General features: G+C 44.1%; 38 protein-coding genes and 1 pseudogene (1 of these 39 running past the window's edge). 24 read left to right on the top strand and 15 right to left on the bottom strand.

Annotated features, from left to right (window positions below; translation table 11 throughout):
- From AB2J24_RS16220 to lpdA, 5 genes are all read left to right on the top strand, one after another.
- Window positions 1–500, top strand: partial view of an enoyl-CoA hydratase/isomerase family protein gene (locus AB2J24_RS16220; RefSeq protein ID WP_367386230.1) — the 3' end only. It extends 577 nt beyond the left edge of the window; the window shows 500 of its 1,077 coding nt (coding positions 578–1,077); its start codon lies beyond the left edge, outside the window; its stop codon occupies window positions 498–500.
- A gap of 70 nt (window positions 501–570) precedes the next feature.
- Window positions 571–1,803, top strand: coding sequence for a 3-methyl-2-oxobutanoate dehydrogenase (2-methylpropanoyl-transferring) subunit alpha (locus tag AB2J24_RS16225; RefSeq protein WP_367386231.1), 1,233 nt, complete (start codon window positions 571–573; stop codon window positions 1,801–1,803).
- Window positions 1,804–1,805: 2 nt separating this feature from the next.
- A complete protein-coding gene (locus tag AB2J24_RS16230) occupies window positions 1,806–2,819 on the top strand; it encodes an alpha-ketoacid dehydrogenase subunit beta (protein WP_162653394.1) in 1,014 nt (337 codons plus the stop codon).
- Window positions 2,820–2,822: 3 nt separating this feature from the next.
- On the top strand, window positions 2,823–4,121 hold the full coding sequence (locus AB2J24_RS16235; RefSeq protein ID WP_367386232.1) for a dihydrolipoamide acetyltransferase family protein: 1,299 nt from the start codon (window positions 2,823–2,825) through the stop codon (window positions 4,119–4,121).
- A gap of 3 nt (window positions 4,122–4,124) precedes the next feature.
- Complete coding sequence (gene lpdA / locus AB2J24_RS16240; protein WP_367386233.1) at window positions 4,125–5,522, top strand: dihydrolipoyl dehydrogenase; 1,398 nt, start codon at window positions 4,125–4,127, stop codon at window positions 5,520–5,522.
- Window positions 5,523–5,576: 54 nt separating this feature from the next.
- Here the strand turns inward: lpdA and AB2J24_RS16245 are convergent, their stop codons facing one another.
- The 10 genes from AB2J24_RS16245 to AB2J24_RS16290 form a co-directional block, all read right to left on the bottom strand.
- Window positions 5,577–7,361, bottom strand: coding sequence for a dipeptide ABC transporter ATP-binding protein (locus tag AB2J24_RS16245; protein WP_367386234.1), 1,785 nt, complete (start codon window positions 7,359–7,361; stop codon window positions 5,577–5,579).
- Window positions 7,358–8,302 (bottom strand): acetamidase/formamidase family protein, encoded by a 945-nt coding sequence (locus tag AB2J24_RS16250; RefSeq protein ID WP_367386235.1) that lies wholly within the window; start codon window positions 8,300–8,302, stop codon window positions 7,358–7,360. Before AB2J24_RS16250 ends, AB2J24_RS16245 begins: the two co-directional genes overlap by 4 nt.
- Window positions 8,303–8,306: 4 nt before the next feature.
- Window positions 8,307–9,929, bottom strand: coding sequence for an ABC transporter substrate-binding protein (locus tag AB2J24_RS16255; protein WP_367386236.1), 1,623 nt, complete (start codon window positions 9,927–9,929; stop codon window positions 8,307–8,309).
- A 34-nt stretch (window positions 9,930–9,963) separates the two neighbouring features.
- Window positions 9,964–10,884, bottom strand: coding sequence for an ABC transporter permease (locus tag AB2J24_RS16260; protein WP_162653388.1), 921 nt, complete (start codon window positions 10,882–10,884; stop codon window positions 9,964–9,966).
- Entirely contained in the window at window positions 10,884–11,774 is an 891-nt protein-coding gene (locus AB2J24_RS16265; protein WP_162653387.1) for an ABC transporter permease, read from the bottom strand. Before AB2J24_RS16265 ends, AB2J24_RS16260 begins: the two co-directional genes overlap by 1 nt.
- A complete protein-coding gene (locus tag AB2J24_RS16270) occupies window positions 11,749–12,348 on the bottom strand; it encodes an ANTAR domain-containing response regulator (protein ID WP_367386237.1) in 600 nt (199 codons plus the stop codon). Before AB2J24_RS16270 ends, AB2J24_RS16265 begins: the two co-directional genes overlap by 26 nt.
- Window positions 12,345–13,445 (bottom strand): transporter substrate-binding protein, encoded by a 1,101-nt coding sequence (locus AB2J24_RS16275; protein WP_162653385.1) that lies wholly within the window; start codon window positions 13,443–13,445, stop codon window positions 12,345–12,347. The genes AB2J24_RS16270 and AB2J24_RS16275 overlap by 4 nt, the downstream gene beginning before the upstream one ends.
- A gap of 252 nt (window positions 13,446–13,697) precedes the next feature.
- Entirely contained in the window at window positions 13,698–14,261 is a 564-nt protein-coding gene (locus AB2J24_RS16280) for a helix-turn-helix domain-containing protein (protein WP_367386238.1), read from the bottom strand.
- A gap of 21 nt (window positions 14,262–14,282) precedes the next feature.
- Window positions 14,283–15,335 (bottom strand): L-threonine 3-dehydrogenase, encoded by a 1,053-nt coding sequence (tdh, locus tag AB2J24_RS16285; protein ID WP_367386239.1) that lies wholly within the window; start codon window positions 15,333–15,335, stop codon window positions 14,283–14,285.
- The gene (locus AB2J24_RS16290) at window positions 15,332–16,540 is read right to left on the bottom strand and encodes a glycine C-acetyltransferase (protein ID WP_367386240.1); all 1,209 of its coding nucleotides are present in this window, start codon (window positions 16,538–16,540) and stop codon (window positions 15,332–15,334) included. Before AB2J24_RS16290 ends, tdh begins: the two co-directional genes overlap by 4 nt.
- A 202-nt stretch (window positions 16,541–16,742) precedes the next feature.
- On the opposite strand from AB2J24_RS16290, the gene AB2J24_RS16295 reads away from it, so the two are divergent.
- The gene (locus tag AB2J24_RS16295; protein ID WP_367386241.1) at window positions 16,743–17,051 is read left to right on the top strand and encodes a hypothetical protein; all 309 of its coding nucleotides are present in this window, start codon (window positions 16,743–16,745) and stop codon (window positions 17,049–17,051) included.
- A gap of 4 nt (window positions 17,052–17,055) precedes the next feature.
- Here AB2J24_RS16295 and AB2J24_RS16300 read toward each other — a convergent pair whose 3' ends face one another.
- Window positions 17,056–17,289: a DUF4389 domain-containing protein gene (locus AB2J24_RS16300; protein ID WP_367386242.1), complete on the bottom strand. Its 234-nt coding sequence runs from the start codon at window positions 17,287–17,289 to the stop codon at window positions 17,056–17,058.
- A gap of 187 nt (window positions 17,290–17,476) precedes the next feature.
- Between AB2J24_RS16300 and AB2J24_RS16305 the strand changes: the two genes are divergently transcribed.
- From AB2J24_RS16305 to AB2J24_RS16325, 5 genes are all read left to right on the top strand, one after another.
- Entirely contained in the window at window positions 17,477–18,193 is a 717-nt protein-coding gene (locus AB2J24_RS16305; protein WP_367386243.1) for an ABC transporter ATP-binding protein, read from the top strand.
- Window positions 18,193–20,559, top strand: coding sequence for an ABC transporter permease (locus AB2J24_RS16310; protein ID WP_367386244.1), 2,367 nt, complete (start codon window positions 18,193–18,195; stop codon window positions 20,557–20,559). Before AB2J24_RS16305 ends, AB2J24_RS16310 begins: the two co-directional genes overlap by 1 nt.
- Before the next feature lie 4 nt (window positions 20,560–20,563).
- A complete protein-coding gene (locus AB2J24_RS16315) occupies window positions 20,564–21,760 on the top strand; it encodes an efflux RND transporter periplasmic adaptor subunit (RefSeq protein ID WP_367386245.1) in 1,197 nt (398 codons plus the stop codon).
- A gap of 97 nt (window positions 21,761–21,857) precedes the next feature.
- A complete protein-coding gene (locus tag AB2J24_RS16320) occupies window positions 21,858–23,006 on the top strand; it encodes a site-2 protease family protein (RefSeq protein WP_367386246.1) in 1,149 nt (382 codons plus the stop codon).
- 65 nt (window positions 23,007–23,071) lie between these two features.
- Window positions 23,072–24,595, top strand: a complete 1,524-nt coding sequence (locus AB2J24_RS16325) for a PAS domain S-box protein (protein WP_367386247.1) — start codon at window positions 23,072–23,074, stop codon at window positions 24,593–24,595.
- Here AB2J24_RS16325 and AB2J24_RS16330 read toward each other — a convergent pair.
- On the bottom strand, window positions 24,592–25,341 hold the full coding sequence (locus tag AB2J24_RS16330) for a response regulator (RefSeq protein WP_367386248.1): 750 nt from the start codon (window positions 25,339–25,341) through the stop codon (window positions 24,592–24,594). The genes AB2J24_RS16325 and AB2J24_RS16330 overlap by 4 nt on opposite strands.
- 135 nt (window positions 25,342–25,476) lie before the next feature.
- Here AB2J24_RS16330 and AB2J24_RS16335 point away from each other — a divergent pair, with 135 nt between their 5' ends.
- Complete coding sequence (locus AB2J24_RS16335; RefSeq protein ID WP_367386249.1) at window positions 25,477–26,160, top strand: helix-turn-helix domain-containing protein; 684 nt, start codon at window positions 25,477–25,479, stop codon at window positions 26,158–26,160.
- Window positions 26,161–26,240: 80 nt separating this feature from the next.
- Here the strand turns inward: AB2J24_RS16335 and AB2J24_RS16340 are convergent, their stop codons facing one another.
- The gene (locus AB2J24_RS16340) at window positions 26,241–26,591 is read right to left on the bottom strand and encodes a carboxymuconolactone decarboxylase family protein (protein WP_162653373.1); all 351 of its coding nucleotides are present in this window, start codon (window positions 26,589–26,591) and stop codon (window positions 26,241–26,243) included.
- A 194-nt stretch (window positions 26,592–26,785) separates the two neighbouring features.
- Here AB2J24_RS16340 and AB2J24_RS16345 point away from each other — a divergent pair, with 194 nt between their 5' ends.
- From AB2J24_RS16345 to AB2J24_RS16355, 3 genes are all read left to right on the top strand, one after another.
- Entirely contained in the window at window positions 26,786–28,900 is a 2,115-nt protein-coding gene (locus AB2J24_RS16345; protein ID WP_367386250.1) for an acetate--CoA ligase family protein, read from the top strand.
- A gap of 122 nt (window positions 28,901–29,022) precedes the next feature.
- Window positions 29,023–30,810, top strand: a complete 1,788-nt coding sequence (locus AB2J24_RS16350; protein ID WP_367386251.1) for a PHA/PHB synthase family protein — start codon at window positions 29,023–29,025, stop codon at window positions 30,808–30,810.
- Window positions 30,807–33,425: a cation-translocating P-type ATPase gene (locus AB2J24_RS16355; protein ID WP_367386252.1), complete on the top strand. Its 2,619-nt coding sequence runs from the start codon at window positions 30,807–30,809 to the stop codon at window positions 33,423–33,425. Before AB2J24_RS16350 ends, AB2J24_RS16355 begins: the two co-directional genes overlap by 4 nt.
- A gap of 66 nt (window positions 33,426–33,491) precedes the next feature.
- Here the strand turns inward: AB2J24_RS16355 and AB2J24_RS16360 are convergent, their stop codons facing one another.
- Window positions 33,492–33,905: a phasin family protein gene (locus AB2J24_RS16360; RefSeq protein ID WP_162653369.1), complete on the bottom strand. Its 414-nt coding sequence runs from the start codon at window positions 33,903–33,905 to the stop codon at window positions 33,492–33,494.
- Window positions 33,906–34,119: 214 nt separating this feature from the next.
- Here AB2J24_RS16360 and AB2J24_RS16365 point away from each other — a divergent pair, with 214 nt between their 5' ends.
- The 9 genes from AB2J24_RS16365 to AB2J24_RS16405 all read left to right on the top strand — a co-directional run bounded on the left by AB2J24_RS16365 (window position 34,120) and on the right by AB2J24_RS16405 (window position 45,096).
- Window positions 34,120–34,530 (top strand): universal stress protein, encoded by a 411-nt coding sequence (locus AB2J24_RS16365; protein ID WP_367386253.1) that lies wholly within the window; start codon window positions 34,120–34,122, stop codon window positions 34,528–34,530.
- Window positions 34,531–34,676: 146 nt separating this feature from the next.
- Window positions 34,677–35,105, top strand: coding sequence for a host attachment protein (locus AB2J24_RS16370; protein WP_162653367.1), 429 nt, complete (start codon window positions 34,677–34,679; stop codon window positions 35,103–35,105).
- 87 nt (window positions 35,106–35,192) lie between these two features.
- On the top strand, window positions 35,193–35,681 hold the full coding sequence (locus tag AB2J24_RS16375; protein WP_367386254.1) for an Hsp20/alpha crystallin family protein: 489 nt from the start codon (window positions 35,193–35,195) through the stop codon (window positions 35,679–35,681).
- A 166-nt stretch (window positions 35,682–35,847) separates the two neighbouring features.
- Window positions 35,848–36,897, top strand: coding sequence for a sodium:calcium antiporter (locus tag AB2J24_RS16380; RefSeq protein WP_367386255.1), 1,050 nt, complete (start codon window positions 35,848–35,850; stop codon window positions 36,895–36,897).
- Between the two features lie 238 nt (window positions 36,898–37,135).
- Window positions 37,136–39,331, top strand: a complete 2,196-nt coding sequence (locus tag AB2J24_RS16385; protein ID WP_367386256.1) for a glycoside hydrolase family 9 protein — start codon at window positions 37,136–37,138, stop codon at window positions 39,329–39,331.
- Window positions 39,332–39,771: 440 nt separating this feature from the next.
- Window positions 39,772–41,352, top strand: a complete 1,581-nt coding sequence (locus tag AB2J24_RS16390; protein WP_162653698.1) for a peptide ABC transporter substrate-binding protein — start codon at window positions 39,772–39,774, stop codon at window positions 41,350–41,352.
- Window positions 41,353–41,427: 75 nt separating this feature from the next.
- Complete coding sequence (locus AB2J24_RS16395) at window positions 41,428–42,351, top strand: ABC transporter permease subunit (RefSeq protein ID WP_162653363.1); 924 nt, start codon at window positions 41,428–41,430, stop codon at window positions 42,349–42,351.
- The gene (locus AB2J24_RS16400; protein WP_162653362.1) at window positions 42,348–43,253 is read left to right on the top strand and encodes an ABC transporter permease; all 906 of its coding nucleotides are present in this window, start codon (window positions 42,348–42,350) and stop codon (window positions 43,251–43,253) included. The genes AB2J24_RS16395 and AB2J24_RS16400 overlap by 4 nt, the downstream gene beginning before the upstream one ends.
- 22 nt (window positions 43,254–43,275) lie before the next feature.
- Window positions 43,276–45,096 carry a dipeptide ABC transporter ATP-binding protein gene (locus AB2J24_RS16405; RefSeq protein WP_367386257.1) on the top strand — a complete coding sequence of 607 codons (1,821 nt, stop codon included), beginning with the start codon at window positions 43,276–43,278 and terminating at the stop codon, window positions 45,094–45,096.
- Between the two features lie 150 nt (window positions 45,097–45,246).
- Here AB2J24_RS16405 and AB2J24_RS16410 read toward each other — a convergent pair.
- Window positions 45,247–45,361: pseudogene (locus AB2J24_RS16410) on the bottom strand (IS5/IS1182 family transposase); the annotation flags it as partial.

Consider the following 45,361-nt stretch of genomic DNA (forward strand, 5'->3'; position numbering starts at 1 on the left):
AAGATCTAAAAAAAGCACTTGTTAGAACCGGAGACCCAGACATTGTTTTTGATTTTGTATCCGATGCAGGTGAATCCATTTTATCAGAGCTTCAGAAGGATGTAGATGAGCATTTTTGCCTAGATTCCGTAGATGAGATTTGTGCATCGATGCTCAACATAGAAAATGAATCTTGGTCAGTAAAATCTGCGAGCCAGATTCAAAGAAATTCCGTTTTATCAGCAATTATTGCTCTCAATCTCATTCGAAAAGCGCGCAAACACCATAACTTGTATCAAGCATTAGCGGATGAATATCGCTTTGTTTCTCGCGCATTGGAACATGGCGAATTTCTGGAGGGCGTTCGGGCAGCTGTAATCGATAAAGATAGAAAGCCGCAGTGGAAGTATAAAACGATTTCAGACGTTCCTGCCAATTTGGTTAGCCTTATGTTGAGTGAACCCGATGACGGTGACATCGACAAATTAAATTTAGAGACGATATTGCGCACTGCTCTGTAAAACACGCGATGATTAGAGTGGGCGCACATTCGTAATGTGCATCTATTCATGAAAGGACGGTAGTAATTCAATGACCAAGTTCGAACCATTACAATTACATGTTCCAGAACCTGAATGTAGGCCTGGTGATACGCCTGATTTTTCTGGTGTCGAAATCCCACCCGCGGGTAGTGTGAGACGTCCTGAGGTTGATGAAGATCCTGAAAATATGCGTGATCTCGCATATTCGATCGTTCGTGTGCTTAACAGAGATGGCGAAGCCGTCGGACCATGGGCGGGAACATTAAGCGACGATCAATTGCGTGACGGGCTGCGTCATATGATGACCTTACGCATATTTGACCATCGCATGATGATGGCGCAGCGGCAGGGCAAGACCTCATTTTATATGCAGCATTTGGGAGAAGAGGCTGTGAGTTGCGCATTTCGTCTTGCGCTTAACAAAGGTGATATGAATTTTCCGACCTATCGGCAGGCGGGTTTATTGATTGCGAAAGAGTTTTCGCTCAAGAAAATGATGTGCCAGATTTATTCCAATGAGGAAGACACGATGCGCGGGCGTCAATTACCTGTTCTCTATTCTTTCAAGGATGAGGGCTTTTTTTCCGTCTCGGGAAATCTCGCGACCCAATATATCCAAGCCGTTGGTTGGGCCATGGCATCGGCCATTAGCAATGATACAAAAATTGCGGCTGGCTGGGTTGGGGATGGCTCAACTGCCGAGGGAGATTTCCACGCAGCTCTGGTATATGCTTCAACTTATAAGGCACCTGTCGTCCTGAATATTGTCAATAACCAATGGGCAATCTCAACGTTCCAAGGTATTGCCCGAGGTGGTTCAGGGACGTTTGCAGCCAGAGGACATGGATTTGGTATTCCTGCCTTGCGGGTTGATGGAAATGATTATTTAGCTGTTCATGCGGCAGCAAAATGGGCAACTGAACGAGCAAGACGTAATCTAGGTCCAACTGTTATCGAGCATGTCACTTATCGTGTTGGAGGGCATTCGACATCTGACGATCCTTCGGCATACCGCCCAAAACAAGAAAGCGATGCATGGCCTTTGGGTGATCCTATTTTGCGATTAAAAACGCATTTGATCGCACGAGGTCTCTGGACCGAGGAACGCCATGTCCAAGCTGAAGCTGAAATCACAGATCTTGTGGTGACAGCACAAAAAGAAGCTGAGGCAATTGGTACATTACTAACCGGTAGTCGTCCGTCCGTGAGTGATATGTTTAGAGACGTTTATGAAGAGATGCCTTCCCACCTCATAGAACAGCGTCAACAGGCGGGGATATAATCATGGCCAAGATGACGATGATTGAAGCGATTCAAAATGCGCATGATGTCATGATGGAGCGTGATGAACGAATTATCGTGTTTGGTGAAGATGTCGGTTTTTTCGGAGGCGTTTTTCGCTGCACTGCTGGTTTGCAGGAAAAATATGGACCAACGCGTTGTTTTGATGCACCGATTAATGAGCTTGGTATCGTTGGCGCAGCGATTGGGATGGCGACTTATGGTTTGCGCCCATGTGTGGAAATTCAATTCGCTGACTATATGTATCCCGCCTACGATCAGATTGTGTCGGAAGCTGCGCGAATGCGGTATCGATCGGCAGGAGAATTTACCTGCCCGATGGTAATCCGGATGCCTGCCGGCGGCGGTATTTATGGTGGTCAAACGCATAGCCAAAGCCCAGAAGCATTATTTACCCATGTCGCGGGTCTTAAAACCGTGATGCCATCTAACCCTCAAGATGCGAAAGGGTTACTCATTGCGGCGATGGAAGACCCTGATCCCGTCATCTTCCTGGAACCAAAACGACTTTATAATGGGCCGTTTGATGGGCATCATGACAAAGCTATTGTGCCATGGAAGAACCATGTGCTTGGCGAAGTTGACGAAGGTTACTTTAAAACAGATTTAGGGAAGGCAGTTGTGCGCCGTGAGGGTAATGATCTGACGATCCTGACATATGGTACAATGGTTCATGTGGCATCAGCGGCTGTTGAACAGAGCGGGTTGGATGCAGAGGTCATTGACCTGAGATCCTTACTTCCGCTGGATAAGGAAACTATTGTCAAATCTGTTCAAAAAACCGGTCGTTGTGCCGTTGTTCATGAGGCGACATTAACGTCCGGATTTGGTGCTGAACTTGCAGCAATTATCCAAAAAGAATGTTTCTACAATCTGGAAGCGCCTATTACGCGTGTTGCCGGTTGGGATACACCTTATCCTCATGTTTTTGAGTGGGATTATTTCCCCGGACCTGACCGCGTTGCGACGGCTATCAAAGAAATGATGGAGGCATAAGAGATGGGTATCTACACAATAAAAATGCCTGACGTCGGCGAGGGGGTAGCCGAGGCCGAAATCGTTGAGCTTTGTGTTCCGGTTGGTGACGTTGTTAGAGAAGATGAGGTCTTTGCTGCTGTGATGACAGATAAAGCGACGATTGAGATTCCATCTTCAGTATCAGGGACCATTATTGAATATGCAGGTGAAGTGGGAGACACTGTTCCTGTCGGTTCGCCTCTTGTTCGTATTGAAGTGCAGGGAGAAGGGAATGATAACTCATCCCAAACTACCGACGGTGAGCGTATTGATATTGCTCCGGCACCAGAACCTGAAGTTATAACCGATGTTCAGACAGAAGAAGAGGTAAAGCCATCTACTTTGGAGAACTTGGAAACTGGAAAAAAATCAGAGGCGCAATCAGTTGGAACATTGCGTGCAGAAGGTGAAAAGTTTCTCACATCGCCAGCGGTGCGCAAGCGCGCAAAAGATGCTGGTATTGATCTGCGTTTAGTACCGGGGAGTGGCCCTGCGGGTCGGATCACTCATGATGATTTGGATATGTATTTTGCTAATGATCGCAAAACGATATCAGAACCACATGGACGAATGAAAAATCATGATGTGAGTGAAGTTAAAGTTATCGGGATGCGTCGGAAAATTGCAGAGCGCATGTCTGAGGCAAATACGCATATTCCGCACATTACGATTGTGGAAGAAATTGATGTGACGTCTCTAGAAGAGTTGCGCCAGAAGTTAAATACTGAGCATGGAGAAGATAAACCGCGACTTACAATATTGCCGTTTCTAATGGGCGCGATGGTGTCTGCTATTAAGGAACAGCCAGATATGAATGCCCATTATGATGATGAGGCAAACCTTATTCGCCAGTTTGGAGCTACTCATATTGGTATCGCTACACAGACCCCAAAGGGGTTGATGGTTCCAGTTGTTCACCACTGTGAGGCTATGAATATTTGGCAAATGGCTGCTGAGTTGACGCGAGTTGCAGAAGCTGCGCGAAATGGAAGTGCTTCACGTGAGGAGCTTTCTGGATCGACAATATCAATAACATCGCTCGGTAAATTGGGCGCTATTGCAACAACACCAATCATAAACCGCCCTGAACTCGCAATCATTGGTGTCAACCGAATAGCTGTTCGCCCTGCGTGGAATGGAAGTGAATTCTTGCCACGACAAATGATGAACCTGTCATGTAGTTTTGATCATCGAATTATTGACGGATGGGATGCAGCCGTTTTTGTGCAGCGATTGAAATCATTACTGGAAACACCAGCAATGATTTTTGTGGAAGGGTAGTAGATGGCTGATCTTACTTGTAAGTTATTGATCATTGGTGCGGGGCCGGGTGGTTATGTTTGTGCAATTCGCGCAGGCCAACTGGGTATTGACACAATCGTCGTTGAAAAAGAAAAAGCTGGCGGAACATGTTTAAATGTTGGCTGCATTCCATCAAAAGCTATCATTCATGCTGCTGATGAATTTTTCAAGATGAAAGAAGCTGCGCAGAATGTGACCCCAATTGGATTGACCAACAGCAATCCACAAATTGATTTTGCTAAAACACTCGAATGGAAAGACGGTATCGTTACTCGTTTAAACTCGGGCGTTTCGACACTTATGAAAAAAGCCAATACCCGTTTTGTGAATGGGCACGTGCGGTTTGTCGATGGCAAAAAAGTTGAAGTCAAAACCGCTGATGGAACGCAAGCGATTGAAGCCGAAAAAATTGTTATCGCAACTGGCTCAAGGCCGATCGAATTGCCGTTTTTGCCGTTTAGTGAAACTGTTTGTTCGTCAACTGACCTGTTGTCAGTCAATAAAATACCTGAAAGGCTTGTTGTTGTGGGCGGCGGCTACATCGGTTTAGAACTTGGGTCTGCATTTGCCAAGCTTGGTTCAAAAGTGACGATAGTGGAAGCTGCGGACAGAATATTACCGCAATATGATGCGGCATTAACAAAGCCCGTTGTAGCGAGATTGAGTGCTTTAGGTGTCAGCATACTTACCAAAACCCGCGCCAAGGAACAAAGTCGTGATGCCAAATCATTGCATGTTGAGGATGAGAACGGTGATATCCACGAAATCGGAGCCGATAAGCTACTTGTGACAGTTGGACGTCAACCGGTAACTGATGGAATTGGATTAAACCGCCTTGCTGTTGATATGGATGGGGAATTCATCAAAGTTGACGATAGATGTCAAACCTCTATGCGCGGGATATATGCAATAGGTGATGTAACAGGTGAACCAATGTTGGCGCATCGGGCTATGGCTCAGGGAGAGATGGTTGCAGAGATTGTTGCTGGTGAAAATCGAGACTGGGATAAACAGTGCATTCCGGCAATCTGCTTTACTGACCCGGAAATTGTTTCCGTTGGGTTGACACCAGATGAAGTCAAACAAGAAAAGATTGATGTAAAAACTGGACTATTTCCCTTTAGCGCAAGTGGTCGAGCGATGACAACGGAACGAGAAGATGGATTTGTAAGAGTGGTCGCTCGTGCTGACAATCATGTCGTACTCGGTATTCAAGCTGTTGGTGAAAATGTGTCTGAGTTGGCCGCTTCTTTTGCGCTTGCTATCGAGATGGCAGCGCGACTTGAAGATATTGCCGGCACCATACATGCACATCCCTCGCGAGGTGAAGCATTACAGGAAGCCTGCCTTAAAGCGCTTGGTCATGCGCTTCATATGTGAGATTAATTTATTGCCAAAAGGAGTGAGCACCGCTTGTAGTGCTCGTTTCTGATTTTAGAGAGCAACAAGATGACCGTCACCAATATCTGTTAGCACCAACTGTTCTGGGCTAGTCCCAATGGGGAATACAGGGCTTGGAATTTCACCAGTTAACCGAATGTTTTTAGCGCGTATATGTGTTGGGTCCGGTACAGGAACAGCCTCAATTAACCGATTGGTATATGGGTGTTGTGGATTGCTAAACACCTGTTCACTGGTTCCCATCTCAACGATCTGACCCAGATACATAACTGCCACACGGTCCGCAACGTTTTCAACCACTGCCATATCATGTGATATGAAAAGATAAGCTATGCCGAACTCCTCTTTCAATGCCTCCAACAACGCGAGAACACGCGCTTGAACGGAAACATCAAGAGCAGAAACAGACTCGTCAGCAATGATTAGTTCCGGTTGTAATGCCAATGCTCTGGCTATGCATATCCGTTGGCGTTGTCCGCCAGAAAATTCATGAGGATAACGCTCTGCGGCATCGGCGGGTAATCCAACCCGCTGCAATAGTTCAAGTGTCTGATTGCGCCTGTCTTCAACTGAGCCGATGTTATGAATGACCAGTGGCTCGGCGATCAAGTCCCCAATGCGCATCCTTGGATCGAGTGCGGCCATTGGATCTTGAAACACCATTTGAACGTTGCGACAACGAGATTTTTGGTGGGTTGCATCATGCAGTTGCGCCTGCTGTCCCATGATTTCAATTCCGCCACTATGATTCACCAAGCCAACAATAGCCTTGGCAACTGTTGACTTTCCGCAACCGCTTTCACCCACGAGTGCAAATGTTTCGGCCTTGGCGATATCAAAACTAACGTTGTTAACCGCGTGAACATGGTGTGTTACACGGCCTAAAAGACCACCGTGTATATCGAAGCGAACGGCTAGGTTATCGAGTTTGAGGACCGGTTCTCCAGTGATCTTTGATTGCTTGGCGGGTTTTGTTCCATCGCCCATTCGAGGCACTGATGCCAAAAGTTCCCGAGTATAAGGCCGCGATGGTGAAGAGAATAGAGCTTTGGTTTCATTCTGTTCTTCAATTTTTCCATCTTTCATCACAATTATCCGGTCGGCCATTTCGGCGACGACACCCATGTCATGAGTGATCAATAGGATTGCAGTACCATGCTCTGCCTGAAGGTCGCGCAAAAGGTCGAGGACCTCGCGTTGCACAGTGACATCCAGTGCGGTAGTTGGCTCATCGGCAATTAATACTTCAGGTTCAAGCGCAAGTGCCATAGCGATCATAACACGTTGTCGCATCCCCCCTGAAAGTTCATGAGGGTATTGGGATAGGCGTTGTTCTGGTTGATTAATTCGAACAGAACGTAAAGCTTCGAGCGCGCGGGCGTTAGCAACTGAGCGGCTGACAGGCTCATGGGCCCGGATTGCTTCAGAAATTTGAGTTCCGATGGTTAGAACCGGATTAAGCGAGGTCATTGGTTCTTGAAATATCATAGCAATACGATTGCCCCGCACATCGCGAAGTTCGGCCTCGCTACATTGTGTAAGCTCGGTTGACCCCAACCGAATTGCGCCATGTGTGACTTGCACGGCGGGCGGAGGCAGTAATCCCATAATTGCCAGTGAGGTGATTGATTTGCCGGAGCCACTTTCACCAGCAATTGCGAGTGTTTCTCCTTTTTTAAGTGAAAAACTTACATCTGAAATTAGCGGTTTAAATATACCTTGCTTTCGTACGGATACAGCAAGAGATTCAACTTCTAAAACAGGAATGTCCGAGGCAGAAATGGCTGCCTCGGAAAGATTTTTATCAACGACGGTCATTCGAAAACACACCGTGGAAAGTAGAAGCTGACGACCCAGTTTGGCATGTCGACAATTTCTGAAATACGGAGATCACCGCATGTGGAAACCAGCATATAAGCATCCACTGCGGCCATGCCGCGTTGCTTGCATAATAAATCTATCATGCCAGATACAGCATCGCGTGCTGCCTGCATCAGATCACTACCAATACCAGTTGTTACTTCATAGCCTTTCGCATCAAGATGGTTTGTAACAGGCCCGGGTGTTGTAAACCTCGGCATTTTGAGATTTTCACCCTTCACTAGGTCAAGCGTTAGAACAACATCCATCGGACTTTCAATGGCTGTTCCGCATACTTCACCATCGCCTTGAGCGGCATGGGTATCGCCCACACTGAAAAGAGCCCCGGCGACTTCAACCGGCAGATACAATGTTGTCCCTGCCGCAATGTCACGGATATCAAGGTTACCACCAACTCTTCGCGGTGGAACAATGGTGTGTAATCCACCTTCTGCCAAGGCATTCCCTATCGTGCCGCAAAATGGCTTAAGCGGCACCTTGCCCTCACTGCCCCAAAGTGAAGGGGCAAGTGTTTGTGGGTCATATTTCCACAATGTCAGGGCAGGGTCCGTAAATTGGTCCGCCAACAGACCAAATCCAGGAATATTTGCGGTCCATCCCCAGCCCGAAGGCGCAAAACTATCAATGGTGACTTTTACACTGTCACCAGGTTCTGCGCCTTCTATATAAATCGGGCCTGATACGGGATTGATTTTCCCAAAATCCAGATCAACGATATCCTGTACAGTAGACGACGAGCTTAATTGGCCCGCCGAACTATCGTGACAGTGAAACTTGATCGTTGACCCTGGCGTCACCCTTTGGACAGGTTCAATAGAATTGTCCCATCCAAAATGGTGCTGTGCGTGATGGATCGTATAATTACAAGCTTTGCACATGTGTTTACTCGGTCACATATACATAGTCGTAATTAACAGGAATGGAAACGGGATCTACATAAAGGGCATCTGCTCCACCCATACGAGGTGACTTCATTGTGTAGCGCTGCTCATTGAAAACCGGCACCCAAGGTGCATCTTCCATAACGCCCATATAAACATCGGACCACATTTTAAGACGCTCGTCAGCCATGCCCGGATCAGTTATGCTATCGGCTTTGGTTGCCATCGCATCCAATTCTTTGTTGCAATACCATGACCAGTTCCAGCCACCTTCAACTGCTCCCGAACATCCAAGGATAGGGCCATAAAAGTTAGAAGCATCGGGGAAATCGGCAATCCATGCCATGCCGCCGGACCAAATCATTGGTGCTGATCCATTGCCACCCGCTTCAATCACATTCGCTTGTGCGAGGGATTTGATGGCGACCGTCACGCTTATTGCCGCGAGATCATTTTGAATAGCCTGAGCGATCCTTGGGTTAGGATCGGTGTTCATGACATATAGTTCAGTTGAGAAGCCATCTGGCAAACCAGCTTCCGCTAACAGTGCTTTAGCACCATCAACATCAAAAGCATATCCGGCGTATCCATCTGTGTAACCAGGCATTGATGGTGGCAACGGCTGAGTAGCTGGAACAGCACGACCATTGATGATTTGTACGACGCGGGCTTTGTTAATTGCCATGTTGATCGCTTTGCGTACGCGTACATCGTCCATCGGCGGCGTGTTCACATTCAAGGTAATATAGCCAGTATGGAGTTGTCCGCCTTCTATCACCCGTTCTGCCTGAGCAGGATCAGACATAACCTCGCGGAACTTTGCTGGCGGAATACCATCACCTGGAACATCAACTTCACCATTTTGCAAACGTAACAATGCAACAACAGGTTCCTGACCGACTTCAAACGTGACTGTATCAAGATAAGGAATGCCATCACGCCAGTAATCAGCATTTTTCTCAAATACAAGTCGCTGCCCAAGGGTCCATTCACCCAGTTTAAATGCGCCTGTTCCAACAGGCTGCTTACCAAAATCATCGCCTGCAGCTTCGACAGCTTCTTTGGCAACAACGGATGCAAAGTTCAGCGCCATAACATGTAAGAAAGTTGCGTCTGGGCGCGAAAGCGTAATTTCTACAGTGCTATCATCGACAACTTTTACGCCTTCCAGTTCTGTAGCATCACCAGATGACATTGCGTCATAACCCGCGATCGAACCAAAAAAACCAGCGCCGGGTGATTGGGTAGTTGGATTTGTGACACGGTCCAATGAGTATTTTACATCTTGCGCATTCATCACGCGTCCGTTGTGAAATTTCACACCACTACGAAGTTTGAAAGTAAACACCATACCGTCATCTGATACTGTGTAGCTCTCAGCAAGACCTGTGCGCAGGTCTGTGGTGCCTGGGTCGTAGTCCATAAGGCCATCGAATATTGATTTGATCATTGACCAGTTTTGCCAATCATAACCAATAGCGGGGTCCAGTGTCGCTACATCATCTTTATAGGTGATAATGATGCCTCCGCCCGATTTTGCATTCGGGTCAGGCTTATAGCCATCTGCAAAAGCAGGAAATGCCAGACATAACGATAAGGCCGTCGTGCAAAGTAATTTTTTCATAATTATTCCTCCAGGTTGATTATAGTTTATGAATTCACCGCAATTTTATGCGGGGGTCGATGAGCGGTGCGATAACATCCGCAAGAAGATTTCCGATCACGATTGCGCAAGCCGTCACTAAGGTAACGCCCATTATTATGGGGATATCGACACGCTGAATAGCCTGCCATGCAAGCTGGCCAATACCGGGCCATCCAAAGACACTCTCGACAACAACAAGACCACCCATAAAAATACCAATATCAATGCCAATCATTGCGATGACCGGTAGAATTGCGTTGGGAAGCGCATGGCGTAAAATAACGCGTTGGCGGGTTAATCCTTTGGCTTTGGCAGTACGAATGAAGTCTTGCTGTAACACATCGATCATCGAAGATCGCATCATACGGCTGTACCAGCCCGATCCCATGATCCCGAGTGTAATTGCAGGTAAAACCAAATGTGCGGTAGTTCCATAACCGCCGATTGGGAACCAACCCAGTTGGACTGCAAAAACATATAGTAGCAGTAAAGATACGACGAATTGAGGGGCGGAAACTGCTATAAATGATGTCATCATCAATATCTGATCTGATAATCTTCCGCGAAAAAGAGCCGAAACAACACCCATGGTAAGTCCGATTATCAACTCGCAAAGGATTCCAGCGCCCATAAGGAGTAAGGTGGCTGGAAGTCGCGCTGCTATTAACTCGCTAACCTCGGTTTTTTGTAAATAGCTGCGCCCCATATCACCTTGCACAAGGCCTGTAAGATAACGCCAATATTGAACAATGAAGGGTTGGTCCAAACCGAGTTGCTCGCGGATATTCTGCACCGTTTGCGCGGTGGCGGAGCGACCTGCTATCTGGCGGACAGGATCGGCAGGCAATACATATAATAAGAAAAAAGTTATGAATGAGATGCCCAATAGGATCAAAACAGACTGGACAATGCGGCGCGTAAGATAAGCAGACATTAGCTACGTCCTCTCTGTGTCGGGTCTAGTTCATCCCGCAGAGCATCGCCCACAAGATTGAAAGACAAGGCAAGGATCAAGATTGCGGCACCGGGGAAGAACACGAGCCAAGGAGCTGCTTGAAAATAGGTCTGATTTTCAAAAATAATATTGCCCCATGATGGCGTTGGTGGCTGCACGCCCACACCGAGGAAACTGAGCGTTGCTTCTAAAAGAACCGTTGTGGAAATGCCCAATGTTCCCCAGACGATCAATGTTGGCACCAGATGTGGCAGGATGTGAGAAAATAGAATTCGCGCTGAACTCGCTCCAAGTGTTTTTTCAGCGGCAACAAAGTCTCGTTCCGCTAAAGACGTTGTTTCGGTATAGATCACCCGTGACGTCTGCACCCAATTAACCAGGGCTATAACCATGGCCACAATCCACAGGGAAGGTTGGAATATTGCAGCGAGGCAAATGGCTAGCAGTAGGGCAGGGAAGGCCATCATGAGATCAGTGAATCGCATTAACATCGTGCCAATCCATCCACGGTAATATCCGGCGGTCACACCGATGATCGTACCAATCAACAACGCTAAGCCATTGGCAACAATACCAATGATCAAGGACGTTCTGGCTCCGTGTAGTATGCGTGCTAAAAGATCGCGCCCCAATAGATCTGTGCCAAGCAAAAATTCAGAATTTGGACCAAGCGGTGCACCCTCGATAGTCAACCCATCAAAGTGTTGCTCGTTTGGCTCATGAGGTGATATCCACGGGGCAAACAGCGCCCCCAAAACCACTAAAACAATCAGTGAGAAACCAAAGACCGCCAATTTACGTTTAAAAAGACGGCGCCAAGGACCAAGTTCGGCAATTTCAACTTCAGGTACGGTGACCACGTTTACCATCTTGTCCTCCCTTTGCTATGACCCGTTGAGCAGCTTCCTCAAAACTGATCCGCCAATCCATTGCCATGCGGCGTAATCGATCATAAGCGGCGTCTTCATCTCCTTCTGTATTCATCAAGTAATTGACCGCTCGAACAACGGATTGCCGTTCATTTAGCCTCAATTTTAGGCTTTGCACTTCTGCAGCTGATGCCTTTGCCGCATTGTAAGTCGCTCGCGCGATTAAAAGTGCGCTATAGACACCATTATCGCCAATGGGTTTAAGCAATTGCGCATCGGCGCCTGCCGCAAGGGCCCATTCGACGCGCCCGGGTGCTTCACTGCCGATAAGCGCAATCAGCGGCATGGGGGATTTGCCAGTCTCCCATGGGAATTGCTCATCATGCCCCATATCTGCATCGAAAAAAACGAAATCTGCGCCTAGTGCACCTGCATCTAGCACAGGCCAATGTGTTGACACGGTTAGCCCGATTGCAATCAGCTGTCGTGACAGTGCTGAAACTGTTGGGTGATTGCGATGCAGGATAATGGCATGTGCGCCACCTAGTTCTCTTGCCGTTGGACGTCGTTTCATGAGACGATCCTCAAATCAGGCCCAACTATTTGTAGTTCTTTTCTGCCTCTTGAGAGATATGGATCACCCATAACGGGGGCAAACTGCCGCCTTGTTACAAATGTCCCATTTTCAACTTGAGCAATCAGGACAGGCAATTTTGTATGGTGTGTTTTTGGGTCAATAATTCCTTGATCTGCATCATCTTGAGCCAGTAATTTAGCTAAACTCATTTGATCGGCAGATTCATCGAGTGAAAGAAGTCGCGCGAGTTCCATGACGGCAGCAAAAGTACCTGCCTCATGTGAGGAACTAAATTCGTTGCCGTGCGGCCAATCACTTTGACCTTTGAAATAGGGGCCAGCTGAGATTAACCCCTCAGACGTGTCACCCAATGCTGGGAGCTCGCATTCTGTCAGGTTACAAGACATGATCGGACATGTATCAGGAAGAAAATGGGCGTCCTTCTTCCCAAGATCATAATAGGCAGAGATAAATTTATACTGAGATTCACCAATTAGTGAATTCATAATAAAACTTGGGCGTAACTTGATAATTTCATCCATCATGAGATCTACGTTTGGAGATCCTATTGGTAAATATCGTTCGCCTAGAACTTCGCCACCTGCTGCTTCTATTTCTTCTCGGGCTATACGGTTCATTTCCCAACCCCAGATATAATTTGAACCGGTTAAGTAGCCGCGTTTCCCATAGGTAGAAAATGCCCAGTCGAGGAGTGGCAGGAGATGTTGGTTAGGACAGGAATGTGTGTAAACAACATGATCAGATGCTTCGAACCCTTCGTAGGGGACTGTGTACCAGAGTGTGCCTCCGGAGCGCTCTAATGTTGGGATAACTTCTTTGCGGCTTGAAGATGTGACGCAGCCAATAATATGTCGTGCCGTGCTATCTTTAAGTATTTCAGCGCATAAAGGTTCGTATTTATCTATATCACTTTTTGGGTCGCGTTCGACAGCATGAAATTTGAAATCGAATGTTTGATCCTCGTTGACACGAGCAATTGCATTAAGCGCACCCGTGCGACAGGATTCCGATATCAGGCGGTAATCCCCTGATCGAGAAAATAGTAGGCCAATTTCAATAATTCTTTTTCCCACAGAACCCCCAAAAAACAAAAAGCCCCGCTGCCAACATACAAGAGTAGGTGGAATACGGGGCGCAAATGCCAGATTATTTTAAACCAATTTCGTAAAATAATGGCGGGGTTTTAATTTTCTGTCAAGGGTTTAGAATAAGTGGGTGCTTAATAGAACTGTCTATGGGCCTGTTTGATTACACTATTTGAGCGGATGGATTGAATACTGAATTCAATATAATTATTCAATAATAATAATATGTTAGCTTGAAATCTATGCGCCAACAACAATGAGTACAGCCCGGGAATTTTCTATTGCTCGAATAGAATGTGGCCTGTCAGCGACATAGCGAATAGTGTCTCCTGAGCCAACTGTTTCTGAGATTCCATCCGTCATGACAGTAAGCTCACCGTCAAATACAGTTAGATTTTCTACGCAACCAGAACGATGCGGCTCACTCTCCAATAAACCATTCTTGTCAAATTCCAAATCGTAGATTTCAGTTTCGCCAACGCTCTCAGGAGCGCTCAATATTCGTATCTTACATCCGGTGCCATGCGTATTGATAACTGGTTCCTGTCCTGCTCTAATAACCTCTTTTATTGGGCCTTGCTCTTTAGGGTCATCGTCGAGAAGTCCGGAAAAATCTGTGTTAAGGGCTTGGGTCAAGTTCCATAGAACGGCAACGGTTGGACTGCTTTCACTTCGTTCTATTTGTGAAAGCATGGACTTGGAGACATCTGAGAGTTTTGCAAGTGAATCCAGACTTAAACCTTGGGCTTTTCGAGCCTCTTTTAAGCGCTTCGCTAATCGTTCAGATATTTGTTGTCTGACCATATTCACATCATTTCAATAATATTAGCGTGTCCAATCGAGAACAACTTTTCCGCTCGATCCAGATAACATTGCCGCAAATCCTTGTTCAAACTGATCTGCCGGAAAACGATGTGTGATGATCTTAGAAATGTCGAGGCCATTTTGAAGCATTGCGATCATTTTGTACCATGTTTCGAATATTTCTCGTCCATAAACACCCTTAATTGTTATTGCTTTGAACACTATTTTGGACCAGTCAACAGGGCTTTTACCTGGCGGAATGCCGAGCATTGCGATCCGGCCACCCATGACGAGATTATCGACCATTTGATCCAGAGCTTGTTGATTGCCTGACATTTCAAGCCCGACGTCAAAACCTTGTTTTATGCCCAGTTCCGGGATGACGGATTTGAGATCTTGGGACGTGACATTGACTGGAATAACATCTGTGACGTGTGCAGCAAGGTCGAGCCGATCCTGGTTAATATCCGTAATAACCACATGGCGCGCACCAACATGTCTGGCTATTGCTGCTGCCATTATGCCAATGGGGCCAGCTCCTGTGATCAGTACATCCTCACCAACCAAATCAAAACTTAGTGCGGTATGTACAGCATTTCCTAAGGGATCAAGGATAGCTCCAATATCATCACTGATTTCGTCCGGAAGTGGCACCACATTGAAAGCTGGCAGGCGAAGATATTCGGCAAAGGCACCTTGTTCATTGACACCGATGCCTCTGGTTTCAGGATCCAGATGAAATTTCCCCGCTCGCGATTGACGCGATTTTTTGCCAACCAGATGGCCTTCTCCGCTGACCCGCTGTCCAATTGTCAGGTCTTCAACATTGCTTCCAAGTTCAACAATTTCGCCTGCAAATTCATGTCCTGTGATGAGAGGAACAGGTACGGTTTTCGAGGCCCATTCATCCCAATTCCATATGTGAATATCTGTGCCGCATATTCCTGTTTTATTGATTTTTATAAGTACATCATCAGCCCCAATATCCGGAACTTTCGAAAAATCCATCCAAAGGCCTTTTTCCGGTTTGGATTTGATGAGTGACTTCATTTGATCGTTGGAACCGGTTCTCATTTTAGAATACCCAATTCTATACCTGCTATCTTGAATGCATTTAATGCTTCATCGAGGTCTGTTTTAGATAAAGCCGCGCTCATTTGTGTTCGAATACGAGCGGTACCACGCGGCACGACAGGGAAGAAGAAACCGGAGACATAGACGCCCAGTTCATAAAGTCGTTGGGCCATGGCTTGTGCAACTTTGGCATCACCTAGCATTACCGGAATGATGGGATGTTCTCCCTCTTTTAATTCAAACCCAAGTTCGGTTAGCCCTGTGCGCCAATAGGTCGAGTTTTCGAATAAACGTTTTCGGAGGTCATGCCCGTCTTCGACAAGTTGGAGAGCTATCATAGACGCGGCGACAACGCTGGGAGGTAGCGCATTGGAAAATAGATAAGGCCGTGCCCTTTGTCTTAGAAGATCAATAACAGGTTGTGGTCCTGCAATATATCCACCAATAGCACCGCCAAGCGCTTTACCTAATGTACCGGTTAAGATATCGACTTTGTCATTGATACCAAAATGAGCGGCAGTTCCTTCTCCATTTGGACCCATGAAGCCTGTTGAATGGCAATCATCAACCATAACAAGGGCACCATACTGCTCAGCTAAAGTTGTTATCTGCGGAAGTTTTGCAAGGTACCCATCCATCGAAAAGACACCATCTGTAGCAATCATGATAAACCTTGCGCCGGTTTCCTTAGCTGTTTTTAATTGGAGCTCCAGGTCGTCCATGTCAGAGTTTTGATAGCGATAGCGCTTTGCTTTACATAATCGAATCCCATCAATGATCGACGCATGATTTAAACTGTCGGAAATGATGGCATCTTCTGGACCTAACAGTGGCTCGAATAAGCCGCCATTTGCGTCAAAACACGCCGCAAACAATATGCTGTCATCTTTGTCAAGAAATTGAGCCAAGCGTTGTTCAAGTTGTCTGTGAAGATCTTGTGTTCCGCAAATAAATCTAACACTGGCCATACCATAACCGTGTGTGGACATCGCGTTCTTTGCTGCTTCTACAAGCAATGGATGGTTTGCCAAGCCTAAATAGTTGTTCGCACAAAGGTTTATAACTTCTTTTTGTTGCCCTTCCTTTATAGTCACAAGAATTTTGCCTGATTGTGGTGAGGTGATTTCACGTTCAGTCTTGAAAAGACCTTCATCGCGAATATCTTTCAGCGTGTCAGAAACATGATTGAGAAACGAATTCGACATGATGTACTCCAGTTTCAAAATACAATATATTGGATTTAATCCGTTATCAAGGAATTTTCTTGACATGGATATTCAATTTTGATTAGGTTGCTTTCATAAATGGCGCCGATTTGATCGACAGATTGCGGGCGCTCAACAAATGCAGCTAAAGCGGATGAGCGTCCTTCGATCGTCCGGATATTTGGAATGGCAGGAGATCAGAATGCTCGCAAATGTAAATAGATATGAAGAACTTTCATCCGTGTTTTCCGATCATGTCCTGACGCTTGATGTAACTGTTCGGGCTGAAAATACATGGAATGAACTTGCTAAATGCATGCAGATTTTTGTCAGGCATGATGTCAGGTTACTTAAACTATCGTATGTTGCGCAAGGTAGTTTATCATTTCGCCTTGATTGTGGACATCATTCTGAAATCAGTTCATTGGAAGAAGAGTTTGATCTATCCGGATCACCCAAGAAGATAAGCTGGGTGGTCACAATTGGCCGTAGAAAATCGAATCTACACTAAAATATTAGTGTTGTTTCCATTTTTCCCATGGAAACGGCAGTTCTTCCGACGCACCTGATTGAAAACGGGCAACCGCAGCGAGCCAATTTCCTAAATCTGTACCAAACTCAGCAATATGTTCATTTCTTTTTCCTCTAATTAGCATCCAGATAAATTGGATGGCGGCGGAAAAGAATAGAATTGTTTCTGCAAATCCGAACAGTAATAAAAAACAATAACGAGTAATCCTCGAATCCATATTGTGCGCTTTATCAGGTGATTTTCATCATCAAGTGTTTGGTTTTCTTCCACCATAACAATCTCCAGTTCAAAAAATAATGGAGGAAGTTTACCATCCGGAAAGCGTCGTCTATTGATTTTGGTCAATTCTGACGGAATTGAGCTAGATCAACAATTTGCAGTTTGAGATGAGCTATTAGTGTTGAATGGATGACTCAAGAACGCAAATATTTACAACGCAAAACCTCACTAAAATATACGAAAGTGGTGAGGTGGAAGTGCGCGCTCTTGATGGTGTGGATATGACCCTTTATCGGGGGGAAATGTCGGTATTGCTTGGACCCTCTGGCAGTGGAAAATCGACGTTCTTGAATATTCTTGGTGGGTTAGATCAACCTAGTCTGGGTAGTGTCACATTTAAAGACCTTGATCTTGGTAAATGCAATGAGAGACAGTTAACGCGCTATCGGCGCGATCATGTTGGGTTTGTGTTCCAATTCTATAATCTGATCCCAAGTTTAAGTGCGTTGGAAAATGTCGCCTTGGTAACAGAAGTTTCCAAAAATCCGATGAGAGCAGAAGATGCATTGGCAATGGTTGATCTGACTGACCGAGCGAGCCATTTTCCGGCCCAGCTTTCTGGAGGAGAGCAACAAAGGGTTGCTATTGCTCGTGCGATTGCGAAAAGGCCAGAAGTATTACTATGCGATGAGCCAACGGGTGCGTTAGATTCAAAAACCGGGATTGTTGTGCTCAATGCGCTACAACGGGTAAATGAAGAATTGGGTACAACAACCGTCATTATCACCCATAATGCCGGTATCCAGAAAATTGCTCATCGTGTGCTGTTTTTTAAAGATGGCAAAATTGAACGTGAGGACGTTAACGAAAACCGGATAAGGCCAGAGGAAGTGATCTGGTAATGTTTTCGATATTAGATGTAAAACTCTTCAGAGACCTTCGAAAATTATGGGTTCAGGCCCTGGCAATTTCTCTTGTATTAGCGTGCGGCGTATCAACAATTATCATAGCGGTTGGCGCATATCGCTCACTGGCTGAAACGCAATCGGCATTTTATGAACGCTATCGATTTGGTTCAATATTTTCAACGGTAACGCGCGCGCCAAAACGTGTTGTCAGGCAGCTTTCTGAAATTTCTGGTGTTACCAATATTGAAACACGGATTGTTAAACCGGTTCAATTGCAGGTGATTGGCATGAAGGAACCAGCATCGGGGATAGTGGTTTCACTGCCCGATCACCGGCTTCCTCTGGTTAATCGATTGCATGTAAGAAACGGACGCTTGCCTGCGCCATCAGGTTCCAATGAAGTGGCTGTCGTTGAAACTTTTGCGCGTGCTCATGATTTTGTGATTGGTGACAAGTTGAACGTAGTTTTAAACGGGCACGCAAGGAACCTCAATATTGTTGGTATCGTTTTGTCACCGGAATATATCTACAATATTGGCCCTGGCGACATGGTGCCTGATGAGAGGCGATTTGGTGTGTTGTTTATGTCCGAAACTTTGTTATCTGGCATTTATGACATGGAAGGCGCGTTTAATGATGTTAGTTTTAAAACAACGCGCAATGCAGCACAAAAGAAAATAATTCAAGATATTAACGGCATACTCAAACCTTATGGTGGTGCTGCTGCCTATGGACGCAAGGACCAGATTTCGCATGCTTTTCTGGATGCCGAACTGGATCAGTTACAAGGAATGGCGCGGGTTATCCCACCGATCTTTTTGTTTGTGGCAGCATTCTTAGTCAATATGATCCTCAATCGATTACTTGCTTTGGAACGAGAGCAAATTGGCCTGCTAAAAGCACTCGGATATTCTAATTTTGCAATATCCTGGCATTATGCAAAACTGGTTATAGCTATTGCCTTGGTTGGTTTGATCATCGGGTCCGGTTTTGGTTGGTGGGCGGGGCGGGGTTTGACACGCCTTTATGCGAGTTTCTATTCGTTTCCATTTCTCATTTTTGAGGGAAGTATCGATCTTTATGTAATCGCGGGCGGCTTGTCGGTTGGGGCAGCCTTGCTGGGTGCATCAAGGGCGATTTATTCTGTTGTAAAACTTCCGCCTGCTGTTGCAATGCGTCCTCCGGCGCCAACAGCGTATCGCGCAATTGGTCTGAAGTGGTTACTGAGGTTTAAACTTCTAACTCGATTGAATGTTATGGCAGTAAGACACCTGTTGAGATGGCCGGTGCGATCGGGCTTGACTATACTTGGTGTATCTATGTCTGTTGCCCTGTTGATTACATCACTATTCTCATATGATTCAATCGACGAGATGATCGACATCATCTACTTTCAGACAGAAAGGCAAGACGCGACGATCACATTTAATCATGATCAACCGAAAAGTGCGATTTCACTTGTCAAAAAAATACCAGGTGTCATTGATGGCGAAGTATTTCGTTCAGAACCTGTAAAACTAAAAAATGGTTTGGTCGAACAACAACTGATTATTGTCGGTACGGTTGAAGGTGCAAACCTATCGCGGATCTTGGATCAAGAGCAGAAACCTCTTTCTCCATTGCAAAATGGTCTAATCTTATCAGAACGGGTTTTAGCAAAACTCAATCTTAAGGTTGGCGATTCTGTACAGGTCAATCTTACCAGGCGTGATAACCGTATTGTATCTATTCCAATTGTTGCGAAAGCGCAAAGCTATGTCGGCTTAACAGCCTACACACATATCAATACGCTTAATCGCATAATCCGTGATGGACAGAAAATTAGTGGGGTTCATGTTCAACTTGATAGTCATAAACTGGATGAGGTTTATCGTTTGATCAAGGCTACACCTGCAATTGCAGGCGTGGCTCTACAGGATATATCGCGACAAAAATTTCAGGATACAGTCGAGCAAAATATAACAACGATGACAGCGGTGTATGTTGGATTGGCTGTTATTATCACTTTTGGTGTTATTTATAACTCAGCTCGCATTCAACTTTCTGAGAGAGCTAGGGAGCTGGCAAGTCTTCGCGTTTTTGGTTTTACAAAAGGCGAAGTTTCTGGCGTGCTTTTGACCGAAATAGCGTTGATCGTGTTGCTTGCATTGCCGCTGGGGTGGTTTCTCGGATGGGGGTTTGCATGGTCGGTGGTTAAAGGATTTGAGACAGATCTATTTCGAATTCCGCTTGTAATAAAACCCGCAACATTTGCAAATGCAAGTTTAGTTGTTCTTCTCGCATCTGTATTTTCCACACTCATTGTTCGTCGACGTATCGATAATCTTGATCTCATACGAGTATTAAAAACAAGGGAGTAACCCAATGCGTAAGTTTATGAAATATTCATTGTTGATTATAATTGGGTCAACAATCCTGTTTGCCATATATGAATTATATCGAGAAAAACCTGTACTCGTCGATCTCGCATCTGTTGTTTCTGGGCCAATGCAAGTTGACCTATTGGAGGAAGGCCGCACAAGGGTTCGAAATATTTATACCGTTTCTGCACCGATTGCCGGGCATCTTAGTCGGGTCCAGCTAGATGAGGGGCAGTATGTAGAAAAGGATGATACGATAATAGCATCTATACATCCGCTGGATCCCCCGTTTCTTGATGACCGGACGATAAATGAAATCCAATCGAAAGCTGACGCATCGCGAGCGGCGGTTGTTTTGGCAAACGCGAATTTGCAACTTGCAAAAACGACGCTAAACCAAGCTCAATCTGATGCCACTCGAGCAGAGAGCCTTGCGAACAAAAATGTTTTGTCAATTAGCGAACTAGAACGAAAAGTGAATGCCCTGGAGTTGGCGAAGGCAGAAGTTATAAGTGCTGAAGCGGCGATCTCGATGCGAGAAGCTGAGCTGAAAAGTTTACTTGTTCGCCTTAAGCAACCAGAAGAAAATTTGTCTTCAGACGCAGATGAGCAATGTTGTATCAATGTGGTCGCTCCAGTAAGTGGTGTGGTGTTGAATGTTGCAAATCATAGCGAAAGAGTGATCAATGCTGGTGAAACGATTGCTGAAATTGGTGATCCTAAAAATCTTGAAGTTATCGTTGACCTACTATCAAGTGATGCGGCAAAAATTCATAAACTTACAGATGTTGTGATGACGGATTGGGGAGGAGATATCCCGCTCGCAGGACAAGTGAGGCGCATTGATCCTGCTGCTTTTACGAAAACATCATCGCTGGGTATTGAGGAGCAACGGGTGAATATTGTCATTGACCTGCATAATATTCCGGAAAACCTTGGTCATGGTTATCAGCTTTTAGTTAGCCTTAAGATTTGGCAAAAGGATGACGTAGTACAAGTACCTATTTCCTCGCTCTTTAGACAAGGTGGAACTTGGGTAGTGTTTGTTGATGACAGTGGAACTGTCAAATTACAGGTCGTTGAAATTGGTCATCTCAATCAGGAATTTGCTGAGGTGCTAACTGGACTTGCAGTGGGGGATAAAATTGTTCTTTTCCCCAGCGACAAGTTGGTTGAGGGTAGTCAAATTACAATGCGATAATTTTTCTGAGTGAATTGATTTGGAATTTGAGATAAATCAAATCCTATTTTTGTAAGGCATGATTACATATTTCTAGGCAAACTGAGAGGTTGTCAGAATGTTTAAAAATGCTTTCGAACTCATTGAAATTTCAGGTTTCAAAATTAGGCTTGATCCGAGTTGGCTTCTTATTGCCGCTCTTATTGTTTGGAGTTTAGCCGACAACTATTTTCCTGAAACTTTGCCGGGTTATACACGCTATGATTATCTTGCTCTAAGCGTAGTGTCGATGCTTGGTTTTTTCGCATCATTGGTTTTGCATGAACTATCGCATTCGATTGTAGCTCGTCGATATGGGCTAAAAATTGAGGGTATTACGCTTTTCATATTTGGAGGTGTTGCTCAACTTGATGAAGAGCCTCGTACACCTGTTTCGGAGTTCTGGATTGCTATAGCCGGACCGATCGCGAGTTTTGTTCTCGCAGGTGGGTTTTATGCTCTCGCGGGTGCGCTAACTGAGTTTGGAAGTTCTTTACCGCTTGTCGCTGCACTAAATTATCTGGCTTTGATAAATTTTGTTTTAGCGTGCTTTAACTTAGTGCCTGCCTTTCCACTCGACGGCGGACGAATTTTGCGCGCAATGCTTTGGTATTTTAAAAAAGATCTCCTTTGGGCTACATCTATCGCGAGTATGTTTGGAACTGGATTTGGATGGTTTCTTATCATTCTTGGCGTGTTGTCGCTGTTCTCGCAGAACACTATAGGCGGCTTTTGGCAAATATTGATTGGCTTCTTTGTCATAAATGCATCAAGGGGAAGTTATCAACAACTGGTTATTTCCAACACACTCAAGGGGCAGAATGTTAATTCGATTATGTCGCGCAAGGTCTATTCGGCGCAAATTGATCAATCCGTTCAATCGGTTATAGACAATATTATTATAGCTAAGAATGTTACGTTCGTGCCTGTTCTTGAGGGAAATCACCTCATGGGGTTTGTTTCTTTAGACATGCTACAATCGATCGATGAAGAGAACCGACAAATTACAAAGATTATGGATGTGTTTGAGAAAACCAGTTTGGAAAATACCATCACGCCCTTAGTGTCAATGGAGCAATTGTTTAAGAAAATGGTTGAGGGTGGGCGACGCAAAATGTTGGTTGAGGAAGATGGCAAGCTCTTAGGAGTTGTTTCGTTAGCGGACATGATGACATTTTTGGCAATTAGAAATGATCTGCATGCTGGTGTACTGACATCTAAAAGTTAAGTTTGGTTTTGACAATCGGGTATATCCCCACTTAAAGTGGGTAATCCCAGTCGAGATAAGTTTTCATGCCCGATAGAACCCATAAAGTCGCAAAACTCGATGTATTATTAGAGGCAGCGGTCGATGCCATTATTACTATTAATGCAGATGGGATCGTTCAATCTAACAATAAAGCGTCAAACAATCTTTTTGGGTACTCTGGTACGGAGCTGGTTGGCCAGAACATAAAGTGTCTCATGTCTGAACATTGGGCATCAGAGCATCAGGATTACATTGATGCTCATTTTCAGACAGGTGAAAATCGTATCATTGGGATAGGGCGAGACGTTCAGGGAAAGCGAAAAGATGGTTCGGTTTTTCCGATGCATCTATCGGTCAGCAAATATGAAGTCGATGGCGAAGTTTTTTTCACGGGAATTATTCACGATCTTACGCGTCGAAAACAGTCAGAAGAAGCGCTGGCGCGATCTCAAAAAATGGAAGCGATTGGCCAGTTAACTGGTGGTATTGCTCATGATTTCAATAATCTACTAACGGTGATTATTGGAAACTTGGAACTTGTCGAAATGCAAATGAAGGACAAGTCTCAACTTAAGCTAATAAATGAAGCGCAAGTTGCTGCTGAGTCCGGTGCTGACCTAATCATGCGATTACTGACATTTGCTCGAAAGAGCGTGTTGCAACCCCAGCAAACAGATTTAAATGGTCATATCACTTCTATGTTGAGTATCTTATCACGTACAATCGGAAGCGATTTGGAGCTCAAAACAAAATTGGCTGAAGATTTGTGGAGTGTTAAAGTTGATCCAGGACAGTTTGAAAGTGCTGTGATCAATTTGGCTGTTAATGCCCGAGATGCCATGAAGTCTAGTGGCGAATTATTTATCGAGACGTCAAACGCGATTATTGATGATAAGTATCTGGCCAAAGAAGCGGGTATTGCGGAGGGGCAATATGTACGTATTTCAGTATCAGATACTGGTGAGGGTATGGATGCCAAAACGATTGAACATGTGTTCGAGCCTTTTTTCACAACAAAGGTTCCAGGTAAAGGAACAGGGCTTGGTCTTTCGATGGTGCATGGTTTCGCTAAGCAATCTGGTGGTCATGTAACTGTTTATTCCGAACTTGGCTTAGGCAGTACGGTCAACATTTATCTTCCCAGAGGTGAGCAGGGCTACTTTAAAGAGACCGCTAAAAGGCAAGAGAAAATCCAACATGGTAATGGTCAACTGATACTTGTTGTCGAAGATGATTTGCGTGTGCAACGGTTGACAGTGGAGCGGCTAGAAGCGCTAAATTATCGAACAGTGACAGCTGATAATGGGAAACAAGCCATTGAATTGTTGGAACAACGAGGAGACATTAGGCTTGTATTTACCGACCTTGTGATGCCCGGCGGTGTGTCAGGCTATGAACTAGCTGGATATGTGGGGGAAAAATTTCCGGATTTAGCTATTTTGATGACTTCGGGCTATGCAGAAGACCTCGTACATGCCGACGAGTTAACTATCCGCTCTATCAACCTTTTACGGAAACCATATAAACTAAACGACCTGGCACATATGTTGCGTGAGTTATTAGTCTAGCGGGGGCTTTTTTCCACATCAGAGGTAAACATGTATCCAACACCTCTAACTGTTTTAATGATACTGGGCTTATTTGCATCAATCTCAATTTTCTTTCGAAGGCGCGCAACTTGATTGTCCACCGTTCTGTCGTAGGGTGTCCATTCATTGCCGTTAAGGCTGTCCATAATATGATCTCGAGACAAGATACGTTTTGGACTATCTAAAAATATCATAAGTAACTTGAAATCGGTCGTCGTTAAATCACATACATTTTTATTTGGTGTTAGAAGCTCCTGCCGTGCCGGATCTGCAACCCATCCGGAAAACATATATTTATGTTCTAAATCGCATTGAGTTCGTAAATCAGAGTGATTGTGATCAGCAGACTGTCGAAGTTCGCTTCGTCTTAGCACCGAGCGAATTCTCGCCTGTACTTCGCGTATATGAAATGGTTTTGCAATATAGTCATCTGCGCCAACTTCCAGCCCTACGACTTTATCTATCAAATCACCTTTCCCGGTTACCATGACAATTGGTACATCACTTTTGTCTCTGAGCGCGGAAGCAATGGTAAGGCCGTTGTCTTTGCCGAGTTGCAAATCCAGTGTAATCAGGTCTATGTTTTGCGCTGATATTTGGGCATCAACTTCTAACGCGTTAGACGCTTCGACCACGGTATGACCATCTGCCTCCAAGCATCGGCGGAGTAAGTTTCTGATTTTGCTATCATCATCGACAACTAGGATTATTTTGCCTTGGTCCATAGTGAAACTCTCTGTTGAATGCCTACATCGACCAATACTTATTGATACAATTTGATACAAACCAACCAAATTGTCGATACATTTATAATGTCATATATGATCATCAAATATGGCAACAAACCGATGGAGACAAAAATGTATGTGACTTCGCATGAATTTACCGCAGGTATTGAAGCTATTCAAGCAACAACGTTGCTTTGCAATGAGGGTCTTGGTCTCACGATTAAAAGCATTCCGGCTGGTTCGATTTTATTTCATGAAGGCGATGATGCATATGCTGTCTATGAAATAATAGAGGGCGTCTGTCGATCTTCTATGGTTTTGAGTAATGGCCGGAGGCAAATCATATCATTTGGATATCCATCCGATTTTGTTGGTGTGAGCCACGATTGCAAATATCATTACGAATGTGAGGCAATCACGGATATGAAGGTTCGCGTATTCAGGAAAAATGCCTGTAGTGCCCGCTCGGACACAGATCCAGATTTTAGTGACAGAATGTTGAAGTATATGGCGGCAGAAGTGTGCGGAATGCAAGAGCACTTCATGATGCTTGGGAAAAAATCGGCAACCGAAAAACTCGCGTCATTCCTCATAGCAATTGCTGACCGCTCATGTACTCATGATGGTCAGGTCATAAAAATATCATTGCCGATGAGTAGAATTGATATCGCGGATTTTCTTGGGTTAACTATAGAGACGATAAGCCGGACATTTACTAAACTCCGTAAAGACGGAATAGTTGAATTTGATGGCTCTAAAACAGTTGTTATTTTAGAGCCATCCATTTTGTTAAATGTGAGTAATCCTGATGAATAAGTTGTACATATCGAGCCTATTTACTTGCAAGGCAGAAATTGAATGCGCTGTTTACAAAGGTTTTAATGGCGCTTTCAAGATTAATCTTCATTTGCCTTCGCTAGTTGGTCGTAAGCTCGCATAGCTTCTACACCATAGACTGTGGACGGACCGCCGCCCATTAAAATAGCTACGCCGATCATTTCAGCTACTTCCTCGCGACTGGCACCAGCTTTGAAGATACTTTTTGCATGTGCTGCTATACATCCATCACAGCGAACGGTGATTGCTATTCCAAACGCAATAAGTTCTTTGGTTTTAACCGATAAAGCACCATCGGTTATGACTTTGCCAACGAGATCATTAAATGCCGCTGTTGGTCCTGGGATGTCGTTACTTAGTTTACCATAACCTGAGTGATATTCGTCGGCGACTTGTAAATAGTCTTTCATGATTTTTGCTCCTATTCAGCTTAATTTTGAAGAACTTTACCACGGTGAAATATTGACTATTTGACCTTTATCAAATTTGAAGGTCGTAGACTGAGAATGATATTAAGACAGCCTTTTTGATAAGGATCAAAGCACTACTTGTTCTTTGAAGTATTCTCACCTTATCCATTCACCTCATAAGTAAGGGCAATCAAATGTCTTCAATTAACTTAAAGAAAGCACTTCGCCCCCGTTCGGTTGTTCTTATCGGCGCGAGCGAAAAAGACGGGTCTTTAGGTAAGGCTGTAGCGAAAAATCTTCTTAAAGGTGGGTTTGATGGCTCGGTTTGGTTTGTGAACCCAAAGTATGAAAATCTTTATGAAACGCGATGCTATGCGAGGGTGGAAGATCTGCCAGAGATACCTGATCTGGCGATCATTGTAACGCCGCCAGCGACTGTGCATTCTCTTGTTGATAGTTTGGGTCGAATTGGTTGCGGGGCTGCAACGATCGTTACCGCTGGTGTGCCGGATAAATTGGAAATTGCAGGTTTAGCCAAAAAACATAACGTGAGATTATTCGGGCCAAATTGTCTGGGGCTTATGACCCCTCGAATTGGCCTAGATGCTAGTTTTTCTCATCTGATGCCGAAGAAAGGTGACATTGCATTTATCTCCCAATCGGGGGCGATTTTGACATCGGTTATTGATTGGGCGCGGCCTAAGGATATCGGCTTTTCACACCTTGTATCACTTGGGGATGCAGTCGATGTTTCTATCGCTAACATGCTCGAATATTTGGGTGATGATCCAGAAACAGGTGCAATATTAATATATATGGAAGCGATCAAAAGTTTAGCTGATTTTATGAAAGCAGCTAGTCATGCAGCAAACAAAAAACCCGTTATAGTAATTAAGGTCGGATTGACCGAACAATCTGCTAAAGCCGTCATGTCACATACCGGTGCATTGGCCGGGCGTGATGAAGTTTACGATGCCGCATTTCGAAAATGTGGGTTGGTGCGTGTGGATACATTGGAGGATTTGTTTGATGTTGGTGAACTGCTTTCTAATCACCCAAAAGGAAAATGCAACAGGCCGGCAATCATTACCAATGGTGGTGGCCTTGGTATTATTGCCGCTGATCGGGTCTTGCAGTCGGGTATGGAGTTGGCACCGCCATCTGGTGATCTCATCAGCAATTTAGATAGTGTGCTTCCAAAAAATTGGTCAGGTTCAAACCCCATTGATATTATAGGAGATGCAGATTCTGACAGATATCGGGCTGCATTTAGAGCTGCATTGTCGGATGAGACATATGATTCAATTGTTATTCTCAATTGCCCTACGTCCGCTTCTTCAAATGTACAAATAGCGAAAGATATTGCGGCGGATATAGCTGCCCATGATAATAAGAAAATGGTTGTCACATGTTGGGTGGGAGATGAGACCGCTCAATCAGCGCGTGGTATTTTTGATGATGCGGGAATTTCGACCTTTGAATCGCCGGAAGATGCAATAACTGCACTGCATCATCTATCTCAATATCACGATCTTTTAGGAGATTTGAGACAATCAGCAGAAGTAAAGTCATCAATCGCACTTGATAGGCAGGATTACGTCGCCCAAATCATTCATAATGCAAATCAAGAAAATCGAAGCACGCTGTCGGAGTATGAGGCAAAAGAGATTGTTGCAGCCTATGGTATTCCGGTCACTCAAACACTTGTAGCTCATGATCTGACAGAAGTTCGCAAAGTTGCGGAAAGAGTGATGCTTCAATCGAATATTGATGCATGTGTTATAAAAATAGTCTCAGAAGAGATTACGCACAAAAGCGAAGTCGGCGGTGTGGTGCTTGATATTAAAACGCCTCAAGAGGCAGTAAAGCAGGCCACCCGGATGCTTGATCGAGTTAAGAAGCTAATGCCCGATGCAACTATTCAAGGTTTTGCTGTTCAACCAATGATAAAGCGTGAGCATGCGAGAGAATTAATTTTGGGTATTGCGCAGGATGCAACATTTGGGCCGATCATCATGTTCGGCGCGGGAGGAACTGCGGTAGAAGTGATGAATGACAAAGTGATCGAGCTTCCTCCTGTTCATACATTGGATGCAACAAAAATGATTTCGAAAACACGTATTGGTAAACTGCTTAAAAGTTATCGACATGTGCCTGCCGCTGATGAGGAGGCCATTTGCAAAGCAATTACCGCAATATCCCAACTTGCTTCAGATTTTCCAGCCATCGCGGAACTTGATATCAATCCGCTTATTGCTGATGTAAATGGGATCATAGCGCTGGATGCCCGCATTGGTTTGAAGAATTGAAATACAGATAGTTGGTTGGGTAGCGGTTTTTTGGAGTTTGTTTTTTCATCCTTTGATTTGTGTCAATTCGTACCACCAGATTGGTCTTACAATAAGCATCTCAGATATGTTGGAGATGTATTATGGATGATGGTGAGTTCAAGCGACGGTTAGAAACTCCTGATACAAAAATTGAAGATATCGAACAGAGTTTGAGAGAATTAGATCAAAGGCTACATGCGTCTGTGGGCCGTTTTACCGGTGGTTTGTCTCCACTTGCATTAAGTATGGCATATTATGATTGGTTAACTCACCTAATTACCTCTCCGAGCAAGTTGGCAGAGCTTTGGCAAGCAGCATCAAAAAACTCCTGCGTAGCAAATGCAGAATACCCGTTTATTACTTTCGATTTGAATGAGAGCACGCCAGTTGAAAAGTGTTCGCCATATGGATTGGAAGATCGCCGTTTTCAAGATCCGTTGTGGCAGAAGTTTCCTCATAATTTGTATGTTTCGATGTTTCTAAATGTGCAAGATTGGTGGCGAAAAGCAACTTCGGAAGTACCTGGATTAAGCGAGAAAAATCAGCAGATAGTATCTTTCATGGCAAGGCAATCTCTCGATATGATTAGCCCGTCCAACTCTGCCTTATTAAATCCGGTTGTTCTGAACCGTACGCTCAAAGAGTCTGGTGCAAATTTCATAAGGGGAGCAAAGCTTTTTAAAGAAGACCTGGATCGTTTAACGGGTGCCAAGCCGCGGTCTATGGATGGATTTCATGTTGGAAAGAATATCGCCTGCACCGCAGGAAAAGTGGTTTTTCGTAACGAATTGATAGAATTACTGCATTATGATGCTGTAACTGAAGAGGTTCGGAAAGAGCCGATTCTGATCGTGCCAGCATGGATCATGAAATATTATATTCTTGACTTGTCTTCACATAATTCGCTCGTCAAATATCTTACGGAACAAGGCTATAGCATTTTCATCATTTCATGGAAAAACCCGTCTAAGAAAGATCAGAACCTTTCCTTGGATGATTATCGAGAGTTGGGGATCAGGGCGGCCATAAATGAAGTAAATAGGCGGCTGCCAAAAACAGGTATCCATATGGCAGGCTATTGTCTGGGTGGTACACTACTGGCAATAGAAGCAGCATTTTTAGCTAAGAAGAAACACATACCCATTAATTCTATCTCTTTATTTGCTGCTCAGGTCGATTTTGCCGACGCGGGTGAATTAACGTTGTTTATCAATGAAAGCCAGCTTGCTTTTCTTGAGAATATTATGCGCGAACAGGGTTATCTTAAGGCCGAGCAAATGGCTGGTGCATTTCAGATGCTACGCTCAAATGATCTGATTTGGTCGCGAGTAATCCGCCATTATCTGCTTGGTGAAAGAACGAAAATGAACGACCTGATGGCATGGAATGCTGACAGCACGAGAATGCCGGCAAAAATGCATAGTGAGTATCTGAATAAGTTGTTCTTAAATAATGATCTTGCTCAAAGGCGTCTGAAAGTTGACGGTTCAGCAGTTTCGTTATCCGACATACGACAACCAATTTTTGCTGTCGGAACAGAGCAGGATCATGTTTCTCCGTGGAAGTCTGTATATAAAATAAATGCGTTAACTGACACAGATGTGACATTTGTTTTGACGAACAGGGGACACAATGCAGGCGTGGTCAGTGAACCCGGACATAAAGGCCGACATTTCAGGAGTGGGATTAAAAATGAAGGTGACCTTCATATTTCGGCAGAGAAATGGCTAGAACAACATCCCATTCAAGAAGGATCGTGGTGGCCTGCTTGGATCAGTTGGCTTAATGAACGCTCTTCGTCAGAATGCGTTGATGCGGCAGATAGGCAATCTCGTTTGTTTGAAGATGCAATCGGTGATGCGCCTGGAACGTATGTGTTACAACGATGAACCAGACAGATCAAATTCTTCTTCAACCATCAGCTGCTGGTCTGTCCAGTGAGGAAGCAAAAAGTCTTCTGTTGAAATTCGGTCCCAACGTCCTGCGCACCCAATCAGGAACATCATGGTGGAAAATTACACTTAGGCAATTTGCAAGCACCTTAATTCTGATTCTGATTTTCGCGGCGGCGGTTGCCATTTTTATGGGGCAGTTGGTCGATGGAATTGCTATTCTTGCGATTGTTTTTTTGAATGGATGTCTTGGTTTTTTTCAGGAGTGGAAAGCGGAGAGAACGCTTGAGGCGCTGCGTTCTATGCTTTCTCATAAAGCAATTGTTGTAAGAGATGGAGTTGAGACGCAAATTCCAGTTTCTGAAATTGTTGTCGGCGATCTTCTTATACTGAGAACTGGCGAGAAAGTTCCTGCTGATGTGGCTTTACAAAATACAGTTGAGTTTCAGGTGGACGAGTCTGTCCTCACCGGTGAATCTGATGCAGTCCATAAATCTTTTTCGGCAATCGAGCCTAGCCAAAGAAAAGCTTTTATGGGCACCAACGTTGTTCAAGGTCATGCCGAGGCTTTGGTCACAGCGACGGGGATGAACACTAAATTTGGCGAGATTGCGGAACTCACTACCGAATTGGGTGAAAAAACAACACATTTGCAGAAGAAATTGGAGTTACTTGGACGTCAACTTGGTGTGATGGCACTGATCTTAGCTTTGCTAATTGTTCTTATCGGGTGGCTTTCCGGGCGCGCACCATTGGATATGGTTATGACAGGCCTTTCTTTGGCTGTTGCTGTTGTTCCAGAAGGTTTACCAGCTGTTGTAACACTTACTCTTGCTCTTGGTGCAAGAGCGATGGTTGCTAAAAATGCTTTGAGTAAAAGATTGCAAGCTTCCGAAACACTCGGCGCTGCGTCTGTTATTTGCACCGACAAAACTGGCACGCTGACAGAAAACCAAATGACTGTAACACAGATCTGGTTGCCCGTTTGTGGAGTGATCGATGTAACAGGGACCGGATATGATCCTGCCGGTCATTTTGAAAAAGATGGAAAGCGTTTTGATTACAGTAAGAATACCGCTCTTAAAAGTTTGCTTTCAAGTGCGATGATTTGCAACCATGCCAGCATCCAAAAGGTAGGGGATCATTGGCAGGAAATAGGACAGCCGACTGAAGTTGCCCTTATTGTTGCAGGTTATAAAGCGTGGCTTCCGATGCCATCTGGTGAAAATTTGGTTCGTGAGTTTCCGTTTACTTCGGAACGCAAACGAATGAGCGTTGTGTGTGCCGAAGATGGTCATGCTATTGTTCATATCAAAGGCGCTTTGGAGAAGATACTTCCACTTTGCAGCGAGTATATGGGCTCGGATGGCGTATTGCAGATTGATCAAAAGATGCGGGATCAAATTAAAACCCAGCATGATTTCTTTGCGGGAAAAGGGCTAAGGGTCCTCGCTATTGCACAAAGAAAAACCGGATTGGAGGGCACAGAATGCAGCGAAACGGAACGTGATCTAACCTTTCTTGGCCTTGTTGCCATTATTGATCCGCCACGACCGGAAGTTAAAAATTCGATTGCGCTTGCGAAGAGTGCAGGCATCAAGGTTATTATGATAACCGGAGACGCTCCACAGACGGCGCTAGCCATAGCGTCATCATTGCATTTGCCGTCAACAATTGTTGTAACAGGAGATGAGCTGCAGACTAAAAGTGATGATGAACTTGATCATCTTCTAGCTCAAGATGTTATGTTTGCACGCACGACGCCTGAACACAAAATGCGTATTGTGAGGCGGCTTCAATCACACGGACATGTTGTGGCTATGACGGGGGATGGCGTAAATGACGCACCCGCCTTGAAACAATCAGATATTGGCGTTGCGATGGGTATTCGTGGAACAGATGTGGCAAAAGATGCAGCCGACCTTGTTTTGTTGGATGATAATTTCGCTTCAATCGTTGGTGCGATAGAGGAGGGGCGTCGACAATATGCGAACATCAAGAAATTCGTTCGCTATTTACTAGCTTCAAATGCTGGCGAGGTTGTCGCAATTACTGGAAGCATAATATTAGGTGGTCCGCTTATTTTTCTTCCTATTCAGATATTGTGGATGAATTTGGTCACAGACGGCTTCACTGCTCTTAGTCTTGGTTTAGAAAAAAGTGAAGCAAATATTATGGAAGAAAAACCAAGATCAAATAAAGATGGCATTATTGGCGCGCAAGGCATGGCGACGATCATGACTTTTGCTATATACACAGGAGTAAGCAGCCTTCTCGTTTTTCACTATATGTTGGAATATGGTGTGATAGTCGCTCAAACGGTAGCTTTTACGACAATGATTTTTCTTGAGAAATTTAGCGTATTTGCTTTTCGGTCATTATCGTTGCCATGGAGTGCAATTGGCTTTTTCTCAAATTATTGGCTGTTGGGCGCATTGACTATGACATTGGGGTTGCAAGTTTTAGTCGTTTATTGGCCGCCGCTACAACAAATTCTTCATGTTGCTGAAATACCGCTCGAATTCTGGGGGCTTATTGCTCTTATTACTTTACCTATCGTGATCGTTCCGGAGTTGATTAAAGTAGTTCGACAAATGCGGTTAGCTTCTTGAAACAGGCTGAAAAGAAAACGCGCATCAACTAAAATGCGCGTTTCAAGCACCGTAGATATCAGCAGATTATTTGCTCGCTACGTTTTTCGCGGATGTATCTTCAAGATTAGGGTTTATTGATTTCACATGCTCGGAAATGGTTGAAAGTTCTTTGGACACAATGCCTGTACCAAGCTTCATTAACTCATTTGCTTCTGCACTATATTGATTGACGGCTCTATCAAGAAAGCGACCTTGGAGCTCTGCAAAATCAGAAAAAGTATTGCACTCAAGTAGTTCCTTTTGCATGCTGATATCTTCCGAGATCCTACGAGAAAAGAAATTTGCCAATTCACGTTGATAAGTAATCATACCCGAAATAAAGGTTTCGCTGTTTTCAGAAAAGCCTTCCATTGTTTCTCTCAGAGTATCTGAACATGTTTCTAGCAATTTTTCCTCTTCAGGGGCGCGTTTAACGGGTTTTGGTTTTGCTGTGGCCATTAGAATTCCTCCTTCTGTTGCAATTTATGTTCAGATTATTTGAATTTGATTATGAAGATTTGATCTATCGCAAAGTAGAAGGATTAAAATGCGTGACGTATTTTGAATTAGATCGATATGTGCGCCACTAAGATGGCAAATTTGTTTGAGCTAGATCAATTTAAGTTGGTCGCAAATAACCTAGTATCGTTACAAGAACTAAATGGAGATCATAATGTACAAAAATATTCTTGTTCCGGTTGACGTTGGGAATTTAGGCCCGGTTGATAAAATGCTGGAAGTTGCGAAACGATTGCTTACGGATGATGGCCGTATCACACTTGTCAATGTAGTAGAAAGTGTTCCTGATTATGTTGCCGCAGAACTACCAGGTGATATCGGGAAGAAGGGACATGATAGAGCTAAGAGTGCACTAGATGAGGTTGTTCGCGCGAAAGATCTGGATGTTAATGCAGTCGTATTGCATGGACATTCTGCTGCTAAAATACTTGAATTTGCTGAGCAAAGCGGCACTAATATGATCATTATCGGGTCACACAAGCCGGAAGTGATGGACTTGCTTCTAGGTTCAACGGCCGCCCGGGTTGTTCGCAAATCAAAATGTTCAGTCCATGTAGTTAGGTAATATTACATGGTGGGATATGCCCGGTGTAAAGAATGTAGAAGTTTTCTGGCGCAATTAGTGTGGATTTTATCGTACTAGATTTTAGTAACGTCGCAGAACTTATTGTTGTGTGATCTTTAAACACCAAGATTGAATTTGAGAAAATTATGAAGGCAGCAATTACTTGGATTTTGGTTGCGAATGGTGAACGTGCCCGTATTTTTGAAGTGCATGGTGTAGGCAATGGTCTGAATGAACTCACCGAGCGGGAGATTTTTGCTGATTTGGATGAGAAACATACAGACCAAAAAGGTCGCACCTTTTCGAGTACACAATATCGTAGAAGTGCGTTGGAGCCACATGAAGAATTGCGGAACAATTTTGTAATTCAGATTGTTGAGCAACTTGAAACATGGAACTTGGAAACACATTATGATCGACTGATTATTTGTGCGGCTCCGAATATTCTAGGTCAACTCAGAAAAGAAGTTTCAGGTAATATACGCGCGAAAATATCGGCTGAAATTCCTAAAAATATGGTGAGCGCAGAGTTGCCAAAATTGATGTCGCTGTTCGGAGATTATGTAGCCTTATAATCTGGTTTTTTGACTTATCTCAATTTTATGAACTCAAAAGAAGCTAAGCTTAATTCGAAATAACTTAGCCTTGAAAGGAGACATAGAATGGCTTCATCTTTTTTGCCCTCATTGTTTGGCACTAGAAAAAACACACCCGTGTTTAATTCCCTTCAGAATGAAATCGATAGAGTATTCGAAGATTTTCGGAAAAGTCCATATTTGGAGAATATGCTATTTCCTGATGACGACCACTCCATGCTGGTTCCAAAAATTGACATTTCAGAAACAGAAGGTGGTTTGGAAGTTACGACTGAGTTGCCGGGTGTAAATATGGATGAGATTGAGATCTCGGTCATAGGAGAAAATCTGTTGATTGAAGGTGAAAAGTCAGACGAGCAGAAAACGGAAGAAAAGAACTATCGTTTGGTAGAACGTTCTTACGGGAGGTTTTCGCGTTCGGTTCCTTTGGGGTTTGAAGCGGACCCAGATACGGTGGGTGCAAAGTTTTCTAATGGCATATTGAAGGTTTCAATAGAAAAGCCGACGGAAGTTCAGATGAAAACAAAAAAAATAAAAATTGAGAAAGTAAGTTAGCGCTATATTTTTTATATGGGTTGCGAGGTTGGTTACAATGATCATGCAAGTTATGACATTGTGCCAGTCTCGCTATTTTATTAGTCAATTAGGAATTCGTTTGAGTTTTGAGGCAAGTCAAACAGAAATCATATATATCTGATATGCTCATGTAAGAGGCCAACCCATGAGTTCAGTTCTTTCGCAATTTCCGATATTGATGAATATCTTATTGTTTCTAATTCTTGCGGCCGTTGTATGGATATCTGGTTCCCGCCTTGCATATCTATCCAACGTGGCAGCGGGAAGGTTGGGTATTTCAACGTCTTTGATGGGCTTGTTGTTCTTATCGACCACGACATCATTGCCAGAGATTGCCACGACGGTTAGCGCCGTCATTGACGCTAGACCCAGACTTGCCCTGAATAATCTTTACGGCGGAATTGCTCTACAGACCGCAGTTCTTGCCGCAGCGGATATTTTTGCAAGAGGTGCAATATCAAACTATCCTCGTAAAGCTAATCATGCTTTGGAAGCGACACTTCTGGTTTCATTGTTATCACTGTCAATTATCGTCGTTGTAATAGGCGAACCTATTGTTATCTGGAATGTTGGACTCGGTAGTTTTTTTGTACTCGTATTTTATTGCTCCGCCATTTTTCTTCTCAGGAAATATGATGACAATAATGATTGGATACCCGTTGATCTGCAGGAGGTGAAATCAAATTTACAATCCCAAAGTCAGCCTGATCAAGTAAATAACGCAACTACACGGCGTGTTGTTTGGATGAATATTGCCTATGCATCGGTGATTTTTATAGCTGGTGTTTCCCTTGTTCAAACGAGTGTTGTGATTTCTGAACAATCCGGCATTGGAATGGATATAATGGGTGTTGTGTTTTTAGCAGGCGCGACGTCTTTACCCGAGCTATCGACGACACTTGCTGCTGTGCGTTTGGGTGCATACACGCTCGCGATCTCCAATATTTTTGGAAGCAATCTTATTATGGTTGGGTTGGTCTTTCCGGCAGACTTTTTGTTTAGACAAGGTGCCATACTCAGTTTTGCAGATAAAACCGTCCAACTTGCTGCTGCGCTAGGTATTTTAGTTACATCAGCTTATTTGATAGGGCTTCTTATTAGGCGGAAGCCAAGAGTTGGAAGAATGGGATTGGATTCTGTATTTGTGCTGGTTGTCTATATTGGCAGTTTGGGTCTTTATTGGATTCTACGATAGCGGACCTGACCTCATTTTTAGTCACAATCTTTTATTAAACTCGCATGTAGATCTTTTAAGATAGCTAGAAATTCAAGTGTCAAACATATAAAGCTCGGAGAACGGTATTTCGAACCATGTTTATCGTTAACGATAATAGTAGTTACTTACTGCGTAGGGTTTATAAATTCTCTTAAGTCTGCGAAATTTACGTCATCTTTTGATTCAGTGAGGTTATTTGGTGTTCATTCGCGTTGTAATGACATTTTTCTATTTATTATTGTTAGCGATAACCCCTGTTTTGCCGGCGGTTTCAAGCGAACATCGGATTGAAATCCCGATAAAAATCTCCTCGTTACCAGAAGATGCTTGGGGTAAAAGTAGGATTTTTTCAAATCTCGAAGGTCAAACTTTCGTTCTGCGTGATCTGGGTCACGGCCCGTTTAATGATGCGTCGATGTGGAAAATATCTATTAATCAGGCGCTTCCATTTGGCAGAAAGATTTTAAGTTTTGATTTGATTGTCGGTGGGAAACACAAACCACTTTGGGGTGACCAACTATTTCAACCAATTATCAATGGTGTGGAGGCGGAACCGGCATTAGATGAAAATGGTGCAGTTTCATTTAATAAAATTGTCTCTGATGGTCGAGGCTTCATTCCTGCAAGATCTCAGAAAATCGCACTCTCTATGTCAGAGTCAGAACTATCACTATCTAGCTTTGCGCTTATGACCGCAGGTGCAGAGAATTATGAAATCAAACTCAGCAATATGAAGGTCGTTGTTTGGCCTCAATCACATGTGCAACGTCCGCACGTCTCAACGCTCGGATATAGAGAGGGTAGTTCTAAAACTGCCTATATTGAATGGTATGATCGTGAGCGTCGTGCCTTGAAAACAAAAACTAAAATATATTTGAATAACAAAGCAAGTGGACGCATCAAGGAAATTGATATTAGCTTGCCGAAGCGGAGAACTGCCATTTCTGGCAGTTATGTTAATGCAATCGATTTAAGTGATCTGACCGCAGGAGAATACGATTTAATCGTTCCGTCATTTGGTGAATATACTCAAGAAACAAAAGCTTCATTTGAGGTTAATACAGGAAATACACATATAAAAAAGCTTCGTGATCAGGCTTGGGGTGCCTTTTACTGGATAACAAGTGGTCCTAATGGCCCTTATCCAAAAGCACATCAACAGGATCTAGGCGCTATAGATTTTGATGTGCCAACTGAGACAAAAGATGTTAGCGGCGGCTGGTTTGATGCCGGCGATTACGGAAAATATAGCGTCAATGGAGCTTATAGCGTTTCGCTTATGCTAATCACAGGTTTAATTGCCTCTGATGTGTTGTCGCATGACATCAATAAAGTTGGAAACACATCCGCAAATGTTGCGGACTGGCTGCGTGTTGCAGACACCGAGCTGAGCTGGCTTTATAAAATGCAACGTGCAGATGGTGCGGTTTATCACAAGGCAACAACTCGGAAATGGCCGTCTGCCACGACGGCACCGGAAGATGACAGGGCAACCAAATGGCTTATGCCTGTTACAACAACTGCGACTGCAAATTTTGCGGCTGCAATGTCACTTGCAGCAAAACTATATCTCACACAAGAAGATGAAATTTATCAAAAACGCGGGATGGATTTTAAAATTGCTGCGGAAAAGGCACTGAACTGGCTTGATGAAAATCGAGAGCTTAAAATGATTGATCAATCCTATGAGGGTGATGAATATGGTGGTGCTTACGATGATGATGATGATAGTGATGAAAGGTTTTTTGCTCATGCAGCTTACGCTGCGCTGACGGAGAATAATACCGCATTTGCAACTGCATATGCTGATTTGAAAAATCTCAAACCCAAGATGGAGGCTAGAGAATATGATGTGAATTGGCGTACTGTAGATCTATTAGGCGTTTGGGCGCTTGCTACATCCAATAAGCTGGATAGCAGAACTAAGAAATCTGTAATGAAAATATTACGCAGCGCATCAAATAACTGGCGTAACATACAGGCTCAATCTTCTTGGGGGGTTCCAGTTTCAGATGATGGCGATCTTTATTGGGGCTCCAACGGAGTGTTCGCAACAATTGGTTGGCATTGGGCCCTGTGGTCACATCTTAGCGGTGAGAAAGCTTTTATTGATAGCGCTGAAATGCAACTTCATTACTTCTTTGGTCTTAATCCACTCAATAAAACCTATGTCACCGGCCAGCTTCCTAACTCAGTAAAAGCTGCTTATTTTGGGCCGAGCACATCGGGTCGCATAGAATTACCTGCAGGGTTTATATCAGGTGGTCCAAACTCATCTGGACTAGATGGAAATGCACCACCAATGCGCAGCTATATTGATGACAATATGAACTTTACCACAAATGAAGTGGCCATTAACTGGCAATCGGCGTGGGCTCTTTATGCAAGTTTGTTAGCAGAAAAAACGCACTGAACTAATTCAAATTAAAACTGCAAACAGCAGGAGCCACGTTCTGCCATAATCGTATTATTTTGTTAATATCGGGGCAAACACCAAAATTGAACTTCTCGGTTTCCAACTTTAGGTGCTCATTTTCTAGATGGGATGAATTTGGGAATGATTGGTATGTAGATTATCCCTTTTCAGTTAGCGAAAAGTAGAATTGGACAGGGATTTACATCTCTGCAATTTAATTTTGATGCAAGTTCATGGGCGGACTTAGAGAGGTCTTTACATTGCGTTAGACATCTTTCGAATTCGTGTTTCGAATTCGTGCGAGTTGCGGATATGCCATGATTTTTCTTGACTATACAGCAACCGCATAGGTTATTTGAAATGAGCATTAGCCAATGCGAAGATAATCAGACTACACTTCAAAGATGTGCAACACAGTTTATAAGGAGGTATAAATGATTAGCTCAAATATCAAAAAATATCTGATAGCGCTAACGGCAGGACTAGTTCTTGCAGGCGGTGTATCAGCTAAAACTCTCAACATTCACAATGGGGGAGATCCAAGTTCACTTGATCCTCACAAAGTTTCAGGAGATTGGGAAAACCGCATAGTTGGTGACATCTTTGAAGGCTTGGTAACAGAAGATATCAATGCTGAGCCAATCGCTGGCCAAGCTGAAAGCTGGACGATATCAGATGATCAACTAACTTATACTTTCAAACTTCGTGATGATATTACATGGACTGATGGAACGCCTGTAACAGCTGGCGATTTTGTATTTTCATTTCAACGATTGATGGACCCTGAAACTGCGGCTAACTACGCTTATCTGCAATATTCAATTAAAAACTCCGAAATGATAAACAGCGGCAAGATCACGGATATAAGTGAACTTGGTGTAAAAGCAATTGATGATAAAACGCTTGAAATTACACTTGAGCAACCAACGCCTTATTTCTTGGGTGCCTTGACCCATTATACAGCTTACCCTTTGCCTAAACACGTTGTCGAAGCTAAGGGTGGTGATTGGATGAGAGTCGAAAACATTGTTACGAACGGTGCCTACAAGCCAACAGAATGGGTGCCAGGTTCACACGTTACAACAACAAAGAACGAGACCTTTCACGATGCTGCAAATGTAAAAATCGAGAATGTAAAATTCTTTGTTTTGGAGGATGAGTCGGCTGCTCTAAAACGCTACCGCGCTGGCGAATTTGATATCCTGACAGAGTTCCCAACTGACCAATACGCATGGATGGAAGAAAATCTACCCGGTCAAGCGCAAGTCGCTCCATATGCTGGTCTTTACTATTATGCAGTCAACACAACAAAACCTCCATTTGATAATGCTGATGTTCGCCAGGCGCTATCAATGTCGGTTAATCGTGAAGTGATTGGGCCGTCTATCTTGGGCACTGGCGAATTGCCAGCTTACTCTTGGGTTCCGCCAGGGATGGCTAATTATGCCGAGCCTGCAACGGTTTCATGGAAAGACATGCCTTACAATGATAAAGTCGCGAAAGCGAAGGAACTACTTTCTGGAGCAGGCTTTAACGATGGCAACAAGCTGAAAGTTCAGTTGCGTTATAATACAAATGAAAACCACAAACGAATTGCTGTTGCAATTTCAGCCATGTGGAAAGCAATTGATGTTGAAGTTGAACTGTTCAATACTGAAACAAAAGTTCACTACGCTGACTTGCAGGAAGGTGATCTACAGGTTGCCCGCGCAGGATGGTTGGCCGATTATAATGATGCCGACAACTTTTTGAACCTTCTAAAATCTGGCGTGAATTACAATTATGGTCGTTATTCCAACCCAGAATTTGATAAGTTGGTAAATGAAGCAAATGCATCAACTGACGTTGCAAAACGTGAAATGATGCTCAAACAAGCTGAGCAACTCGCGCTTGATGAATCGGCTTCAATTCCAATCTACTACTATCTGGCTCGCAATGTGGTTTCACCAAAAATCACGGGCTATAAGAACAATGCTTTCGATATTCATCGTACGCGTTGGCTCGATATCTCTGAGTAGTAACTTCTAAATTGGAACTTCTTATCAGCCCGAATTGCATTATATAAATTCGGGCTGACGGGATGTTAAACGCCTATGTTCAGCTATGCACTTCGCAGATCCCTAACGGCACTTCCCGTTTTATGGATCGCAATAACAGTCTGTTTCTTTGTTCTTCGGCTCGCGCCTGGAGGCCCTTTCGATGAAGAGCGGCCAATGCCAGAGGCGGTAAAGGAAAACCTTGCCGCGCATTACAATCTGGATAAGCCTCTTATGCAGCAATATTTTATTTATATAACCGATGTACTGCAGGGCGATTTGGGCCCGTCTTTCACAACGGAAGATTTCACAGTTGCAGAACAAATAGGAATTGGTTTGCCATTTACTCTTATTTTGGGTGGCACGGCTTTTTTCATATCTATTTTTTTTGGTGTTCTTGCAGGTGTGTATGGCGCATTAAATCGCAATGCATTTGGTGATCACTTTATCGCAGCCATAATCTTGTTAGGTTTGGTAATTCCCAACTTTTTGCTGGCACCTATATTGCAGCTATTTTTTGGAATCGAATTGGATTGGTTGCCAGTAGGTGGCTGGGGTGACGGATCAGCTCGCTATCTTGTTTTACCCGTTGCAGTTCTTGCCTTTCCACATATTGCGCGAATTTCAAGGCTTATGCGGGGGTCGATGATAGAGGTTTTGTCTTCGAACTTTATTCGGACCGCCAGATCAAAAGGGTTAGGGTCACCGATGATCGTTCTGCGTCATGCGCTTAGACCTGCACTTATGCCTGTTTTATCTTATCTGGGGCCAGCCGCTAGCTACTTGCTAACTGGGTCTTTGGTGGTTGAAACCATATTTGGACTTCCCGGTATTGGTCGCTATTTTATCAATGCGGCGTTAAGTCGTGATTACGGCATGGTGTTGGGAACAGTGGTGTTTTACATGGTTCTTATTTTAATCCTTAACCTCCTCGTTGACATTTTTTACGCGTGGCTTGACCCGAGAGTGAGGTCTAGATGATTTTACGATCTATTAAAAAATCAATTATTGATGGTGCAATTGAGAATGAAGAAATTACCGGACGTTCCCTCTGGCAAGAAGCTCTAACGCGTCTAAGGCGTAACAAAGCCTCAATGATTGCAATCATTGTTTTATCGATACTTATTTTGGCTGCGTTTATTGGTCCTATGCTTCTTCCCTACAATTACGAAGATCCGGATTGGAACGCATTTCGAATAGCGCCATCAATCGAAACGGGGCATTATTTCGGTACAGATCAAAATGGCCGTGATCTTCTGGCTCGGACTTTCTATGGGACGCAGGTTTCGCTTGCAGTTGCGGTCGTTGCGACATTTGTATCGATCGTCATTGGAGTTTCTTATGGTGCGATCGCCGGATATGTAGGCGGACGTGTCGACCAAGCTATGATGCGGTTTGTAGATATTATGTATGCTCTCCCGTACATCTTATTTGTAATACTCTTGATGGTCATATTTGGGCGAAATGTTTACCTGCTATTTGCAGCTATTGGTGCGCTTGAATGGTTGACGATGGCTAGGATCGTGCGTGGACAGACCCTGTCTTTGAAGAACCGCGAGTTTGTGGAAGCAGCGCGTGCATCTGGTCGCAGTACATTTGGCATCGTTTTTCGTCATATAGTTCCTAATCTAACTGGCCCTGTTGTGATTTATGCAGCGCTGACTATTCCTGAAATTGTGGTTACAGAGAGTTTTCTGTCCTATCTAGGGTTTGGTGTTCAAGAGCCATTAACTTCGCTAGGGACACTTATTTCAGAAGGGGCTGATGTTCTGGAAGTGCTGCCATGGTTGCTCTGGTTCCCTGCTGGATTTCTTATTTTGTTGCTGTTGAGTTTACTCTTCATTGGCGATGGCCTGCGCGATGCGTTCGATACAAAAGACTAATAATGATGATGGATCAGAAGCAATGACCCGATTACTTACAGTAGAAGATCTTTATGTTGATTTTGATACCACAGATGGCGTTGTCGAGGCTGTTAAGGGCATAGATTGCCACATTGATGCGGGTGAATGTCTCGGTGTGGTTGGTGAATCAGGCTCTGGAAAAAGTCAGACTTTTTTGGCCGCAATGGGCCTATTGAGCAAAAACGGCAGAATGCGTGGTAAGATCGACTTTAGAGGTCAAAATTTACTGGATTTAGACCTAAAGACGCTTAATAAAATTCGCGGATCAAAAATATCAATGATCTTCCAGGATCCGCTTACATCACTCACGCCTCACATGCGCATTGGCGACCAGATGCGTGAAGTATTGTCACTTCATCAAAACATGAACGATGCAGATGCCAATGCTAAATGTTTGGAATGGCTTAACCGAGTACAAATACCCGAAGCTAAGCGCAGATTAAAACAATACCCATTCGAACTGTCTGGCGGTATGCGCCAACGGGTGATGATCGCAATGGCTATGTTATGCAATCCAGATGTCTTGATAGCTGATGAACCAACGACTGCGCTTGATGTAACCATTCAGGCTGAAATTCTTGATATCATGGATACGCTGCGGAAAGATCAAGGAACGGCTATTGTTCTGATTACTCATGACATGGGTGTGGTCGCGAGAATGTGTGATCGGATTCAAGTAATGCGCCATGGTCAATATGTAGAGGCTGGATTGACCGAAGACATATTTGCTAAACCAAAAGAAGACTATACTCGTATGTTGCTTGACGCGATGCCAAGAATTGATGAACCACGCGGCGACAAAAAAAGCACCATTCAAAATAATACAACCACAAAAGAGTTCCTGTCTGTTGAAAATTTAAATGTCAGTTTCGGTATTCCTACTGGCCTTTTCTCGCGACCAATTGATTTGAAGGCCGTGGATGGCGTCAGCTTTAATCTTAATAGAGGCGAAACGCTCGGTATTGTTGGTGAATCGGGAAGTGGAAAATCAACTCTCGCCCGCGCTGTGTTACAGTTAGTTTCAGCCAATGCGGGAAGTGTATCGTGGCTCGGTAACAATCTCACGGAAATGAATGAAGACGAGTTGCGCGCGCAGCGACGTGACTTGCAAATTGTCTTCCAAGACCCGATGGCCAGCCTTAATCCGTCGATGACAATTGGTTCGTCTATTATGGAACCAATGCGAATTTTTGCTCCTGAAATGTCGGCGGAGGAGCGCAAGAAACGTGTCTGCGAGATGATGGAACGAGTGGGTCTACCATCCTCGATGATCAATCGCTATCCGCATGAATTGTCAGGTGGTCAAAATCAACGTGTCGGGATTGCAAGAGCTGTGATAATGAACCCGAAACTTGTGATTTGCGATGAAGCCGTATCGGCTCTTGATGTGTCCATTCAGGCGCAAATCATCGAATTGCTACGAGACTTGCAGAAAGAAATGGGATTATCCATGTTATTTATCTCTCACGACTTATCTGTCGTTAGAGATATCTCTGATCGAATCCTTGTAATGTATCTTGGCAACATGCTTGAGCTTGCAACAAACGATGAGATGTTTGAAAATCCGCAACACCCATATACCAAGCAATTAATTTCTGCTGTTCCTATACCTGATCCAAAAATTGAGCGAAGTCGGAGGCGGATCAAATTAAAGGGGCAAGGGATGTCACCTCTCGATCCAGCGTCAAGACTTAGATTTTTGCCCTCGAAAATAAGTGAACTTAAACTTGAGGATATAAAATCCTTTCGACCGACTATATTAGATTGCGGTAATGGGCATCTATATGCAGAACACGATGGAATTGAAGGCTTGATTGAGTAGTTACACAGTCCTGTTTTACACTGCCAAGTTATTGTTAAGTTTGACCAATATTTGAAATTTCACACAAATACAAATAGTCTAGCAGCATTGCTAAGCGTTATTGAAAGCGTTCAAAACACCAATGTATTAGCGATGTGCTAGGCTCAGGACTCATAACCAGAATAAGACGGTTGCGGCGAGTGCGATTGCGGAGACGAATACGTTTGGGCATCTGTCATAGCGTGTAGCGACGCGTCTCCAATCTTTGAGCTTTCCAAACATTCTC

Origin of the sequence: Lentilitoribacter sp. EG35, from assembly GCF_040784015.1 — a bacterium.
Classification (GTDB): Bacteria; Pseudomonadota; Alphaproteobacteria; order Rhizobiales; family Rhizobiaceae; genus Lentilitoribacter.

What these genes read in the sequence shown, in the direction of transcription:
- AB2J24_RS16225 (WP_367386231.1), top strand. Translation starts at nt 571, where the DNA reads ATGACCAAGTTCGAACCATTACAATTACATGTTCCAGAACCTGAATGT.
- AB2J24_RS16230 (WP_162653394.1), top strand. Translation starts at nt 1,806, where the DNA reads ATGGCCAAGATGACGATGATTGAAGCGATTCAAAATGCGCATGATGTC.
- AB2J24_RS16235 (WP_367386232.1), top strand. Translation starts at nt 2,823, where the DNA reads ATGGGTATCTACACAATAAAAATGCCTGACGTCGGCGAGGGGGTAGCC.
- lpdA (WP_367386233.1), top strand. Translation starts at nt 4,125, where the DNA reads ATGGCTGATCTTACTTGTAAGTTATTGATCATTGGTGCGGGGCCGGGT.
- AB2J24_RS16245 (WP_367386234.1), bottom strand. Translation starts at nt 7,361, where the DNA reads ATGACCGTCGTTGATAAAAATCTTTCCGAGGCAGCCATTTCTGCCTCG.
- AB2J24_RS16250 (WP_367386235.1), bottom strand. Translation starts at nt 8,302, where the DNA reads ATGTGCAAAGCTTGTAATTATACGATCCATCACGCACAGCACCATTTT.
- AB2J24_RS16255 (WP_367386236.1), bottom strand. Translation starts at nt 9,929, where the DNA reads ATGAAAAAATTACTTTGCACGACGGCCTTATCGTTATGTCTGGCATTT.
- AB2J24_RS16260 (WP_162653388.1), bottom strand. Translation starts at nt 10,884, where the DNA reads ATGTCTGCTTATCTTACGCGCCGCATTGTCCAGTCTGTTTTGATCCTA.
- AB2J24_RS16265 (WP_162653387.1), bottom strand. Translation starts at nt 11,774, where the DNA reads ATGGTAAACGTGGTCACCGTACCTGAAGTTGAAATTGCCGAACTTGGT.
- AB2J24_RS16270 (WP_367386237.1), bottom strand. Translation starts at nt 12,348, where the DNA reads ATGAAACGACGTCCAACGGCAAGAGAACTAGGTGGCGCACATGCCATT.
- AB2J24_RS16280 (WP_367386238.1), bottom strand. Translation starts at nt 14,261, where the DNA reads ATGGTCAGACAACAAATATCTGAACGATTAGCGAAGCGCTTAAAAGAG.
- tdh (WP_367386239.1), bottom strand. Translation starts at nt 15,335, where the DNA reads ATGAGAACCGGTTCCAACGATCAAATGAAGTCACTCATCAAATCCAAA.
- AB2J24_RS16290 (WP_367386240.1), bottom strand. Translation starts at nt 16,540, where the DNA reads ATGTCGAATTCGTTTCTCAATCATGTTTCTGACACGCTGAAAGATATT.
- AB2J24_RS16295 (WP_367386241.1), top strand. Translation starts at nt 16,743, where the DNA reads ATGCTCGCAAATGTAAATAGATATGAAGAACTTTCATCCGTGTTTTCC.
- AB2J24_RS16300 (WP_367386242.1), bottom strand. Translation starts at nt 17,289, where the DNA reads ATGGATTCGAGGATTACTCGTTATTGTTTTTTATTACTGTTCGGATTT.
- AB2J24_RS16305 (WP_367386243.1), top strand. Translation starts at nt 17,477, where the DNA reads ATGGATGACTCAAGAACGCAAATATTTACAACGCAAAACCTCACTAAA.
- AB2J24_RS16310 (WP_367386244.1), top strand. Translation starts at nt 18,193, where the DNA reads ATGTTTTCGATATTAGATGTAAAACTCTTCAGAGACCTTCGAAAATTA.
- AB2J24_RS16315 (WP_367386245.1), top strand. Translation starts at nt 20,564, where the DNA reads ATGCGTAAGTTTATGAAATATTCATTGTTGATTATAATTGGGTCAACA.
- AB2J24_RS16320 (WP_367386246.1), top strand. Translation starts at nt 21,858, where the DNA reads ATGTTTAAAAATGCTTTCGAACTCATTGAAATTTCAGGTTTCAAAATT.
- AB2J24_RS16325 (WP_367386247.1), top strand. Translation starts at nt 23,072, where the DNA reads ATGCCCGATAGAACCCATAAAGTCGCAAAACTCGATGTATTATTAGAG.
- AB2J24_RS16330 (WP_367386248.1), bottom strand. Translation starts at nt 25,341, where the DNA reads ATGGACCAAGGCAAAATAATCCTAGTTGTCGATGATGATAGCAAAATC.
- AB2J24_RS16335 (WP_367386249.1), top strand. Translation starts at nt 25,477, where the DNA reads ATGTATGTGACTTCGCATGAATTTACCGCAGGTATTGAAGCTATTCAA.
- AB2J24_RS16340 (WP_162653373.1), bottom strand. Translation starts at nt 26,591, where the DNA reads ATGAAAGACTATTTACAAGTCGCCGACGAATATCACTCAGGTTATGGT.
- AB2J24_RS16345 (WP_367386250.1), top strand. Translation starts at nt 26,786, where the DNA reads ATGTCTTCAATTAACTTAAAGAAAGCACTTCGCCCCCGTTCGGTTGTT.
- AB2J24_RS16350 (WP_367386251.1), top strand. Translation starts at nt 29,023, where the DNA reads ATGGATGATGGTGAGTTCAAGCGACGGTTAGAAACTCCTGATACAAAA.
- AB2J24_RS16355 (WP_367386252.1), top strand. Translation starts at nt 30,807, where the DNA reads ATGAACCAGACAGATCAAATTCTTCTTCAACCATCAGCTGCTGGTCTG.
- AB2J24_RS16360 (WP_162653369.1), bottom strand. Translation starts at nt 33,905, where the DNA reads ATGGCCACAGCAAAACCAAAACCCGTTAAACGCGCCCCTGAAGAGGAA.
- AB2J24_RS16365 (WP_367386253.1), top strand. Translation starts at nt 34,120, where the DNA reads ATGTACAAAAATATTCTTGTTCCGGTTGACGTTGGGAATTTAGGCCCG.
- AB2J24_RS16370 (WP_162653367.1), top strand. Translation starts at nt 34,677, where the DNA reads ATGAAGGCAGCAATTACTTGGATTTTGGTTGCGAATGGTGAACGTGCC.
- AB2J24_RS16375 (WP_367386254.1), top strand. Translation starts at nt 35,193, where the DNA reads ATGGCTTCATCTTTTTTGCCCTCATTGTTTGGCACTAGAAAAAACACA.
- AB2J24_RS16380 (WP_367386255.1), top strand. Translation starts at nt 35,848, where the DNA reads ATGAGTTCAGTTCTTTCGCAATTTCCGATATTGATGAATATCTTATTG.
- AB2J24_RS16385 (WP_367386256.1), top strand. Translation starts at nt 37,136, where the DNA reads ATGACATTTTTCTATTTATTATTGTTAGCGATAACCCCTGTTTTGCCG.
- AB2J24_RS16395 (WP_162653363.1), top strand. Translation starts at nt 41,428, where the DNA reads ATGTTCAGCTATGCACTTCGCAGATCCCTAACGGCACTTCCCGTTTTA.
- AB2J24_RS16400 (WP_162653362.1), top strand. Translation starts at nt 42,348, where the DNA reads ATGATTTTACGATCTATTAAAAAATCAATTATTGATGGTGCAATTGAG.
- AB2J24_RS16405 (WP_367386257.1), top strand. Translation starts at nt 43,276, where the DNA reads ATGACCCGATTACTTACAGTAGAAGATCTTTATGTTGATTTTGATACC.